The following is a 41,796-nucleotide window of genomic DNA, read 5'->3' on the forward strand; positions in this document are numbered from 1 at the left end:
CGGTGGAAACGCCCAAAGCATCCGGAGTCAGCACTTCAAGAGGCTTCTTCTTGGCTTTCATGATGTTTGGCAGGGACGCATAACGCGGCTCGTTCAAACGCAGGTCGGTGGTGACGATGGCTGGCAGTTTCAGCGAAACCGTCTGCGCGCCGCCGTCGATTTCACGGGTCACCGCTACGCTGTCGCCGTTCACTTCGACTTTCGAAGCAAAGGTGCCCTGGCCGTAACCGGTCAGTGCAGCCAGCATCTGGCCCGTCTGGTTGTTATCGCTGTCGATGGCTTGTTTGCCGAGGATCACCAGTTGAGGCTGTTCCTTGTCGACAACCGCTTTGAGCAACTTGGCCACGGCCAGGGAGGTCAGCTCTTCAGCGGACTCGACCAGGATAGCGCGGTCGGCGCCCAGCGCCAGGGCGGTACGCAGCTGCTCTTGAGCAGTGGTCGGGCCGATGGAAACCACGACGATTTCAGTCGCCACGCCTTTCTCTTTCAGGCGTACGGCTTCTTCCACGGCGATTTCGCAGAAAGGGTTCATCGACATCTTGACGTTAGCGAGGTCGACGCCGGAATTGTCCGCCTTGACGCGAACTTTCACGTTGTAATCGACAACGCGTTTGACAGCTACAAGAACCTTCATGGATTCCTCGTTACTCTCCGGTGAAAAGAAAGTCGCCTAGGCGAACCTGGCGGTTGATGCTCATCGGCACACAAGGGCACCTCCAAAAACGTCGGCGGATGACCTTGCTCACGGGAAATGATGACCGTTCGTCAGTGGTGACTGAGAGGTCATTCTTTATCGCAGCGTGTAAACTGCGCGCCATCGTTTGGGCGCGCGTCACCTGTCGTGCTTTTGGACGTGCTCTTGAAACCTGCTGTCTGCCTACGGTAAGCGCAAAACCGACCGTATATTGACCGGAACGCCTATTCTGGTCAATACGGCAAAATAGCCAGTCATAAGCCGCGCCTCTTTGATTTACCTAGCCTGCGGGCAATTCAAACAAACGTTTGTATTGGACGCTGGCAGTGGTGTAGATATAATGCGCCACCTAGAGAGAAAGGTGGGTCATCCCCTGCCATTTGGCGCAGTGATGACGGACACGACACCGAACCTCCACCCATTAGAAAAAAAGCCTGTTGAGCCTTGAGTAGGAGATAGCCTGTGGAACGCGAATACATGGAATTCGACGTGGTCATCGTCGGCGCTGGCCCGGCGGGCCTGTCTGCCGCCTGCCGACTGAAGCAGAAGGCCGCCGAAGCCGGTAAGGAAATCAGCGTCTGCGTGGTCGAGAAAGGCTCCGAAGTCGGCGCACACATCCTGTCCGGTGCTGTGTTCGAACCACGTGCCCTGAACGAACTGTTCCCGGACTGGAAAGCACTCGGCGCCCCACTCAACACCCCCGTGGTGCGCGATGACATCTATGTACTGCGCAGCCCCGAAGCCTCCACCAAGGTTCCCGACTTCTTTGTGCCCAAGACCATGCACAACGAAGGCAACTACATTATCTCCCTGGGCAACCTGTGCCGCTGGCTCGCCCAGCAGGCCGAGAACCTCGGCGTGGAAGTCTACCCAGGCTTCGCCGCCCAGGAAGCGCTGTTCGATGAAAACGGCGTGGTCCGTGGGATCATCACCGGTGACCTCGGCGTTGACCGTGAAGGCAACCCCAAAGAAGGTGTCTACACCCCAGGCATGGAACTGCGTGGCAAGTACACGCTGTTCGCCGAAGGTTGCCGTGGCCACATCGGCAAGCAACTGATCCAGCGCTTCAACCTGGACAGCGACGCCGACGCCCAGCATTACGGCATCGGCTTGAAGGAAATCTGGGAAATCGACCCGGCCAAGCACCAGCCAGGCCTGGTGGTGCACACCGCCGGTTGGCCGCTGGACATCATGAGCGCCGAAAACACCGGCGGCTCGTTCCTGTATCACCTGGAAAACAACCAGGTGGTCGTCGGCCTGATCGTCGACCTGTCCTACAGCAACACCTTCCTCTCGCCTTTCGATGAGTTCCAGCGGCTCAAGCACCACCCGGTGTTGGCCCAGTACCTCGAAGGCGGCAAGCGCATCAGCTACGGCGCCCGTGCCATCTGCAAAGGCGGCCTGAACTCGCTGCCGAAGATGGTCTTCAAGGGAGGCGCGCTGATCGGTTGCGATCTGGGCACGCTGAACTTCGCCAAGATCAAAGGCAGCCACACCGCGATGAAGTCCGGCATGCTCGCCGCCGACGCCGTGGCCGACCGCCTGTTTGCCGAGTCCGAAGGCGGTGATGAACTGACCGCTTACGTCGACAGCTTCAAGTCCAGCTGGCTCTACGAAGAACTGTTCGCCAGCCGCAACTTCGGCCCGGCGATGCACAAGTTCGGCCCGATCATCGGCGCCGGCTTCAACTGGTTCGACCAGAACATCCTGGGCGGCAAGATGCCGTTCACCCTGCACGACACCAAGCCGGACTACGCCTGCCTCAAGCTGGCCAAAGACAGCAAGAAGATCGACTACCCCAAACCCGACGGCAAGCTGAGCTTCGACAAGCTGAGCTCGGTGTTCATCTCCGGTACCAACCACGAAGAAGAGCAACCGTGCCACTTGAAGCTCAAAGACGCGAGCATCCCGATCGGCACCAACCTGCCGCTCTACGATGAACCGGCGCAGCGCTACTGCCCGGCCGGCGTGTATGAAGTGATCACGAAAGAAGATGGCGAGAAGCGCTTCCAGATCAACGCCCAGAACTGCGTGCACTGCAAGACCTGTGACATCAAGGACCCTTCGCAGAACATCACCTGGGTCACGCCGGAAGGTGCAGGTGGGCCGACTTACCCGAATATGTAAGCTGGCTTGCACATTAAGGCTCCCAAATCGGGAGCCTTTTTTATGAGTGCAAACACGGTCAAATGTGGGAGGGGGCTTGCTCCCGATAGCGGTGGGTCAGCTACAGATTTGCTGACGGATACACCGTCATCGGGAGCAAGCCCCCTCCCACATTTGGATATGTGCTTTGCCTGGAATGACTATGCAGCCCGCTCTTCGCCAGGGTTGCGCTCGAAGTAGCGCTTGTACTCTCGACTGAATTGCGACGTGCTCTGATACCCCACGTTATGCGCCGCCTGCGCCACCCCCATGCCTTCCACCAACAGCAATTGCTGGGCTTTGAGCAACCGCAGACGCTTCAGATATTGCACCGGTGACAACAGCGTGCAGCGCTTGAAGTGCTCATGAAAAGTCGACGCACTCATGTGCGCATACCCCGCCAGCGTCTCGATATTCAGCGGCTCGGCATAATGGGCATGCAGGTGATTCAACGCCGTCGCAATCCGCGAAAACTGCCCCTGCTGTTCCACCAACGCCCGCAACACATCCGCCTGTGGCCCACGCAATGCAGTGAAGAGTAATTCTCGTACCCGTGCCGGGCCCATGATCCGGCTTTCCAGCGGATCGTGCAGGCACTGCAACAACCGCTCGACACACCCGCGCATCGCATCATCGAGCACCACCGAGCTCATCGACTCCAGCGTCTGCGCCGTCGGCGGCGGCCCGGCCTGAATGCCCATGGCCATCACCAACTCGCCCAGCACCACGCGATCAATGCCCACCGTCACGCCCAGCAGCGGCGCATCCGGCGCCATGGCAAACGTCTCGCACTCGAAGGGCACCGGCATCGCCTGGATCAGGTAGTGCCCGGCGCCATACTCCAGCGTACGCGGGCCCAGGTAGGCGACTTTGCTGCCTTGGGCGACAAACATCAGGCTCGGCTCATAGATCTGCGGCCCGCGTGCCACGTCGCAACTGGCACGCAATACCTGCACACCGGACAAGTGTGTCGGCGAGAAACCGTCACGGGGCGTCAGCCCCTCAATCAGGGCAACCAGCGGGGCGTTGGCATCAAGATGGCGGGTCAACAACATGGCAAAAAACTTCGCTGAAAAGGGATGAGAGCATCATCGCAGGTCCGGCGACACAAAAACCCAAACACAGGGCACTCCCGGACGAATAGGCATGAGACTCGGAGCAATCACCATGGCCGCATCCGGGACCGGCGCGGAAAATGGCCCGCCTCACTTTCCAACGCTTTTGCGAGGTTCCACCATGTACACCGCCATCGGTTATGCCGCTCAGTCGGCCACCACTCCCCTCGCCCCCATGTCCTTCCAGCGCCGCAGCCCGCGCGTGGATGACGTGGCCATCGAGATCCTGTACTGCGGCGTGTGCCACTCCGACATCCACCAGGCGCGCAACGAATGGGGCATCGCCGTGTACCCACTGATGCCGGGCCACGAGATCGTCGGCAAGGTCACCGCCGTCGGCGCCAACGTCACCGCGCATAAAGTCGGCGACCTGGTGGGCGTGGGCTGCATGGTTGATTCGTGCCGTCACTGCGACGCGTGCAAAGCGGACCTGGAGCAATATTGCCTCGAAGGCCCGACCATGACCTACGCCACCCCGGACCGCGTAGACGGCAGCAACACCATGGGCGGTTACTCCGACAGCATCGTGGTCAGCGAACACTTCGTGGTGAAGATCCCAGCCAAGCTCGACCTGGCCAGCGCCGCGCCGATCCTGTGCGCCGGTGTCACCATGTACTCGCCGATCAAGCACTACGGCATCAAGGCCGGCGACAAGGTCGGCGTATTGGGCATGGGCGGCCTGGGCCATATGGGCATCAAGCTGGCCAAGGCGATTGGCGCAGAAGTGACCTTGTTCACCCGCTCCGCGAGCAAGGCTGAAGAAGGCCGTCGCCAGGGTGCCGATCACGTGATCGTGTCCACCGACGCCGAGCAGATGAAAGCGGCCGCCGGGCACTTTGACTTCCTGCTGGACACCATCCCGGTGCAGCACGACCTGAACCCCTACCTCGACGTGCTGCGCTTTGACGGCGTGCACATCCTGGTCGGCCTGATCGAACCGGTCGACCCACCGGTCAACGCCGCCAAGCTGATCATGGGCCGCAAAGTCCTGGCCGGTTCCTTGATCGGTGGCATTGCCGAAACCCAGGAAGTCTTGGATTTCTGCGCCGAGCACGGCATCAGTTGCGACATCGAAATGCTCGACATCCGCAACATCAACGAAGCCTACAGCCGCATGATCGCCGGCGATGTGAAGTACCGCTTTGTCATCGACATGGCGACCTTGAAGGTCTGATCAGCCTTTAGCGCCCAACTCCGCTGACAGCCGCGCTGCCACCTGTTTGATCACAGGGATCAGCTCGGCCATCTTCTCCAGCGGCATGTAGGGCACGGTACTGGCGATGCTGATGCCGGCGACGATTCGCCGGCTGGCATCGCGCACCGGTGCCGCCACGCAGCGAATCGACGGTTCGTTGTCTTCCAGATCGAACGCATAACCGCCCACCACGTATTCACGCATGCGCTGCTCGAACTGTGCCCAGGATTGCTCCGGGTGTTGCGGCCATTGCAGGTTTTTCCCACCCGCCGGCAGGCTGGTCTCATACAAACGCTGCCACTCCTCGACAGCGTCATCCAGCAGCATCGCCTTGCCCACGCCCGTACGCGCCAACGGCATGCGATGGCCCACCCGTGAGCGCATTTCCGGGCCGTTGCGACCGGGGTTCTTGTGCAGGTACAGCACGTCGTCGTATTCGCGGATGGCCAGGTGGATGGTGTCGCCGGTCAGTGCCGACAGCTCATCCAGGTACGGGATGGCCAAGGTCACCAATGGCAGCTCCTCGCGCGCCTGAAAACCCAGCTCGATCAACTTTGGCCCCAGCAGGTAACCGACTTGCGGCACCACGCGCAGGTAACGTTCCTCCACCAGGCAACTGGCCAGTCGGTGCGTGGTGCTGCGGGTGGTGCCGATACGCCGGGCGATCTCTTTCAGATCCCGCGCACCGGCCGCCACCGCCTGCACCACGCCCAGGCCTCGCAGCAGGGTCTGGGTGCCGGTGGGGGCGGCTTCTTTGACGGGGGTGTGGGCGTTTTCCTGCATATCGGGCCTATGTGGTGGTACGAAAACGAGCGGCATTATGGCAAATACCGCCCCTCAATACAGCGACGATCCCATGTGGGAGGGGGCAAGCCCTAATGCCAGTCAGTTAAGAAGCAGCAAGAGCGAAAAATAACCCGTGGCGAGGGAGCTTGCTCCCGCTGGACTGCGTAGCAGTCCCAGTCTTTTGAAACAAAGAGCTGGGGCCGCTTCGCGACCCAGCGGGAGCAAGCTCCCTCGCCACAGGTACGGTGCTCACCCTTAACTGACTGGCATTAGGGCTTGCCCCCTCCCACATTTGAATCTTCACAGGGCGTGAATTCAGCGCTGTTTCATACGGTCGATGATCACCGCCAGCAACAAGATCGAACCCCTGATCACATACTGGTAAAAGGTATCGATGTTCTTCAGGTTCATCGCGTTCTCAATGATCGCCAGGATCAACACCCCGGCAATCACATGCCGGATCATGCCGATGCCGCCGCTCAGCGATACCCCGCCCAGCACGCAGGCGGAGATCACTGTCAGCTCAAAGCCCTGGCCGATCATCGGCTGGCCGGAGGTCATGCGCGACGCGAGGATGACCCCAGCCAAAGCGCCAACCAAACCGTGTACGGCGAAGATGATGATCTTGGTGCGATCGACGTTCACCCCGGCCAGCAGTGCGGCTTCCTGGTTGCCGCCAATCGCCATGGTGTTGCGCCCATAGGTGGTGTAATTCAGCAGCCAGCCGAAGAACACAAAGCACAGCACGGTGATGATGATCGGCACGGGCACACCCAGCAGCTGGCCGTTGCCGAACACGAAGAAACCTTCGTCCATCACGCCGACGGCCTTGCCGTTGGAGAAGATATAGGCCAGGCCGCGCACGATCTGCATGGTCGCCAACGTGGCGATCAACGCATTGATGCGCAGCTTGGCGATGACGATGCCATTGATCAGCCCCACCACCAGCCCCATGGCCAGTGCCGCCGACACGCCGAGAGCCACGCTGTCGGTGTCGCGAATCACAATGCCCGCCACCACGCCGGCGCAGGCAATCACCGAGCCCACCGACAGATCGAAGTGCCCCGATGCCAGGCAGAACAGCATGGTGCAGGCGGCAATGCCCACCGTTGAAATCGCCAGGCCCAAGCCACGCATGTTCAGCGGTGAAAGGAAGTTGTCGATAAACAACGCACTGAGCAAAAAGATACCCAGCGCGGCGAGCAGCATCACCCAATCATCGAGAAACTTGCGCTGATTGAACCCCGGCCAGAAGCCCTTTGCAGTTTTTACCTCAGACATCATTCACCTCGAATTCTTCAAGCCCGCGAACGCGGGAGAGCCAGTTGCAACAGCCGAGCCTCATCCGCTTGATCGCGGGTCAATTCACCCGTGAGGGCACCTTCGCTCATCACCACGATACGGTCGGAGATGCCCATCACTTCCATCAGGTCGCTGGACACTACGATCACCGCAATACCACTGGCGGCCAGGTTATGGATGATCTGGTAGATCTCCGATTTGGCGCCGATATCGATGCCACGGGTCGGCTCGTCCAACAGCAGCACTTTCATCGGCATCGACAGCCAGCGGCCAAGAATGGCCTTCTGCTGGTTGCCGCCGGACAGGTACATGATTTTCTGTTCGGCATTCGGCGTTTTGACTTTCATCGCCTGGATTTGCTGGTCAGCGTTGCGCTTTTCCCAGCCGTCACGCAGCAGCCAGCCGAACGTGGAATGGGCACCGCGCGCACTGATATTGATGTTCTCGGCCACGCTGGACAGCGGAATGATGCCCTCCTTCTTGCGGTCTTCCGGGCACAGCAGCACGCCGGCGGCAATGGCATCGCGAGGTGAATGCAGCGGCAGTTTTTGCCCACAAAGCTCAAGGCTTCCTGCGGTGCTGCGGGTCAAACCACTCAGCAGCCGAAACAGCTCCGTGCGCCCCGCCCCGACCAAGCCGAACAGGCCAAGAATCTCGCCTTTGTGCACCTGCAGGCTGACCGGCTCACGCAGCCCTGGGCCAAGCAAACCGTCGACCTTGAGCGCCACTTCGCCCCGCTCACGCGGCCGGTAGTCGTAGATGTCCTGGATATCGCGACCGACCATGCACGTCACCAACTGGTCATGGGTCAGCGCGCTCATGTCGTCGAACGTGCGCACGTAGCGGCCGTCCTTGAACACCGTGACGGCATTGCAGATGCGGAACACTTCTTCCATACGGTGCGACACGTAGAGCACCACTTTGCCCTCGTCGCGCAGGCGCGTGATGATTGCCATCAGGCGGTCGATCTCGCGCGCCGAGAGGCTGCTGGTGGGTTCGTCGAACGCGATCACATGGGCACCACGGGACAGCGCCTTGGCGATTTCCACCAGTTGACGCTGGCCCAGGGACAGGCGGCCGAGCTTTTCCTCCGGATCAATTTCATCCGCCAACCCCTTGAGGCAGGCCAGCGCCTGCTTACGCAACAGGCTGCGATTGACCACACCGAAACGCGACGGTAAATGCCCGAGGAACAGGTTCTCGGCCACGGTCATTTCCGCCACCAGGTGCAGTTCCTGGTGAATCACCGCCACGCCGCTGGCAATGCTGTCGGCGGCGTTTTTGAAGGCCATGGTCTGCTCGCCGATCTGCAGCGTGCCACTGCTTGGGATGTAGGCGCCGCCAAGGATTTTCAGCAGGGTCGACTTGCCTGCGCCGTTTTCGCCCATCAACGCGTGCACCTCACGCGGCCGCGCTTCAAAGCTGATCTGCGCCAGCGCTTTCACACCGGGAAATTCCTTGCCGATGCCATTGAAGCGCAAGGCCGCGCCGGTCATTTCCACAGCCCGATTTTGGTCAGTTCTTCCTGGAAGTTGGCGCGGGTAATCAAAGTCACTTCGTCCATCGCGGTGTACTTGGCGGGCTCTTTACCGGTGGTGACCCACTCGTACATCGCCAGCGCCGTGTTGTAGCCCTCGATATGCGGACTAGGCAGCATCGAGCCGAAGAAACCGCTGTCGGCTTTCTTCAATTCGCCGATGGCGTCGGTGCCATTGATGCCGATACCGATCACGTTGGCCGCTTTGAAGCCGGCGCTTTCAGTGGCACGCACGCCGCCAAGCACGGTGTTGTCATTCATGCCGCCGATGATCAGGTTTTTCGCGCCGCTGGGCAGCTTGACCAGGGCCGAGTTGGTGGCGTCCATGCTGCCGGGAACATCCAGGGTCTTGAGGGCGGCGGTCAAGATGTGGTCCTTGGGAATCCCCGCCTCTTCAAGGGATTTGATCGAACCGTCGGTGCGTTTTTTGCCGGTGTCGAGTTCGTTATAGGTGTTGATCACGGCGTAGGTGTCTTTCCAGTCCCAGCCACGTTTTTTCGCTTCGGCGGCCATGGCCGCGCCCTGCTTCTGGCCCACTTCGAACGCGGCCATGCCCAGGTAGGGCACGTCTTCCATGAAGTTGCCTTTGGCATCGACAAAGCGGTCATCCACCGCCATTACCTTGAGGCCATTGACCTTGGCTTTGGCAACGATGGCCGGGCCGAGGGACACGTCAGGCGGGCAGATCACAAAGCCTTTCGCGCCATTGGCGGCCAGGCTGTCGATGGCCGAGAGGGTCTTCTCACCATCCGGCACGGCGATCTTGATCACGGTAAAACCATGTTCCTTGCCGGCTTTTTCGGCGAAGGCCCACTCCGTCTGGAACCAAGGTTCTTCGGCCTGTTTGACCAGGAAACCGATCTTCACTTCTTCGGCGAACGCAACGCCGCTGAGCGCCATCGCAAGCGCCAGGGCGCCTAGGGTCTTCTTGAACATGAACCACCTCATTCTTGTTATTGGAAAACGATTTAGTCGTGGTACATCACCGACCGCCCGCCATCGATCATCAGGCAGGTGGCATTGATAAAGGGCGCCTCGTCGGTCGCCAGGAACAGCGCAGTCATCGCCACTTCAATCGGCTGGCCGATGCGCTTGGGCGGGTGCAGGTCGAACGCGCGCTGGCGCTCGGCCTGGGGGTCGGGGAAAGCGTTCCAGTAGTCGACGTTGAGCTGGGTTTCGATGTAGCCCGGCGCGATGGCATTCACGCGGATGCCCTTGGGCGCGTATTCAATGCCGAGGGCACGCGTGAGGCCGAGCAGGCCGTGCTTGGCGACGGGATATGGAAAGCAGCCGGGAATGATGTGACTGGAATGGGTGGAAGCAATGTTGATGATGTTGCCGATGCCCTGCTCGATCATGTGCGGCAGCACCGTGCGGCAACCGTACCAGGCGCCGTCGAGGTCGATGGCGAAGCAGCGGCGCCAGTCCTCGTCAGTCATTTCCAGCGGGTCGCGGAACACGTTGACGCCGGCGCAGTTGACCAGCACGTCCACGCGGCCGAAGCGCTCGATGGCGAGGTTCACCAGCGACTGCCATTGCTCTTTGGAGGTGATATCGACGGCTTGCGCGTAGATATCTGCACCGCGTTCGCGCCAGTGGGCGGCGACCTGTGCGACTTTGTCGCCTTGGATATCCGCGATTACCAACTGCGCCTGTTGGGCCTGAAAGCACGCAACGATGGCCTCGCCAATGCCTTGGGCGGCGCCGGTTATGATCACCACTTTGCCTTTGAGGCGCTCGCCGTAGGTTGGCTCGGGCACGGCGGGAAGTGACAACGGTTGTGCCTGCATCGCTTCACCTGTTTTATTTTTGGTAGTGAGTGCTGATGCAGCCGACTATAAACCCATCATTTGAAATATCTCAATATATAAATTTGCATCCCACATTATGAGCAAAAGCAAAAAAAATGTGGGAGGAGGCAAGCCCCTTCCCACAGTTGATCTTCAGTGTTTGAAGACAGGGGGTTAGCCCAGTGCAAAGTCGCGCAGCGCATCACCTTCCATGCGATAGCGCACCCACTCCTCCTGCGGCTGGGCGCCGATGGATTTGTAGAAGGCAATCGCCGGCTCGTTCCAGTCCAGCACGCTCCACTCAAAGCGGCCGCAGCCGTTATCGAAGGCGATCTTCGCCAGGTGGCGCAACAGCTTCTTGCCCGCCCCGCCGCCGCGCTGTTCCGGGTTGATGTAGAGGTCTTCCAAGTACAGGCAATTACTGCCCAGCCACGTGGAATAGCTGAAAAAGAACACCGCAAAACCAATCGGCACGTCATCGCGCGAGCAGATCAGGCCATGGGCGGTGGCGCCCTCGCTGAACAGGCTGCGCTCAATGTCCACCACACTGGCGATCACTTCGTGCCGGGCCTTCTCGTACTCGGCCAGCTCAGTGATGAACGTCAGGATCTGCGCAGCATCGCTGGGCACGGCGGGGCGAATCTGGATGGTCATGGGCGAGCCTTGGCAATTTCAAAGCACACATACTAAGGCGCTTTCATGACGAGTTGCAGCGCAATTTCGTGGTCACCGACACACAAAATCTTACAGGAGACACAAGACCGTTCGTCGCCATCAAGGCACGAACACGAAACCAGGGCTGACCAATAGTAGGTAAGGACATTAATCATATGGAGACACCCTCATGAAAAATTCCAAGTTTGCTGCCCTCGCCCTCACCGGTCTGTTGTCTGCTGCGTCGCTGAGCGCCTTTGCCGCCAGCTCGACCACCGGAACGACCGATCCAACGCCTGATGCCACCACCGAATCGCAGAAATCCATGGGCACGGGCCTCGACACCAACGGTGGCGCGATTATCCAACCGGGCGCCGATCCTCGCACCCAGGGCAATGACACCCAGCGCCAGGCGCCTGCCGCCGTCGGCAACGGCAAGATGGGCCCTGCGATCAATCAGCCGAACATCAACAAGGGCGATGATTCCAACGTCCCAGGTGCGCCAAAACAACCTGCACCTTGATTCATCGCACGCAAGACGAACACCCGATCATTTCCCAGTGAAGAGGTACGCATGAACGTCGACAAAGACCTTGAAAAAGAAGTCCTCACCCGCCTGCTGCACGCTCATCCCCATGGGTTGGGCAAGGAGGTGCTGGATAACTACCGCGGAGAGAAAGTGGTCGCCAGTGCCTTGGCATTTCTGCAAGACCGCGGGTTGATCAAGGATGGGCATGTGACCACCGACGACGCCGGTGAATACGCGTTGAATTTGCCGATCAAGCTGACCGCGTCGGGTGTGGATGAGGCGCGCAAGCTGGAGTCTGAAACCAGCCAGTAACCTTGATAGTGAGCCAAATGTGGGAGAGGCTTGCCCCCTCCCACATTTCTCGACTGGTATTTACTGCTCGAGTAGGGCGTCGACTTCGGCGGTGCCAGGGGACGTGGCCGGGCCCCAACGCGTCACGGCCAGTGCCGCCGCCGCATTCGCCCGCTGTGCCGCTTGAGCGGGTGCCAGGCCATTGGCCAACCCTGCGATAAACACACCGGCATGGGCATCCCCTGCGCCGTTGCTGTCTACCGCCCTCACCTTAAAGCCCGGTACATGTTCCGCCTGGCCCTCGCGGCTGACCCAGCAACCGTTCGGCCCATCACGCACCACCAGCAAAGCGTTTGCGGGCAGGTGACGATTGAGATCGATCAGCGCCTGCGCAACCGTACGCGCACCGGTAAACGCCAGCGCTTCCGGACCGTTGCTCGTCCAGATATCAATACGCGGCAACAACGCCACCATCAGCGCCGAATCCGGTGCCTTGACCAACGGCCCCGGGTCGAACACCACAGTGATGTCACGCGGTAGCGCCAAGAGCCAATCGAGCAATGCCTGTGCCTTGCCTTCCAGCAATAAGCTGTAGCCGCTGACGTACACATAATCGTCCGATTGCGGCAGCACGCCCGCCAAGTCCTCGGCGCTCAAATCACCTTCGGCGCCGATATGGGAAATGAACGTGCGCTCAGTGGTGGCCTCGGTCAGCGACACACACAAGCCGGTGTCTTTATCCGTGCTGGGCGCCTGGGCCATCTCCACACCCTCGGCCTGCATCGCCGCTCGCGCCAGGTCGCCGAAGCGCCCGTTGCCATGTCGCCCCAGGTAGACCACCGGCAACCCATTACGCCGCGCGGCGGCCATTACGTTAAAGCCACCGCCGGCTTCGAAACTGGCCGATTGCGCGAGCACGTCGCCGCCGGTGGCGGGCAAGGTATCAAGGGCCATGACCAGGTCGACAATGACCTGGCCGGTGTGCAGCAATCTAGACATTAGCGCTCTCGACTAAAGCCGGGCGACGGTCAGACGCACCACCCAGTACCGCATAAATCCCGCCGGCCACCAGGAAGGTGACGATCCAGCCCAGGCCGTTGTGGCCCAGCCAGGAGTCCGACAACGGCCCGGCGAACCAGATGTTTTCGGCGGTGGTGCCGATGGTGGTGAAGCTGAAACCCAACACGATCGCCACGGCCCAGGCGCCGAACGCACGCCACTCCACGCCGCCGCGATACCAATAGGCGCTGCTGGGGCTGACGTCCAGCAGGTCCTTGGGGCTGTAGTAGTGACGGTGGATCAGGTCGACCACGAAGATACCGACCCACGCGGTAATCGGCACCGCCAGCAGCGAGATGAAGGTGATGAAGGGGCCGTAGAAGCTGTCGGCGATCAGCATGAAGTAGATCGAGCCGGCGAAGATCGCCACGATGTCGACGATCACCGCATGCACGCGCTTGACCTTCAAGCCGAGGGTCAGCGTGGTGAGGCCGGCCGAGTACACCGAGAGGTTGTTGGAGAGCAGCAGCCCGCCGAACGCGGTGATCAGGTACGGCACCGCCATCCAGGTCGGCAGCATGTCGCGGATCGCGATGATCGGGTCGGTGGCCGAGGCCAAGTCATTGTTGCCCACCGACAGCAAGCCGCCGAGGGTGATCAGCAACACCAGCGGAATGCCCGCACCAAACGCGGCCGACGCCACCAGACGCACCGCCTTGACGCTGCGGTGCTGGTAACGCGACATGTCGGCACCGGCGTTGGCCCAGCCAATACCGGTACCGGCGGCCATGGTGCCGACGCCGATGATCATCGCACTGAGCGGTGCCGGGGTAGCGTTGAACACTGCGCTCCAATCGATGGTGGCGCAGAGGAAACCGCCGACCAGGATGTTCAAGGCGCCGAACACGTAGGTGGCCCACTTCTGGATCACCAGCAAGGTCGCGTGGCCCAGGCCGGAAACGGACAGGGTCAGCAACACAAAGATGGCGATGAAGATCAGCGTGAGGACCGGCGCGCTTTTCGCCTCTACCGGTGAACCGAACAGGATCGAACACAACGACAGCAGCACAAAGGCGGCGGTGGTGGTGTTGACCGTTTCCCAGCCCAGCCGTGACATCAGCGACACCAACGTCGGGCCGATATTGCCACGCACACCGAAGATGGCGCGGGACAGCGTCAGGCTCGGGGCACGGCCGCGACGGCCGGCGATGGAGATGATGCCCACCACCGCAAAAGAACCGGCGGCGCCAAGGATCGCGACGATGACGGCCTGCCAGATGGCCAGGCCACGAAACGCGACCAGGGTTGCGCCAAGCGGCAAGCCGAGGATGCTGATGTTGGCCGCGAACCACACCCAGAACAATTGCAACGGGTGACCGTTGCACTCGGCCTCAGGGACCGGTTCGATGCCGCGCGTTTCCAATTGCCCGGCGCTTTGGCCGGAAGAGGTGCTGCTCATGATGGGGTGCTCCTGGTGCCTGTATTGTTGTGGTTGTGGCAGAGAATCAAAGCGAAATGTCTATTCGGTCTCCATGACTCGACGCTATCGAATGTGGGAGCGGGCTTGCTCGCTCCCACATGTTTGCCTGCGGCGCTTATCGCAATTTGAGCAACGCTTGAACCAACGGCTGCACATCCAGGCCATTGACTTGCTTGACCTGTTCGATCATCGCCTCAGGCCAGCACTGCATGCCCAGGCACGCACCGAGCATGGCGCCAAGAATCGCGGCGATGGTATCGGTGTCACCGCCAAGACTGGCCGCCAGGCACAGTGCTTCGAACGCATTCATCTCGCCCACCGCCACTTGCTGGGCCAGGGCAAACGACACCACCACCGACTCCTGGGAAGCCACGGAGGTGCCAATCAGTTCGTACAGCAGGTCGGCGAACAGGGCCTTGTCGCCGCTGCCGACGCTCAAGGTCCGCGCCCAACTGATGCGGGTGGAAATCCGCCCACCGGCGATCCAATGACCGTGGCCTTCCGCCTGCTGCGCGACCTGCGTGCCGATGTTCAGCGCTTCGCCCAGGTCCACGCCGTTGATACCGGCCGAGACCACCGCCGCCACCGCCGCAGCGCTGGAGATGCCCAATGTGGTGTTGTGGGTGACCTGGCACGCCTGGATCACCGCCTGGATAAACTGCGCCGGGTCGCTGACATCGGCGGCAATGCCCACCGGGGTGATACGCATCGCTGCGCCGTTGGTAGTGCCGTAGCGCCCGGATTCTTCCGGTGTGTGCCCGGCGAGGATCATGTCGATCGCACGTTTGGTGGAGGGGCCGAGCAAGTCCTGGGAGCCCTTGGCGCGCATCACCGCTTCCCAGTCGATCAGGCGCTGGGCGAGCACGGTGGGTTCGATTTTGCCTTGGCCTTCCACCAGCAATTCGCCGACCAGGATCGCCTGCTCGGTGTCATCGGTGATGGAGCCCGCCGGCATGTTGGGCGCGATAGGCTGGTCGGCGTCGGCATCTTCAAGGCCGGTGATGGCACCAAAACGCGCTCGGACTTGTTCGCGGCTCAGGGACTGGGTCGGCATGCCCAGGGCATCGCCCAACGCCAAGCCGTAGAAAGCGCCGAGGGCGCGATTGTGCGGGATCATTTCGAGTGTCCAAACTGAAGGTGCAGGCGAAAGTGCAGCGGGTCGAGCAAGCTTTCGACGTATTCCATGAAACGCTCGCGACGGTCGTAAGTCGTACGCGAGGCCTTGAGGAACACCGTGCCTGCGGGGCGGCCAAGCAACTCGGCGTCTTCGTCGCTGAGCGGTTCGGCGCCGATCCACTGGTCACCTTCGGCGCCAACGTAGCCGTAGGCGGCCAGGGTGATGGTCAGGGAATCGTCGATCAGGCCAACCCGAGGCAGGCTTTCCAAGCCACCGGAAGCCGGCATCAGCGAGCGCTCCAGGGACACGGCTGTACCATCAGTGGTCCGTCGCCGGCGGTCGAGCGCAATGAATTGGTCGCTGCCGAAACGGCTGAACAGGTCCGGGCGGGTCACCGCTTCCAGGCGCAGGATGTCGGTGTTCACCCGCGCGCCGGTGTCGGCCAGGGCCTGGGCCCAGCCGCTGCGTTGGTCGAGCACCATGCCGTCAAAGGTGACGATGGAGCCGACGCCGCTTTGGGTCGCGATGTAATTGCGCCGCTTAAGCTCGGCGAGGGCTTCGCGCAGGGTACCGCGGCTGACCGCGAACTCTTCGGCCAATTGGTGCTCGCCCGGCAGCAGGACACCGTCGGCCATCACCCCACCCTCGATACGGCGGATGAGCTCGTCGACGACGCGTTTTTTCTTATCAAATCGAACATGTCTAATCATGTACAAATTGATAACCGAAAGCGCCCGTTGGCAGCAAGCAAATTATTTCAGGAAAAAGAAAAAACCGACTTCAGGGCTCCAGGCCGATGGGGAAAAACGCCCCGCCGCTCCAGACGCCAAGCCAGTTCTGACCGTTGATCGGACGGCTCACCGCCAGCTCCACCAACTGGTAGAACGCATTGCGATGCACCAAGGCTTCAAGGTTGGTGCGCACCCGTAGGTAAGGGGCAGGCGCCTGGGTAACGGGGTCAATCACGACCCGCAGCGGGTGTTCCAGGCCAGCCTCGATCTGATCGTCCACGTTGGTGGTGAAACGCAGCAACTGACCTTCGCCCTGCCCTTCTACCTCCAGAGTAACGGCGACAAACGGCGCATCATCGACGGTGATGCCGACTTTTTCTACGGGAGTGACCAGAAAGTAATCATCGCCATCGCGGCGAATGATGTTGGAGAACAACTTGACCATCGGCTTACGCCCGATCGGCGTGCCCTGGTAGAACCAGGTGCCATCACGGGCGATACGCATGTCGATATTGCCGCAGAAGTCCGGGTTCCACAGGTGCACCGGCGCCGGTCCTTTGCCTTTGGGCAGTTGGGCCAACAAGTCGTTGGCCTTGGCGGAATCGGTCATGGTGCTCTCCTGATGCTTATTGATTGCTCATCCCCAGCAGGCCTCGGGCGTACTGCGCCAGCGGACGGGCAATCAAATCTTCTGGCTTGTTGTCGTGGAACGTCAGTAAACCGCCACGACTGCGAATACGTGCAGTATCAATCAAATACTGGGTGCTGGTCTCGATCAACATGATCTGGATGACACCGCTGTCCAGGCCAACGCGGTCGAGGGCTTCCTGATCGGCCCACTCATCCGCGTTACCGATGCGGTCATCGGCCTTGGCGAAGCGGCAGTACAGCAGGTAGTGAGCGCCCGCCGCACGGGCTTCGGCCATCGCCTGTTCCAAACCTTCCGGCTGGCGGGCACGGCGCACCATGGGGAAATATTCGACAAAACCGTTGAAGGCTTCCTCGGCCACCACGTTCGGGCGCGGATAGGCGCTGCCCGGTGGTACGAAGGCGCCCTGGGCAATAAAGATAAAGGAGTCCGGCTGCACGCGAATCGAGGCGGTGCGACGGGTATCGCTGTGGTCCAGCAAGCCGGCGTCACTCATCTGATAACGGGTGCCTTCGGCCATATCGCTGACGGTCATGCAACCACTCAGCGTCAACGACACCAGCAACAAAACCAGACTACGCATCCTAATCCTCCAGAAGCCGGTGACGGAAAACCGGCGAATGGGCGTGAGATGCAGGTTTTGCGCCATTTGGTAGCAACATATGACAAATGTGGGAGTGGGCTCCTCCCACACTGGGTTGTGTGTTGCCTTGGGGGTGGGTCAGCCGCCGATAATTTTCATGATCGTGGCGCCGCCCGAGAACGCTACTTCCTGCTTGTCACCCAAAGCCTTCATCAACAGACCTTGCAGCGCCGGCAGTGCTTGATGGCGCGGCTTGTCCAGCAGGTCGCCGACATAGTGACGGTTGCTGGACGACAGGCACCCGTGCAGCCAACCGGTGGACGACAACCGCAACCGTGAACAGGTACGGCAGAACGGCACGCTTTCGTTAGCGATCACACCAAAGAAACCCTTGCCCGGCACTTCGTAGCGCACCGCGGTGGCGTCCACGGGAGCGTTGGCTTGCAGGTATTCATACTGCTCGCCGATCAGGCTCAACAGTTGCTGCAGGCTGACAAATTGCTGCAGGAACGCGTTGGAATCCTTGGCCAGGTGGCCCATGCGCATCAGCTCGATAAAACGCAGCTCGTAGCCACGCTCCAGGCAGTAGTCGAGCAGCGGCATGACTTGGTCGAGGTTCTGGCCGCGCAATGGCACCATATTGACCTTGATCTTGATCCCGGCGGCACGGGCCTGGTCCATGCCATCAAGCACGGTGGCCAGGTCGCCGCCACGGGCGATGCTGCGGAAGGCGTCGGGGTCCAGGGTGTCGAGGGAGACGTTGATGCGCTTGATCCCGGCCTCCACCAGCAATGGCAGTTTGCGCGCCAGCAGTTGGCCGTTGGTGGTCAAGCTGATGTCACTGAGGCCCATCTGCCCGACTGCGCCCATGAAGGCCTCCAGCTTGGGGCTGACCAACGGCTCACCGCCGGTGATGCGCAGGCGGTCGATGCCGGCCGCTTCAATAAGGTATTCCACGCCACGGGCCATGGCCTCGGCCGAGAGTTCGTCCTGGGCAGCCACCAGCCGCTTGCCATTAGGCACGCAGTAGGTACACGCGTAATTACAGGCTGAGGTCAGGCTGATCCGCAAATTGCGAAAACGCCTGCCTTGACGATCAACGATCATGGATCACTCCGGCAGAGGATGATTCGGGCGCACTAAAAGCTGACTGATAAATCAGCTTTTAGCAAGAGTCCATGCCTGAGTATATTCCTGGGGTACTACGCGTGGCAGCAAATCATTACGTGGACGGCGATTCCAGCGGTGGCTGCTCGGAACTGTGTTTGCGCTTGTTGCCCATGCGCACGCCGATGTCCATCAGGAACTGGAAGAAACCTTCCTGGTCTTCCAGCACATTGCTCCAGAACGGCGAGTGGTACAGCGCCACGGCGCCGTGCACCAAGGCCCACGCGGCGCAGTAGTGGAAATACGGCGGCACGTCTTCCAGCTTGCCTTCGCTGATGCGGCCTTTGATCAGCAGCGTCAGGCGTTCGAAGTTCGAGGCGCGGATCTTGTGCAGTTCCTCGACCATCTCCGGCACCTGGTGGCCCTTGACCACCTTCTCTTCCAGGCGGTCGAACAGGCGGTAGCGCTGCGGGTCGCGCATGCGGAACTCGAAGTAGGCGCGGGACAGGGCTTCCTTGTCCTTGTCGACGTCGGCCGAATGCAGCAGTTCGTTCAAGTCGCGCTCGTAGTCGAGCATCAGCCGCAGGTAGATCTCGGCCTTGGACTTGAAGTGCTTGTAGATCGTGCCTTTGCCGATACCCACGGCATCCGCAATCATCTCGACGGTGACGCTGTCTTCACCTTGTTCGAGGAACAGCTTGAGTGCGGTGTCGAGAATTTCCTGCTCACGGCGGCGAAACTCACGGACCTTACGGGGTTCTTTGTGCATGAGTAAGAGGTCTGCAGAGGTCGATAGAGGGAGGGTTACGCAAGGCCACGTATACGTGACGATACGATTTACCCGATGCGAGGGATTATCCCGACTGAACGGTCGTTGGGCAATGTCTATGTGAACCCGGAATGCACTTTACTTTCAGCACGCCAACGTTTTCATAGATATCAGTCAGAAATAACACGCAAAAACCGCACCCGTGCACCGGCCTGATGAGAACTCAAGCGAAGCGCGCGTATTCCAAATCTGTTTAAAAAACGACCAGTCGCGACTGGACTGAATCGGATACTGATCAATACTTCAACTGTCGGCGTGACATCTCCCCCAAGTGAAGCGCCGACCTGGGTACCAACGGACCGCGTGCCCTTGTTTTACTCCTAATGGTCTTAGCCCGGATTCGCCCCCCCAGAACCCGGGTTTTTTTTGCCTGCGATTTAGTTATCTACACAATGCTGCAGTGAGCGGGCTTGTCAGCTTTTGAACGTTGTGCGTCAGCCGGCGACGTGAGCCAGCGGGAACAGACGCTTGAAGTTTGCAGTGGTCTGTTCGGCAAAGCGCTCGTAGGACTCACCGCGCAGCATCGCCAGGTAATCCGCCACATCGCGCACATACTCCGGCAAGTTCGGCTTGCCGCGATGGGGGATCGGCGCCAGGTACGGCGAATCGGTCTCCACCAGCAGACGGTCGGCCGGCACTTGGCGTGCGACGTCGCGCAGGGCGTCGGCGTTGCGGAAGGTGACAATGCCCGACAGCGAAATGTAGAACCCCAGGTCCAGGGCCGCCTTGGCCATGTCCCAGTCTTCGGTAAAGCAATGCAACACACCGGCCTGCGGCAGCGCGGCTTCGCGCAGCAAGGTCAGGGTGTCGGCACGGGCGCCACGGGTGTGGACGATCACCGGTTTGCCGGTCTGCTGGGCGGCTTGCAGGTGCAGGCGGAAGGACGCCTGCTGCAACTCGGCGGCTTCGGGTTCGTAGTGGTAATCCAGGCCGGTTTCGCCGATGGCCACCACGCGCGGGTGGTTCAGTTCGCCCAGCAACCAGTCGAGGGCCGGGGCTTCGCCGGGCTTGAGGTCCAGCGGATGGATACCCACCGAGCAATCCACATCGGCATAACGCTCGGCGAGGGCTTTAACGTCGGCGGCGTTTTCGGCGCTGACGCCGATGCACAGGAAGTGCCCTACCCCGCGCTGGCGTGCGGCTTCGAGCGCGGCATCAAGGGAGCCGTCGTGCTGGGCCAGGTCGAGGCGGTCAAGGTGGCAATGGGAATCTACGAGCATAGGTATCTACAACTTCAGTCACGAAAAGTGTCTGGCCGACGATACACCCGCCGGCCACGGAAATTAACGGCGGCCGAGCAAACCGACCCACTGCACCAGCAGCGCTTCAAGCAGCAGCACGCGGTTCAGGTTGGCCTTGCCGAGCACTTTCTGGCGCTGCGCGAGGATCCAGTCCTGGATAGTCAGGACTTTGTCCTGGGCGCTTTTCTGCGCCAGGTACTGCACCACCTTGCGCATGTCCGGCAGGCCCAGGCCGTTTTCATCCTGGGTCAGCTGGTAACGCAGGATCAGGCTCGACCAGTCGCAGAACCAGTCGAACAGCAACAGCAAGGGAATGTCCTTCCAGGCAGTTTCTGCCAATTGGGTGGCGGACATTTCCTGCTTGATCAGTTTCTTCACGCCATCCACCACCAGCGCGCGCTGCTCACGCACGCCCTGGGCTTGCAGCTTCACCGCCGCCAACGGCGAGCCGGCGGCCAGCGTCAGCAACTCGACGCGCTCGTCCTCGGTGCAGTCCGGCAACGCCTTCCCCAGCCACTCAAGGCTCATGGCCTCGCTCGGCAGCGGACACGCCTGCTGCACGCACCGGCTGCGGATAGTCGGCAACAGACGGCTGGACTGGTGGCTCACCAGCAACAACACGGTGTCGCCGGACGGCTCCTCCAGGCTTTTGAGCAACGCGTTGGCGGCGTTGATGTTCATCGCCTCCACCGGCTCGATCAGCACCACCTTGCGCCCGCCCATCTGCGCGGTTTGCACCACGAAGCTGACGAGGTCACGCACTTGGTCGACCTTGATCGCTTTGTCGGCTTCCTCGGGTTCCAGCACGTAGTTATCCGGGTGGCTGCCGGCCTTGAGCAACAGGCACGACTTGCACTCACCGCACGCTTCCAGATTGACTGGACGCTGGCACAGCAAGCTGGCCATGAGCCGCTCGGCCAGGTCACGCTTGCCGATCCCCACCGGCCCATGCAACAGGTAGGCGTGCGCGTGCTGGGCGCGGCCGGCCAGTTGTTGCCACAGGCTGTCCTGCCACGGGTAGGCTTCAGCCACGGGCGCGCTCCAGCAGGGTCGGCAACAATGCATCGATGGCTTGCTGCACGTGGGCCAGCGGCTGGGCAGCGTCCAGCAGGTAATAACGCTCAGGCTCGGCGGCGGCGCGTGTGAGGAACGCGGTACGGACTGCGTCGAAGAAAGCCTGGCCTTCGAGCTCGAAACGGTCCAGACGGCCACGGGCACTGGCACGGGCCAGGCCGACTTCCACCGGCAGGTCGAACACCAGCGTCAGGTCAGGGCGCAAATCGCCTTGGACGAAGGTTTCCAGGGTGGCGATGCGCGCCAGGGACAAGCCGCGGCCACCGCCTTGGTAGGCGTATGTGGAATCGGTAAACCGGTCGCAAATCACCACGGCACCACGGGCCAGGGCCGGACTAATCACTTCGGCCAGGTGCTGGGCGCGCGCGGCAAACACCAGCAGCAACTCGGTGTCCGCGTTCATCTGTTCTTCACCCGGCGCCAGCAGCACTTCGCGGATGCGCTCCGCCAGTGGCGTACCACCCGGTTCGCGGGTCAACACCACCTCGATGCCTTCGCTGCGCAAACGCTCGGCCAGGTAATCGCGGTTGGTGCTTTTGCCGGCGCCTTCGGGGCCTTCCAGGGTAATAAACAAGCCAGTCACAGGCAGTCCTTAGTCAGAGTCATTGCGGGCTTTGCGGTGCGGCGGCGTCGGGTGCTGGAGCCGCCGGCGTTTCGGCGGGCGCATCGGCCGGTGGCGCTGCATCTTCCGCAGGCTTCACCACCGGCGCCGGGCTGGAGCGGTAATCGGCGCGGCGCTTGAGCTGGAACTCACGCACGGCGGCATTATGCGCATCCAGGTCATCGGAGAAAATATGGCTGCCGTCACCCCTTGCGACAAAATACAAGCTGCTGCCCGGGACCGGGTTCAGCGCGGCATGGATCGCCTCGCGACCGACCATGGCGATGGGCGTCGGCGGCAGCCCGGCGACCATGTAGGTGTTGTAGGGGTTGGCTTCCTTGAGGTGAGCGCGGGTCAGCTTGCCGTTGTAGCGCTCGCCCAGGCCGTAGATGACCGTCGGATCGGTCTGCAGCAGCATGCCGATCTTCAGGCGACGCACAAACACCCCGGCGATCTGCCCACGCTCTTCAGGCACGCCGGTCTCTTTTTCCACCAGCGAGGCCATGATCAGCGCTTGATAAGGGTCGGTGTAGGGCGCATCGGCGGCGCGCTTGCTCCACTCCTGGGCGAGGACATCGTCCAGGCGGTTATAGGCTTTTTTCAGGAATTCGACGTCGGTCATGCCCCGCACAAAACGATAGGTATCCGGGAAGAACCGCCCTTCGGGAAACACGCCGGGATGACCGAGCTTGTCCATCACTTCGCTGTCAGTCAGGCCCGAGAGGGTTTGCACGATCTTTTCATGCTTGGCCAGGGCCGAGCGCACCTGGCGGAAGTTCCAGCCTTCCACCAGTGTCAGGCTGTATTGCACCACTTCACCGCGCTGCCACAGGCCGATCAAGCCCTGCGCCGTCATACCGGGTGTCATGCGGTATTCGCCGCTGTGCAGTGGCTGGCCGTCGAGGTTGAAGCGCCAGTACAGGCGCAACCAGAAAGCGCCTTCAAGCACGCCGTCGGCTTCCAGGCGATTGAAGGTGCCGGTAGGGGTCGCCCCCGCCGGTACATCGAGCAATTGCTCCTGGGTCAGGTTCAAGGGCTGCTTCAAGGCAGAATCGAACTTCCAGGCCGAATAGCCCAACAGCAACGCCGCCGAGAACAAGGCGATCAGCAGCAGTACAACCAGTTTTCGTATCAACTCAAATACCCAATAGTGCGCGAACAATGCCCTGCAGTTTACGGGTGAGCGGCCCAACCGGCCAGCTCATCGCAGCGCACCCACGCACCGGCCAAATGCCATAAACGCTGTTGCACACAAAGACTTCATCGGCCTGCTGTAACTGCTCAAGGCTGATGTCGGCCACGGCCACCGGGACGCCCAGGGTTTGCGCCTGGGCCAGAATCTCGGCGCGCATCACGCCGGCAACCCCACAACGATTCAGATCGGCGGTTAGTAACAAGCCGTTGCGCACCAGGAACAGGTTGCTGAATACGCCCTCGATGACGCGTCCAGACACATCCAGCATCAAGCCTTCGGCATGCTCGGCATCCTGCCACTCGGCGCGGGCGATCACCTGCTCCAGGCGATTGAGGTGCTTGAGGCCGGCCAGTAACGGCTGCTCAGCCAAGCGGGTAGCACAGGCAAACAGGCGGATGCCGTCGGCTGCATGGGCATTGGGATAGGTAGCGGGCGGACTGCCCTGCAAGATACGGCGCGCCGGGGCGCCAGGGGTGATGCCATAACCGCGCAGGCTGTCGCCACGGGTGAGGATCAATTTGAGAACGCCATCGCCGAGGGCGGCGGCAAAGGCCAGCACTTCGCTGCGGATCAGCTCCTGATCCGCAACCAAAGCGAGGCGCCTGCACCCCTCTTCGAGGCGTTGCAGGTGACGGTCGAGCAGCACAGGCTGCCCGGCCTTGACGGCGAGGGTCTCGAACAGCCCATCGCCATACGCCAGGCCACGATCTTTCAGAGGCACGCTGTCCGCTGGCTGACCGTCGACCCAGCTGTGCATCACTCGGCGAACCGGCGGAACACCAGGGAACCGTTGGTACCGCCAAACCCGAACGAGTTGGAGATTGTCACGTCGATCGGCATGGGCTGCGCTTCGTGAGGCACGAAGTTCAGGTCGCAGCCTTCGTCCGGCTCATCCAGGTTGATGGTCGGCGGAGCGACCTGATCCTTGATGGCCATGACGCTGAAGATCGCTTCAACCGCGCCCGCCGCGCCCAGCAAGTGGCCGGTCATGGACTTGGTGGAACTGACCGCCAGCTTGTACGCGTGCTCACCGAACACCGACTTGATGGCTTCGGCTTCCGCCAGGTCGCCCGTCGGGGTCGAGGTGCCGTGGGCATTGATGTACTGCACCTGGTCCGGGTTGACCTTCGCATCGCGCAGGGCGTTGGTGATGCAACGCGCAGCACCGGCACCGTCGGACGGTGGCGAGGTCATGTGGTAGGCGTCACCGCTCATGCCAAAGCCGATCAGCTCGGCGTAAATGGTGGCGCCACGCGCCTTGGCGTGTTCCAACTCTTCCAGCACCAGCGCACCGGCACCGTCGGACAATACGAAGCCATCACGGCCCTTGTCCCACGGACGGCTGGCACGGGTCGGCTCATCGTTGCGGGTCGACAGCGCACGGGACGCGCCGAAGCCGCCCATGCCCAGGCCGCAGGCCGCCATTTCGGCGCCGCCGGCGATCATCACGTCGGCTTCGTCATAGGCGATGTTGCGCGCCGCCATGCCAATGCAATGCGTACCGGTGGTGCAGGCGGTGGCAATGGCGTAGTTAGGTCCCTGTGCGCCCAAGTGGATGGACAGGAAACCGGAAATCATATTGATGATCGAACCCGGCACGAAGAACGGTGAAATTCGACGGGGGCCGGAATCGTGCAAGGTGCGGCTGGTTTCTTCGATATTGGTCAAACCGCCAATACCCGAACCCATGGCCACGCCGATGCGGTCACGGTTGGCGTCGGTGACTTCCAGGCCGGCGTTACGCACCGCCTGAAAACCGGCTGCCAGGCCGTATTGAATGAACAGGTCGAGTTTGCGGGACTCTTTTATCGAGAGATATTCCTCGACATTAAAACCCTTTACCGAGCCGCCAAAACGGGTGGAATAGGCAGAAAGGTCCGTGTGTTCGATCAGACCAATACCACTGCGGCCAGCCAGAATGCCCTGCCAACTGCTCGGCACATCCGTGCCCAGTGGCGACAACATACCCATACCGGTGACTACGACGCGTCTACGCGACACAGCACTCTCCTTTTTCTTGATGACGACACTTTGCATCAGAACCGACTTTTCATCAGCGCTTAAAGAAAAAACCGCACGCCGTTACAGCAGTGCGGTTTTTCCCTGACAGCAAGCGACGACTACAAACTATTACGCCTGGTGGCTAGTAACGTAGTCGATAGCAGCTTGAACAGTAGTGATTTTTTCAGCTTCTTCGTCCGGGATTTCGGTCTCGAATTCCTCTTCCAGAGCCATCACCAGCTCAACGGTGTCAAGGGAATCGGCACCCAGGTCTTCTACGAAGGAAGCAGTGTTGACCACTTCTTCTTCTTTAACGCCCAGTTGCTCGGCGACGATTTTCTTGACGCGCTCTTCGATGGTGCTCATACCTTGTTTAACTCCTAATGGACAAATTCAGGCAGCTGGCCAGTGGGTAAGTGTATAGAAAGCCATTTCAGCTTTTCAACTGAAAGCTTCACCCTGTACCCGGTCGGCCACCTGCCTATAAATTAAGTTGCAGCTTTATAACGGATTTTAGACAGCTCGTATGACATTTTTTTGAAGCGATCCGTCACAATTTAACTCATGTACATCCCGCCGTTCACCGGGATTGTAGCCCCAGTCACGTATGCCGCACCGTCAGATGCCAGGAAAGTGACCACATTCGCGATCTCTTGAGCCTGGCCCAGACGGCCCAGCGGAATCTGCGTCAGCAAGGCTTCACGCTGTGCTTCCGGCAGTTCGCGGGTCATATCGGTGTCGATGAACCCTGGGGCCACCGAGTTGACCGTAATCGACCGCGAGCCGACTTCACGCGCCAATGCACGACTGAAACCTTCCAGACCGGCCTTGGCGGCTGCATAGTTTACTTGGCCTGCGTTGCCCATGGCACCCACTACGGAGCCAATATTGATAATTCGGCCCCAACGCGCCTTGGTCATGCCACGCAAAACGCCCTTGGACAGGCGAAACAGACTGTTCAAGTTGGTATCGACCACGTCGTACCACTCGTCGTCTTTCATGCGCATCATCAGGTTATCGCGGGTGATACCGGCGTTATTCACCAGAATAGCCGGTGCGCCGAACTGTGCAGTGATCTCGGCCAATACCGCAGCCACGGACTCATCGCTGGTCACGTTCAGCTCAAGACCGGTGCCTTGCACGCCGTTTTCCTTCAGGGTCGCGGCGATACGCTCGGCGCCCGAGGCGGAAGTGGCGGTGCCGATCACAACGGCGCCCTGACGGCCCAGCTCCAGGGCGATCGCCTGGCCAATGCCACGGCTAGCGCCGGTGACCAGTGCAACTTTACCTTGCAGACTCATGCAGGCTTCTCCTAAGTTCGGGATCAGGGTTCAGGCCAGTGCCGCGCGAGCGGCAGCGAAGGCATCCGGGGTATTCAGGTTAGCGGTCGACACACCGTCGGCGCAGCGTTTGTTCAGGCCGGCCAGGACTTTGCCCGGGCCGCACTCGACCAGCTCGGTGGCGCCATTGGCAGCCAGGGTCTGGACCGACTCAACCCAGCGTACGGGCTTGTAGAGCTGTTCCAGCAGATCGCGCTTGAGGGTCTCGAGGTCGGCGGCCACTGCCGCGCTGACGTTCTGCACCAGCGGGATCTGCGGCGCCTGCCAGTTGATGGCGGCGATGGACTCGGCAAAACGCTCGGCCGCCGGGCGCATCAACTCGCAGTGCGATGGCACGCTCACCGGCAACGGCAATGCGCGCTTGGCGCCACGCGCCTTGCAGCCTTCGATGGCACGCTCAACGGCAGCCTTGGCACCGGCGATCACCACCTGGCCAGGGGAGTTGAAGTTCACTGCGCTGACGACCTCGCCTTGGGCCGCTTCGGCGCAGGCTTCGATCACCACGGCATCGTCCAGGCCCAGGATAGCGGCCATGCCGCCCTGCCCGGCCGGAACGGCTTCCTGCATCAGTTGACCACGACGCTCGACCAGCTTGACCGCTTCACCGAGGGTCAGGCTGCCCGCCGCCACCAGGGCGCTGTATTCGCCCAGGCTGTGACCGGCGACGAATGCCGGGCGCGCGCCGCCTTCCGCCAGCCACAAGCGCCACAAGGCGATCGAAGCGGTCAGGATGGCCGGTTGGGTTTTATCGGTTTGATTGAGTTGTTCTTCCGGCCCCTGCTGGGTCAGTGCCCACAGGTCGTAACCCAGGGCGTCGGAAGCTTCCTTGAAGGTGTCCAGGATCAATGGGTATTGCGCGCCCAGCTCGGCCAACATGCCGAGGGACTGCGAACCCTGCCCTGGAAAGACGAATGCGAGGGATGTAGACATGTAACAAGCCCCTAATGATCTGGTCGTCAAAAATGCGCACTCCTACGGTGGGAGCGCACGAAACTGACAGATTGGATGGTCAATTGAACTGGCCGGTCACATTTAAGCACTCCCGGGCCGATTCGCCTAAGGCAACAGATCCTCAAGACGCCCATGCAAGCGTTGCGGCAGGTTCTCCTGGATCTCGATCAAGGCCCGCGCAATCGCGCTTTGAAAGCCCTCGACGCCTGCCGAGCCATGACTTTTCACCACGATGCCCTGCAACCCCAGGAAACTCGCGCCATTATGCCGCGCCGGGGCCAGATCAGCCTGGAGGCGGCGCATCAACGGCAGCGCCAGGGCGCCCACCATGCGTGACACCAGATTCTGCCTGAACAACGCTTCGATACGCGTGGCGATCATGGTCGCCAGGCCTTCGCTGGATTTGAGCAGGATATTGCCGACAAAACCGTCGCACACCACCACGTCCGCCTCGCCACGGTACAAGCCATCACCTTCGATAAAACCGACGTAGTTCAGACCCCGCGCGCCTTGCAGCAAGGTGGCCGCCAGCTTGACCTGCTGGTTGCCCTTGATGTCTTCGGTGCCGATATTCAGCAAGGCCACCCGCGGGCGGGCTACGCCCAGCGCTTCGGCGGCCACCGAGCCCATCACGGCAAACTGGAACAGGTGCTCGGCACTGCAATCGACGTTGGCGCCCAAGTCCAGCAGTTGGCAATAACCTTTCTGCGTCGGAATCGCCGCCACCATCGCCGGCCGGTCGATGCCGGGCAGCGTCTTGAGCACATAACGCGACAATGCCATCAACGCCCCGGTGTTACCGGCGCTGACACAGGCCTGCACCTTGCCGTCGCGCAGCAACTCAAGGGCCACCCGCATTGACGAGTCGGGCTTGCCACGCAGGGCCGCCGCCGGCTTTTCATCCATACCGATGGTTTCGCTGGCCGCTGTAACCGTCAGGCGCGCGCGATCCACCGCCGGATGGCTGGCAATCAGTTCTTCAAGTAAGGAGGGTTGACCGACGAGGGTCAGGTGCAGCGAGGGTGTGGCGGACAGGCTGGCAATGCAGGCCTGAACAATGCTGCGGGGACCGAAGTCCCCGCCCATTGCGTCTATCGCGATGACTAGAGCAGACAAGTGATTACTCGTCAGCGCCCTTGTCGATCACTTTACGGCCACGGTATACGCCTTCTGGCGATACGTGGTGACGCAGGTGAACTTCACCGGTGGTCTTTTCTACGGACAGGGTGCTAGCCTCGAGAGCGTCGTGCGAACGACGCATGTCACGGGCGGAGCGGGATTTTTTGTTCTGCTGAACAGCCATAATTGATTAACTCCTAAACGTTTGGGTCACGCTTTAACTGCGCCAATACACTGAACGGGTTGGACCGCGTTACCTCGTCCTCGCTCGGTTCGGACTCGTCATCGAGCCCCTCCGGCTGCTGGCATTCTTCCGGATGATGAGCAGGCACAATGGGCAAGGCGAGCAGAAGCTCCTCCTCGATCAGTGCATGCAGATCCAATGGATCTTCGCCCAGTTCCAGCACGTCATAACCTTTCGGCAACGACTGGGTATTCGCACCCTCCTTCACCACGGCATAACTGCACTCGCTGTGGATCGGCAGGGTGACCAGCTCAAGACAACGCTGGCAAACCATTTTGACTTCGGTGTCGATAAAGCTGTGAATTACCACAGATTTACGTTCATCTCGTTCAAAAACGAATTTAGCCTGGACCGTACCGACGGTGTCGGAAAGCGGGTCGCAGAGTCTCTCCAAATCGGCCAACAGCAACTCACCTTGAAGGGAAGTGCCACGATCAGCCAATTTGCGCGGGTCAACGTGAGGTGGAATCGGGTCATTCAACATAGGCGCAGCATTATAGGGATGCACCCAGCCATGTCAAAGGAAATTCAGCCCTGTGCGTCAGCCGGTCACGCCGCTAGAATCCGCTGCCGCCCTGAGGAGACGCCCATGCTGCCTTTATTACTCGCATCCAGCTCGGTTTATCGCCGGGAATTGCTGAGCCGCCTGCACCTGCCGTTCATCTGCAGCTCGCCGGATATCGACGAAAGCCACCGTAAAAATGAATCCGCCGTCGAGCTGGTCAAGCGCCTGGCCGAACAAAAAGCCCGCGCCCTGGCCGCCAGTCATCCGGGGCATTTGATTATCGGCTCGGACCAGGTCGCCGCGCTGGAAGGCCGGATCATCGGCAAACCGCACACCTTCGAAAATGCTCGCGAACAGTTACTGGCTGCCAGCGGCAAACGCGTGAGTTTCCTCACCGGGCTGGCACTGCTGAACAGCGAGACAGGGCACTGCCAAGTCGACTGCGTAGCTTTTACAGTGCACATGCGCGAGCTGGACGCTGAGCGTATCGAGCGCTACCTGCGCATCGAGCAGCCGTATGACTGCGCGGGCAGCTTCAAGGCAGAGGGGCTGGGTGTGAGCCTGTTCCAGGGTACCGAAGGGCCGGACGCCACCAGCCTTGTCGGCTTACCGCTGATTCGCCTGGTAGACATGCTGCTGGCAGAGGGCGTGCAAATCCCCTAAGAACAGCACACAACCAAATGTGGAAGGGGGCTTCCCCCCTCCCACATTTGGAACTACACCAGGCTTGAGACTTCAGCGTAGCGTCGGGCCTTGGAAGCCCATGTACAGCGCCAGCTTCTCAGCCACACTCGAACCGAGTTTCTTGGAGAACCGATCAAACGGCGATTCCTCAACCGTGAAATCCACCAACTCCTTCTCGCCAATCACATCCCGCGCCACCGAACTGGCACTGCCCAGGCCGTCGATCAAGCCCAGCGGCAACGCCTGCTCGCCGGACCACACGAGCCCGGAGAACAGCTCCGGATGGTCTTTATCTTTCAGGCGATCGCCACGCCCTTGCTTCACGCTGGCGATGAACTGGCGATGAGTGGTGTCGAGCACGCCTTGCCAGAACTGGGTTTCATCAGCTTTTTGCGGCTGGAACGGATCAAGGAACGATTTGTGCTCACCCGAGGTGTAGGTGCGGCGCTCCACCCCCAGCTTCTCCATGGTGCCGACAAACCCATAACCGGCCGCCGTTACACCGATGGAACCCACCAGGCTGGCCTTGTCGGCATAGATCTGGTCAGCGGCGCTGGCAATGTAATAGGCACCCGAAGCACCCAGGTCGGAAATCACCGCGTACAGCTTGATATCCGGATGCAGGCCACGCAGACGGCGAATCTCGTCATACACATAACCCGACTGCACCGGGCTGCCGCCCGGACTGTTGATGCGCAGGATCACGCCCTTGACCTTGGGGTCCTCGAACGCGGCACGCAGGCTGCTGACGATGTTGTCGGCGCTGGCAGACTCCTTGTCGGCAATCACCCCGCGCACTTCGATCAGGGCGGTGTAGTGGGCGCCACGGGTCGCGCTTTTTTCCATGTCCATGAGCGGGCTGAACAACGCCAGCATGGCAATCAACCAGACAAATGTCAGCAGCTTGAAGAAAATCCCCCAACGCCGCGCACGACGCTGTTCCTGGACGCTGGCCAGGAGGGTTTTCTCCAGCAGCTTCCAGCTTTTGTCATCACCGTTTTCAGCCTTTTCGGGCGCTTTCCACTCGTCACTCATGCCATCAACCCCAGCAAAGACTTATTGGGCCCGGCTGAGCCAGGCCTGCAATTCGGAAAAATGATCAATCGTCAGCCTGGGCTCATAGCGCTGCAAGGCCTCGGCCGCCTGGGCGCCATAACTGACCGCCACACTGTCCATGCCAGCATTGCGCGCCATCATCAGGTCGAAGGAGGCATCCCCCACCATCAACGCCTGGCGTGGCGACACACCGCAGTGCGCCAGGATCTGCTCCAGCATCAGAGGATGAGGCTTACTGGCAGTTTCATCGGCGGCGCGGGTGATATCGAAATAATCTTCCCAACCGTGGGCCTTGAGCACCCGGTCCAGCCCGCGACGGGCCTTGCCGGTAGCGACCGCCAGGTGATAACCCTCGGCGCGGAACGCATCCAGCGACTGCACCACCCCCTCGAACAACGGCGAAGGCGTGGCCTCCAGGGCGATGTAGTGATCGGCGTAATGATCTCGGAATGCAACCAACTCAGCGTCGCTGATCTCGGGGTACAAGGTGCGAATGGCCTCAGGCAAGCCGAGCCCGATAATGCCCTTGACCGCGTGGTCAGTGCACAGCGCGAACCCCGAACGGGTCGACGCGGTGTGCATCGATTCGACGATCCGACCAATGGAATTACACAGGGTGCCGTCCCAATCGAAGATCAGCAGCTTGTAATCAGGGTGCGACACTCAAACGCTCCACGGTCTTGGCCCACATCTCATCGACCGGCGCCTGCAGCTTCAATTCGCCACCATCGGGCAGCGGCACGGTGAGCATGTAGGCGTGCAGGAACAGGCGCTTGCCGCCTAAATCACGGATTTCCTTGGAGAAACCCTCGTCGCCGTATTTGGTATCACCGGCGATGCAATGACCCGCATGCAAGGTGTGTACGCGAATCTGGTGGGTACGGCCGGTTACCGGCTTGGCCTCGACCATGGTGGCGAAGTCACCGAAGCGACGCAGCACCTTGAACAGGGTCAGGGCTTCTTTACCCTCCTCGTCCACCTCGACCATGCGCTCGCCGGAGCGCAGGTTGCTCTTCTGCAAGGGCGCGCGAACGCTTTTGATCGAGCTGGCCCAGTTGCCGCGCACCAGCGCCATGTAGCGCTTGTCTACGCCATCGCCACGCAGGGCGGTGTGCAAATGACGCAACATGCTGCGTTTCTTGGCGATCATCAGCAGGCCGGAGGTGTCACGGTCCAGGCGATGGACCAATTCCAGCTCCTTGGCGTCCGGACGCAACTGACGAAAGGCTTCGATCACGCCGAAATTCAGGCCACTGCCGCCGTGAACCGCAATACCGCAGGGCTTGTTGATCACGATCAGCTTGTTGTCTTCGAAGACAATCGACGCCTCAAGGCGCTGCAACAGACCTTGGGCCAGCGGGACAGGTTCATCACGCTCAGGCACGCGCACCGGCGGCACACGGACGATATCGCCCGCCTGCAACTTGTACTCGGGCTTGATCCGGCCCTTGTTCACCCGCACTTCACCTTTACGCAAGATGCGGTAGATCAAGGTCTTGGGCACGCCTTTGAGCCTGGCCAGGAGAAAATTATCGATGCGTTGGCCGGCATATTCCGGCGAGACCTCGAGCAGCTGGACGCTGGGGGTCTGGGGGGCGGTAGTCGTCATGGCGGCGATGATAACAATTTTTTATGGAATTGAAGCACTTAATCATTGCTGCTATAGTCGCGAACGCCGCCAAAAGCGGCCTGGACAGAGGACTTGCGGCAAATTGCCGGCCCTGACCATCGCAATTCATCAGGACGCGAGGCCGTCCTACGGGGCTTTCGCCACCTTGGAAGGCTCGGGATTGTAACAAGCGCAGGTGACATGAGGCCTGAAGCGAGTGCAGTACGCAGAGTGATTACTCGCGTTTTGCGCCGATATTTACGGCCAGTTCACAAAGTGCAGTCAGTCTTGAGCCACACCATGGCGAATGCTTCGGAAACAACGCCTGTTAAGAGCTGAGTGAGAGCGCGATCGCCCACACCTAGTCTTGTTTAGCCATGAGCGTGGACTCCCCATTGGAGTACACGGTAAATGCCAACCCGCTGCGGATTCTGCGCGCGGCAGCACCCGAATTATCAGGGATACGTGTAGGGTGGAGATGCACAACCGTCGGACCGTGTAGCACTAGGCTTATATTTAGACGCTTCATCTCGTCCACAGTCGCCGGTTGATTCCTCCTCCTGACCTTAGCTTTTGTTGAAGTGGTGCCTTTGTCACCACCGCTAACAAGCAGGACGCGTCCGTCGCGATACCGGCCCAATTGGCCTGTTATTGCTGGACACTGGAGTGGCCAACCACTCTTGACGCACCTGACACCGACCGTGAGAAGTCGTGTGTGCCGAACGCCGTTTCCGGCAGCCCGGAAACCGACGGTACAACATGAAAAGAATGCTGATTAACGCAACTCAACCCGAAGAGTTGCGTGTTGCACTGGTAGATGGCCAACGCCTCTACGACCTGGACATCGAATCCGGTGCACGCGAGCAGAAGAAGGCCAATATCTATAAAGGCCGTATTACTCGCATCGAACCAAGCCTTGAGGCTGCCTTTGTCGATTTCGGCTCCGAGCGCCACGGCTTCCTGCCCCTCAAAGAAATCTCCCGCGAATACTTCAAGAAAGCACCTGAAGGCCGCGTGAACATCAAGGACGTCCTGAGCGAAGGCCAGGAAGTCATCGTTCAGGTCGAAAAAGAAGAACGTGGCAACAAGGGCGCAGCCCTGACCACCTTCATCAGCCTGGCAGGCCGTTACCTGGTCCTGATGCCGAACAACCCACGTGCCGGCGGTATTTCCCGTCGCATCGAAGGCGAAGAGCGCAACGAACTGCGTGAAGCGCTGAACGGCCTGATCGCACCGGCCGACATGGGCCTGATCGTTCGCACTGCCGGCCTGGGCCGCAGCAGCGAAGAAATGCAGTGGGACCTCGACTACCTGCTGCAACTATGGACCGCCATCAAAGAAGCGTCCCTGGATCGTTCCGCGCCGTTCCTGATCTACCAGGAAAGCAACGTGATCATCCGCGCCATCCGCGATTACCTGCGCCAGGACATCGGCGAAGTGCTGATCGACAGCGTTGAAGCACAGGACGAAGCCCTGACCTTCATCCGCCAGGTCATGCCGCAGTACGCCAGCAAGATCAAGCTGTACGAAGACAGCGTCCCGCTGTTCAACCGTTTCCAGATCGAAAGCCAGATCGAGACCGCCTTCCAGCGCGTGGTCGAACTGCCTTCCGGTGGCTCCATTGTGATCGACCCGACCGAAGCCCTGGTGTCCATCGACATCAACTCGGCGCGCGCCACTAAAGGTAGCGACATCGAAGAAACCGCCCTGCAGACCAACCTGGAAGCGGCTGAAGAAATCGCCCGCCAGCTGCGCCTGCGCGACATCGGCGGCCTGATCGTGATCGACTTCATCGACATGACCCCCGCCAAGAACCAGCGCGCCGTGGAAGAGAAAGTCCGCGAATGCCTGGAAGCTGACCGTGCCCGCGTACAGGTTGGCCGCATCTCGCGCTTCGGCCTGCTGGAAATGTCCCGTCAACGCCTGCGTCCGTCCCTGGGCGAAAGCAGCGGCATCGTCTGCCCGCGTTGCAACGGCACCGGCATCATCCGTGACGTCGAGTCGCTGTCCCTGGCGATCCTGCGCCTGATCGAAGAAGAAGCCCTGAAAGACCGCACCGCCGAAGTCCGCGCACAAGTGCCGATCCCGGTCGCCGCGTTCCTGCTCAACGAAAAACGCAACTCGATCACCAAGATCGAACTGCGCACCCGTGCCCGTATCGTGATCCTGCCGAACGATCACCTCGAGACGCCGCACTTCGAAGTGCAGCGCCTGCGTGATGACAGCCCGGAAGCCCACAGCGGCCAGTCCAGCTATGAAATCGCCGCTGCCGCCGCCGAAGTGGAAGAAGTCCAGCCGGCCGCTGCGACCCGCACCCTGGTTCGCCAGGAAGCCGCTGTGAAGACCGCCCCTGCCCGCGCCAACGCACCGGTGCCGACTGAAGTGGCTGCACCGGCTGCCGCACCGGCCGCCCTGCCTGAGCCAAGCCTGTTCAAGGGCCTGGTGAAGTCGCTGGTCAGCCTGTTCGCGACCAAGGAAGAGCCCGTTGCTCCGGTGGTGGTTGAAAAACCTGCCACCGAACGCCCGGCGCGCAACGAAGAGCGTCGCAACGGTCGCCAGCAGAGCCGTAACCGTAACGGTCGCCGTGACGAAGAACGCAAGCCTCGCGAAGAACGTGCACCGCGTGAAGAACGCGCGCCACGTGAAGAGCGTGCGCCTCGCGAAGCCCGTGAAGAAACCCCGACCGTAGCCCGTGAAGAACGCGCACCGCGTGAAGAGCGTGCACCACGCACCCCACGTGCTCCGCGTGAAGATCGCAAGCCACGTGGCGAGCGTGAAGAACGTGTGCGTGAACTGCGCGAGCCGCTGGATGCCGCTCCTGCCGTCGCCGCCGAAGCCGTCAGCGAAGAACGCCCGGCTCGCCAGCCGCGTGAAGAACGCGCGCCACGTGAAGAACGCCAACCTCGCGCTCCGCGTGAAGAGCGTCAACCACGTGCCGAGCAAGCTGCTGCCGCCGCCAGCGAAGAAGAAGTACTGACCGGCGAAGAGCAACCGCAGGAAGACGGTCAGGAAGGCGCCGAAGGCGATCGTCCACGCCGCCGCTCCCGTGGCCAGCGTCGTCGCAGCAACCGTCGTGAGCGTCAGCGTGATGCCAACGGCAACGTGATCGAAGGCTCGGAAGAGACCGGCGAAAACGCAGAAGCCGCTACCAGCGAACCGACGGGCGCCGAACTGGCTGCCGGCCTGGCTGTTACCGCTGCCGTTGCCAGCTCGGTCATCAGCGCACCTGCTGAAGCCCAGGCCCACGAGCAGGCTGAGCGCGCTACTGCTGCTGTCGAAGAGACCGTCATCGCAGAAACACCTGTTGCCGAGACGCCAATCGTTGAAGCACCTGCTGTTGAAGCATCGGTTGCTGAAGCGCCAGTTGTAGAAGCGCCGGCTGTCGAAGCCACCACCCCAATCGAAGCGCCGGTTGTGCCGGAAGTGGAAGTTGTTCCGGAAGTAGAAGTTGCTCCGGTTCAAGAAGCCCAGCCAGAAGTTGAAGTGGCAGCGGTTGAAGAAGCACCGGCGATTGAACCTCAGCCAGTGACTGAAACAGTCGTTGAAGCTCCGGTTGTCGAGGCGGCTCCAGAAGTTCGTGAAGTTCGTGAAGAACAGACCGCCTTCCAATGGACTGCCGAGCCTGCCGCGCCGGTTGAAGCGCCAGAACCTGCCCCAGTGGTAGAAGACGCGCCGGCACCGGTTGCCGAAGTCGTGGTTGCCGAGCCAGCCCCCGTGGTTGAGCCTGCTCCGGTCGTTGAACCTGCACCCGTGGTTGAAGCGCCGGTGGTTGCCGAAGTTGCCGCGCCAGTGGTTGAAGCAGCACCGGTCAGTGCCCTGACCGAAAACGGCCGTGCCCCGAACGACCCACGTGAAGTGCGTCGTCGTCGCAAGGAAGCTGAAGCCGCTGCAGCGGCTGCAGCGGCTGCCGCAGCACAGGAAGCAGAGCAAGAGAGCAAACCTCTCGTCTGATTCCGTCAGCAATTAAAAAGCCCCGCCTGAGTGATCAGGCGGGGCTTTTTATTGAGTGCCAGACACTGAGTTTCCGGCCTGGAATACAGCCAGCACCTACAGCTAGAGTGGGGAGAAATTCAACGACTGCGGCAGGTCGACGTCCCAGAGCACGCCCGGATCATCAACAGGTACTTCAAGCAGCGTCGCCTGCGCAAACAACGGCTTGGCCCCGCGATCACCGGTCAGTTCCATCAGCCCTGGCCGAAATGCCTGGCTGAACGCGACAGGATGCCCATATTGCCCATCCTGTACCGGCACACTAATACACCCTTCCTCCAGCCCATCAATCACCTGTTCAATGCTCGATGCCCGAATAAACGGCATATCCCCCAGCAGCACCAACCAGCCTTCCGACTCACCGCTGGCCGCAACCGCCGCCGCAAGGCTGTCACCCATGCCGGCCGAGCGCAGCAGCAACACCTTGCAACCGTAGGCCTCTGCCAGACGAATCACTTCAAGCCGATCTGGTGAAGTCACCACCCAGCGCTCAACCACATTGCCCGGCAAATTCACCAGCACCTGCTCGATCACCGGCCGCGCCACACCATCCAAACCCACACAATCGGCCAGCAACTTATCCTGGCCAGCCCCCGCCACAGCGCGGAAACGACTGCCCTGCCCCGCCGCGAGCACTATCGCAGTGACTGTCACTGCGCCACCACCGGCAACGGCTTTTTCTGCATCGGCGCCACGCCATTCTTGATCGCGACAATTTCCGCCATCAGCGACAACGCGATCTCCGACGGGGTGTGACTGCCGATATGCAAACCAATCGGCCCATGCAAACGTGCGATGGCCTCGGCAGACAACCCCAGCGCGGCGAGGTTTTCCCGACGTTTCTGGCTGTTGACCCGTGAACCCAGCGCGCCAATGTAGAACGCCGAGGAATTCAACGCCGTCAGCAACGCCATATCGTCCAGGCGCGGATCATGGGTGAGGCAGACGATGGCAGTGCGTTCATCCGTTTGGATATTCAGCACGGCCTCATCAGGCATGCCCGGTACGAACCGGCCGTGCTGCTCTTCCCAACCGTAGACGAACTCGTCGCGCGGGTCGCAGATGAGCACTTCGAAATCCAGCAAGCGCGCCATCTCTGCCACATAGCGGGACAGCTGCCCGGCGCCGATCAGCAGCAAGCGCCAGCGCGGACCATAAATGGCCCGCAGGCGCTCGCCGTCGAAGGTGACTGCATCGGTCTTGCTTACGCTGCTCAAGGTCACGTCACCGCTGGCCAGGTCAAGCTCACGCGCGACGATCTGATGATCTTCACACCGCGCCAAAAGCTCCAACACCCACGCCCAGTCGCCCACACGCTCTTCGGTCAAGCGCAAGGTGCCGCCACACGGCAGGCCAAAACGCGCGGCCTCATCACGGGTAACGCCATAGGTCACTAACTGGACCGGCGGCCCATCGGCAGGCAAGCGCCCATCCTGTAGGCGCGCAATCAAGTCGTCCTCGATGCAGCCGCCCGACACCGAGCCGATCACCACACCATCGCCCCTCAGCGCCAGCATGGCGCCCGGTGGACGCGGGGCACTGCCCCACGTCTGAACGACGCTGTACAACACGACTTGCTGCCCGGCGCGGCGCCACTCGAGCACGCTGCGCAGGACATTCAAATCCACACTGTCCACAAAACCTCCTGCAAGCGTTAAAAGCGATTTACTTACTGTAAAACAAAAGACCCAAAGTGACGCGCCAGAAACGCAAACGCCCCGAACCAGTCGGGGCGTTTGTGCGTTGCGGTCGGCGTTAGTTCACGCCATCAGCGATTTACTTGACCACGGGTGCAGGGCCTTCGGCCACGCCCAGGTCATCGATTTCGCGGGTTTCCGAGATACCGGTACCGCCAGACGCCAGCTCGCTTTGCAGCTTGTCGGTGTCCAGTTCCTTGACCCACTTGGCCACAACGATGGTGGCAACGGCGTTACCCACCAGGTTAGTCAGCGCACGGGCTTCGGACATGAAGCGGTCGATACCCAGGATCAGCGCCAGGCCGGCAACCGGCAGGTGGCCTACGGCCGACAGGGTCGCTGCCAGTACGATGAAGCCCGAACCGGTCACGCCTGCAGCGCCTTTGGAGGACAGCAGCAGCACCAGCAGCAGGGTGATCTGGTGGGTGATGTCCATGTGGGTGTCAGTCGCCTGGGCGATGAACACGGCAGCCATGGTCAGGTAGATCGACGTACCGTCGAGGTTGAACGAGTAGCCAGTCGGGATCACCAGGCCAACGACGGATTTCTTAGCGCCCAGACGCTCCATCTTGATCAGCATGCGTGGCAATGCGGATTCGGAAGACGAAGTACCCAGAACGATCAGCAGTTCTTCACGGATGTAGCGGATCAGTTTGATCACGCTGAAACCGTGGGCGCGGCAGATACCGCCCAGCACCACCAGTACGAACAGCAGGCAGGTGATGTAGAAGCAGATCATCAGCTGGCCCAGTTGCACCAGGGAACCTACACCGTAGGCGCCGATGGTGAACGCCATGGCGCCCAGGGCACCGATTGGCGCGAGCTTCATGATCATGTTGATGATGTTGAACATCACGTGGGCGAAGCGATCGATGAAGTCCAGGACCGGCTTGCCGTAGGCACCCAGGCGATGCAGGGCGAAACCGAAGATCACCGAGAACATCAGCACTTGCAGGATGTCGCCGTTGGCGAAGGCGCCGACGATGGTGTTAGGGATCACGTTGAGGATAAAGCCGACGATGCTCTGGTCTTTACCGGCAGTGACATAGGCCGCTACTTTGGAGGCGTCCAGGGTCGCTACGTCGATGTGCATGCCGGCGCCCGGTTGCACAACGTTGACCACGATCAAGCCGATCAACAGCGCGACGGTGGAAACGATTTCGAAGTAGAGCAGCGCGTAGCCGCCGGTTTTGCCGACCGATTTCATGCTTTGCATGCCAGCGATACCGCTGACAACGGTGCAGAAGATGATCGGGGCGATGACCATTTTGATCAGTTTGATGAACCCGTCACCCAGTGGCTTGAGGGCCACACCGGTCTCCGGGTAGAAGTGACCGAGCAAAATACCGATAACGATGGCAACGATCACCTGGAAATACAGGGATTTGTAGATTGGCTGACGAGTCGTCATTGCAAAGTTCCTCAATCGTCCCGTGTGGCAAATATCCGCCATTGCCCACGACACTTGAATTGCGAACCCTCCTGCACTGGAGGGATTTGTTGTTTGCGAGGTCTGTAGGTCCAGCCTGCGCTGTCATCCTTATCGCAAACGCCGTGCCACTTTGCTGAAAAACCTTAAAGGCCTTTAGACATCAGGGCTTGGGGTTTGCAGACGCCTTCCTAAGCGCCGCAACACGTGGCGGATTTCCGCCGCCCCGTTCAATCCCGTCCTACAATTTGGCGGATATCCGCCTTGTGACCCTCTGCAGTGATGGCTACCATCCGTCCTTCCATGGACGAGGCCTGCGCATGCGTGAACGTACCATCGCCAGTCATTACGCCCGGGCAGCCCTCGGCGGGGCGCGACGGGCCGGTTACGACTATTCAGGGCTGCTGCAACAGGTAGGCATCACCCCGGAACTGTTGACCGAACCCCGCGCCCGCATTGCGCCGGAGCAATTTACCCGGCTGCTGCAAATGCTCTGGCTGGCGCTGGACGACGAATACCTGGGCTTCGCTGAAGGCCCGAGCAAACGCGGGACCTTCGCCATGATGTGCCACGCGCTGATCCACTGCCGCACCTTGGAGAAGGCTCTGGAACGCGGCTTACTATTTTATAGCCTATTCCCACAGGGACCGCGCTGGCAGCTGACACGCGAAGGCGATATGGCGCGCTTGAGCCTGGACGATTCGACGCTGTGGGACCCGGATCACTTTCTCAGCGAATGCCTGCTGGTGATCTGGCATCGCTTGGGCAGCTGGCTGATAGGCCAGCGTATCCGGCTGCATGAGTCCACCTTCAGCTACCCGATGCCGGCTCACGCCAGCGAATACGACCTGCTCTTTCCCTGTACCCAGGTGTTTGGTGCACCGACGAGCAGCCTGGTGTTTCATAGCCGCTACCTGAGCCTGCCGCTGTTGCAGGACGAACGCACACTCAAGCACTTCCTAGAGCGCTCACCCGCCGACTTGCTGTCCCGGCCGGATGAAGGCGACAGCTTGAGCAGCCAGTTACGCCGCTTGCTGAGTCGCGACCGCACCTCCTGGCCCGACCTGGAAGCCGTCGCCCAGCATTTGCACATCAGCCCCCAGACCCTACGCCGGCATTTACGCGAAGAAGGCAACAGTTTTCAGGCGCTCAAGGATGAGCTGCGGCGGGACATCGCCATCTATCATTTGGGCCGGGAGGATTTGTCATTGCAGGCGATTGCCGAGCAGTTGGGTTTTTCCGAACCGTCGGCGTTTCATCGGGCGTTCAAGAAGTGGACGGGGTTGACGCCGGGGGCGTATCGCGCGCAGGAGAGTTAGAGGGGCAGCGCCTGGACTGGCGGTATCGGGGGCAAGCCCCCTCCCACCTTTGAACGTGTTCACACATTAATAATGTGGGAGGGGGCTTGAACTGGCCTAATGATTTTGGACACTTCAATCGGGCGCTATGATAGCGCCCAAATCTGAGGTGTTTGGATATGCGTAAATCTTATTCGAGTGAGTTCAAGCTCAAGGCTGCCAGCATGGT

General features: G+C 60.8%; 41 protein-coding genes. 7 read left to right on the forward strand and 34 right to left on the reverse strand.

What is annotated here, in order from left to right; genetic code table 11:
* Positions 1-634: electron transfer flavoprotein subunit beta/FixA family protein (locus QCBJ_RS12790; protein ID WP_102060950.1), on the reverse strand; the 634-nt coding region annotated here is incomplete at its 3' end.
* A 522-nt stretch (positions 635-1,156) separates the two neighbouring features.
* Between QCBJ_RS12790 and QCBJ_RS12795 the strand changes: the two genes are divergently transcribed.
* The gene (locus tag QCBJ_RS12795) at positions 1,157-2,821 is read left to right on the forward strand and encodes an electron transfer flavoprotein-ubiquinone oxidoreductase (RefSeq protein WP_015885406.1); all 1,665 of its coding nucleotides are present in this window, start codon (positions 1,157-1,159) and stop codon (positions 2,819-2,821) included.
* Between the two features lie 179 nt (positions 2,822-3,000).
* On the opposite strand, the gene QCBJ_RS12800 is transcribed toward QCBJ_RS12795, so the two are convergent.
* A complete protein-coding gene (locus QCBJ_RS12800) occupies positions 3,001-3,894 on the reverse strand; it encodes an AraC family transcriptional regulator (protein WP_102060951.1) in 894 nt (297 codons plus the stop codon).
* Between the two features lie 181 nt (positions 3,895-4,075).
* Here QCBJ_RS12800 and QCBJ_RS12805 point away from each other — a divergent pair, with 181 nt between their 5' ends.
* Entirely contained in the window at positions 4,076-5,128 is a 1,053-nt protein-coding gene (locus QCBJ_RS12805) for an NAD(P)-dependent alcohol dehydrogenase (RefSeq protein WP_015885408.1), read from the forward strand.
* Here the strand turns inward: QCBJ_RS12805 and QCBJ_RS12810 are convergent, their stop codons facing one another.
* From QCBJ_RS12810 to QCBJ_RS12835, 6 genes are all read right to left on the reverse strand, one after another.
* Entirely contained in the window at positions 5,129-5,932 is an 804-nt protein-coding gene (locus QCBJ_RS12810) for an IclR family transcriptional regulator (protein WP_015885409.1), read from the reverse strand.
* Positions 5,933-6,250: 318 nt separating this feature from the next.
* On the reverse strand, positions 6,251-7,216 hold the full coding sequence (gene araH, locus QCBJ_RS12815) for an L-arabinose ABC transporter permease AraH (protein ID WP_046035678.1): 966 nt from the start codon (positions 7,214-7,216) through the stop codon (positions 6,251-6,253).
* 17 nt (positions 7,217-7,233) lie between these two features.
* On the reverse strand, positions 7,234-8,733 hold the full coding sequence (gene araG / locus QCBJ_RS12820) for an L-arabinose ABC transporter ATP-binding protein AraG (RefSeq protein ID WP_102060952.1): 1,500 nt from the start codon (positions 8,731-8,733) through the stop codon (positions 7,234-7,236).
* The gene (locus tag QCBJ_RS12825; RefSeq protein ID WP_046035661.1) at positions 8,730-9,710 is read right to left on the reverse strand and encodes a substrate-binding domain-containing protein; all 981 of its coding nucleotides are present in this window, start codon (positions 9,708-9,710) and stop codon (positions 8,730-8,732) included. The genes araG and QCBJ_RS12825 overlap by 4 nt, the downstream gene beginning before the upstream one ends.
* Before the next feature lie 32 nt (positions 9,711-9,742).
* Entirely contained in the window at positions 9,743-10,564 is an 822-nt protein-coding gene (locus QCBJ_RS12830; protein WP_043205764.1) for an SDR family oxidoreductase, read from the reverse strand.
* 174 nt (positions 10,565-10,738) lie between these two features.
* A complete protein-coding gene (locus QCBJ_RS12835) occupies positions 10,739-11,218 on the reverse strand; it encodes a GNAT family N-acetyltransferase (RefSeq protein WP_015885414.1) in 480 nt (159 codons plus the stop codon).
* A gap of 190 nt (positions 11,219-11,408) precedes the next feature.
* On the opposite strand from QCBJ_RS12835, the gene QCBJ_RS12840 reads away from it, so the two are divergent.
* Complete coding sequence (locus tag QCBJ_RS12840; protein WP_093545510.1) at positions 11,409-11,741, forward strand: hypothetical protein; 333 nt, start codon at positions 11,409-11,411, stop codon at positions 11,739-11,741.
* A 51-nt stretch (positions 11,742-11,792) separates the two neighbouring features.
* Positions 11,793-12,059, forward strand: a complete 267-nt coding sequence (locus QCBJ_RS12845) for a hypothetical protein (protein ID WP_015885417.1) — start codon at positions 11,793-11,795, stop codon at positions 12,057-12,059.
* A 60-nt stretch (positions 12,060-12,119) separates the two neighbouring features.
* On the opposite strand, the gene QCBJ_RS12850 is transcribed toward QCBJ_RS12845, so the two are convergent.
* The 20 genes from QCBJ_RS12850 to QCBJ_RS12945 all read right to left on the reverse strand — a co-directional run bounded on the left by QCBJ_RS12850 (position 12,120) and on the right by QCBJ_RS12945 (position 29,783).
* Positions 12,120-13,037 (reverse strand): PfkB family carbohydrate kinase, encoded by a 918-nt coding sequence (locus QCBJ_RS12850; protein ID WP_102060953.1) that lies wholly within the window; start codon positions 13,035-13,037, stop codon positions 12,120-12,122.
* Positions 13,030-14,496: a cytosine permease gene (locus QCBJ_RS12855; protein WP_015885419.1), complete on the reverse strand. Its 1,467-nt coding sequence runs from the start codon at positions 14,494-14,496 to the stop codon at positions 13,030-13,032. Before QCBJ_RS12855 ends, QCBJ_RS12850 begins: the two co-directional genes overlap by 8 nt.
* A gap of 136 nt (positions 14,497-14,632) precedes the next feature.
* On the reverse strand, positions 14,633-15,634 hold the full coding sequence (locus QCBJ_RS12860; RefSeq protein WP_102060954.1) for an ADP-ribosylglycohydrolase family protein: 1,002 nt from the start codon (positions 15,632-15,634) through the stop codon (positions 14,633-14,635).
* Positions 15,631-16,344, reverse strand: coding sequence for a GntR family transcriptional regulator (locus QCBJ_RS12865; protein WP_046035657.1), 714 nt, complete (start codon positions 16,342-16,344; stop codon positions 15,631-15,633). Before QCBJ_RS12865 ends, QCBJ_RS12860 begins: the two co-directional genes overlap by 4 nt.
* Positions 16,345-16,414: 70 nt before the next feature.
* Positions 16,415-16,975: a DUF1285 domain-containing protein gene (locus tag QCBJ_RS12870; protein ID WP_015885422.1), complete on the reverse strand. Its 561-nt coding sequence runs from the start codon at positions 16,973-16,975 to the stop codon at positions 16,415-16,417.
* A 16-nt stretch (positions 16,976-16,991) separates the two neighbouring features.
* Positions 16,992-17,597, reverse strand: a complete 606-nt coding sequence (locus tag QCBJ_RS12875; protein ID WP_015885423.1) for a DUF4823 domain-containing protein — start codon at positions 17,595-17,597, stop codon at positions 16,992-16,994.
* A 138-nt stretch (positions 17,598-17,735) separates the two neighbouring features.
* Positions 17,736-18,704 (reverse strand): GTP 3',8-cyclase MoaA, encoded by a 969-nt coding sequence (locus QCBJ_RS12880; protein WP_015885424.1) that lies wholly within the window; start codon positions 18,702-18,704, stop codon positions 17,736-17,738.
* Between the two features lie 115 nt (positions 18,705-18,819).
* The gene (locus QCBJ_RS12885) at positions 18,820-19,473 is read right to left on the reverse strand and encodes a TetR/AcrR family transcriptional regulator (protein WP_015885425.1); all 654 of its coding nucleotides are present in this window, start codon (positions 19,471-19,473) and stop codon (positions 18,820-18,822) included.
* A 494-nt stretch (positions 19,474-19,967) separates the two neighbouring features.
* Entirely contained in the window at positions 19,968-20,753 is a 786-nt protein-coding gene (locus tag QCBJ_RS12890) for a TatD family hydrolase (protein ID WP_102060955.1), read from the reverse strand.
* 63 nt (positions 20,754-20,816) lie between these two features.
* Positions 20,817-21,806: a DNA polymerase III subunit delta' gene (locus QCBJ_RS12895; protein WP_015885427.1), complete on the reverse strand. Its 990-nt coding sequence runs from the start codon at positions 21,804-21,806 to the stop codon at positions 20,817-20,819.
* Positions 21,799-22,431, reverse strand: a complete 633-nt coding sequence (gene tmk / locus QCBJ_RS12900; RefSeq protein WP_102060956.1) for a dTMP kinase — start codon at positions 22,429-22,431, stop codon at positions 21,799-21,801. Before tmk ends, QCBJ_RS12895 begins: the two co-directional genes overlap by 8 nt.
* A gap of 19 nt (positions 22,432-22,450) precedes the next feature.
* Positions 22,451-23,584, reverse strand: a complete 1,134-nt coding sequence (gene mltG, locus QCBJ_RS12905; RefSeq protein ID WP_102060957.1) for an endolytic transglycosylase MltG — start codon at positions 23,582-23,584, stop codon at positions 22,451-22,453.
* 1 nt (position 23,585) lies between these two features.
* On the reverse strand, positions 23,586-24,401 hold the full coding sequence (pabC, locus tag QCBJ_RS12910; RefSeq protein WP_102060958.1) for an aminodeoxychorismate lyase: 816 nt from the start codon (positions 24,399-24,401) through the stop codon (positions 23,586-23,588).
* On the reverse strand, positions 24,401-25,645 hold the full coding sequence (gene fabF, locus QCBJ_RS12915; protein WP_015885431.1) for a beta-ketoacyl-ACP synthase II: 1,245 nt from the start codon (positions 25,643-25,645) through the stop codon (positions 24,401-24,403). The genes pabC and fabF overlap by 1 nt, the downstream gene beginning before the upstream one ends.
* Positions 25,646-25,774: 129 nt before the next feature.
* On the reverse strand, positions 25,775-26,011 hold the full coding sequence (gene acpP, locus QCBJ_RS12920; RefSeq protein ID WP_003175607.1) for an acyl carrier protein: 237 nt from the start codon (positions 26,009-26,011) through the stop codon (positions 25,775-25,777).
* Between the two features lie 191 nt (positions 26,012-26,202).
* Positions 26,203-26,946: a 3-oxoacyl-ACP reductase FabG gene (fabG, locus tag QCBJ_RS12925; RefSeq protein ID WP_015885432.1), complete on the reverse strand. Its 744-nt coding sequence runs from the start codon at positions 26,944-26,946 to the stop codon at positions 26,203-26,205.
* 30 nt (positions 26,947-26,976) lie between these two features.
* Entirely contained in the window at positions 26,977-27,915 is a 939-nt protein-coding gene (gene fabD / locus QCBJ_RS12930; protein ID WP_015885433.1) for an ACP S-malonyltransferase, read from the reverse strand.
* 126 nt (positions 27,916-28,041) lie between these two features.
* Positions 28,042-29,052 carry a phosphate acyltransferase PlsX gene (gene plsX / locus QCBJ_RS12935; protein WP_015885434.1) on the reverse strand — a complete coding sequence of 337 codons (1,011 nt, stop codon included), beginning with the start codon at positions 29,050-29,052 and terminating at the stop codon, positions 28,042-28,044.
* 4 nt (positions 29,053-29,056) lie between these two features.
* Complete coding sequence (rpmF, locus tag QCBJ_RS12940; RefSeq protein WP_003179396.1) at positions 29,057-29,239, reverse strand: 50S ribosomal protein L32; 183 nt, start codon at positions 29,237-29,239, stop codon at positions 29,057-29,059.
* A gap of 13 nt (positions 29,240-29,252) precedes the next feature.
* Complete coding sequence (locus QCBJ_RS12945; protein WP_015885435.1) at positions 29,253-29,783, reverse strand: YceD family protein; 531 nt, start codon at positions 29,781-29,783, stop codon at positions 29,253-29,255.
* A gap of 105 nt (positions 29,784-29,888) precedes the next feature.
* On the opposite strand from QCBJ_RS12945, the gene QCBJ_RS12950 reads away from it, so the two are divergent.
* Positions 29,889-30,467, forward strand: coding sequence for a nucleoside triphosphate pyrophosphatase (locus QCBJ_RS12950; RefSeq protein WP_102060959.1), 579 nt, complete (start codon positions 29,889-29,891; stop codon positions 30,465-30,467).
* Between the two features lie 72 nt (positions 30,468-30,539).
* Here the strand turns inward: QCBJ_RS12950 and QCBJ_RS12955 are convergent, their stop codons facing one another.
* From QCBJ_RS12955 to rluC, 3 genes are read right to left on the reverse strand one after another with little or no spacing between them, the layout of a single operon-like run.
* Positions 30,540-31,523, reverse strand: a complete 984-nt coding sequence (locus tag QCBJ_RS12955) for a S49 family peptidase (protein WP_015885437.1) — start codon at positions 31,521-31,523, stop codon at positions 30,540-30,542.
* 21 nt (positions 31,524-31,544) lie between these two features.
* On the reverse strand, positions 31,545-32,207 hold the full coding sequence (locus tag QCBJ_RS12960) for an HAD-IA family hydrolase (RefSeq protein ID WP_102060960.1): 663 nt from the start codon (positions 32,205-32,207) through the stop codon (positions 31,545-31,547).
* Entirely contained in the window at positions 32,194-33,153 is a 960-nt protein-coding gene (rluC, locus tag QCBJ_RS12965) for a 23S rRNA pseudouridine(955/2504/2580) synthase RluC (protein WP_015885439.1), read from the reverse strand. The genes QCBJ_RS12960 and rluC overlap by 14 nt, the downstream gene beginning before the upstream one ends.
* A 759-nt stretch (positions 33,154-33,912) precedes the next feature.
* On the opposite strand from rluC, the gene rne reads away from it, so the two are divergent.
* Entirely contained in the window at positions 33,913-37,104 is a 3,192-nt protein-coding gene (rne, locus tag QCBJ_RS12975) for a ribonuclease E (RefSeq protein WP_177410661.1), read from the forward strand.
* A gap of 102 nt (positions 37,105-37,206) precedes the next feature.
* Here the strand turns inward: rne and QCBJ_RS12980 are convergent, their stop codons facing one another.
* The 3 genes from QCBJ_RS12980 to QCBJ_RS12990 form a co-directional block, all read right to left on the reverse strand.
* The gene (locus QCBJ_RS12980; protein ID WP_102060962.1) at positions 37,207-37,797 is read right to left on the reverse strand and encodes an NTP transferase domain-containing protein; all 591 of its coding nucleotides are present in this window, start codon (positions 37,795-37,797) and stop codon (positions 37,207-37,209) included.
* Entirely contained in the window at positions 37,794-38,780 is a 987-nt protein-coding gene (locus QCBJ_RS12985) for an XdhC family protein (protein WP_102060963.1), read from the reverse strand. The genes QCBJ_RS12980 and QCBJ_RS12985 overlap by 4 nt, the downstream gene beginning before the upstream one ends.
* A 139-nt stretch (positions 38,781-38,919) precedes the next feature.
* Positions 38,920-40,251, reverse strand: coding sequence for a dicarboxylate/amino acid:cation symporter (locus QCBJ_RS12990; RefSeq protein ID WP_015885443.1), 1,332 nt, complete (start codon positions 40,249-40,251; stop codon positions 38,920-38,922).
* Positions 40,252-40,589: 338 nt separating this feature from the next.
* Between QCBJ_RS12990 and QCBJ_RS12995 the strand changes: the two genes are divergently transcribed.
* Positions 40,590-41,588, forward strand: a complete 999-nt coding sequence (locus tag QCBJ_RS12995; protein WP_102060964.1) for an AraC family transcriptional regulator — start codon at positions 40,590-40,592, stop codon at positions 41,586-41,588.
* Positions 41,589-41,796: the final 208 nt, after the last annotated feature.

This window comes from Pseudomonas sp. QC2, from assembly GCF_002859085.1.
In the GTDB taxonomy this organism is placed as follows: Bacteria; Pseudomonadota; Gammaproteobacteria; order Pseudomonadales; family Pseudomonadaceae; genus Aquipseudomonas; species Aquipseudomonas petroselini.

What these genes read in the sequence shown, in the direction of transcription:
- QCBJ_RS12800 (WP_102060951.1), bottom strand. Translation starts at nt 3,894, where the DNA reads ATGTTGTTGACCCGCCATCTTGATGCCAACGCCCCGCTGGTTGCCCTG.
- QCBJ_RS12805 (WP_015885408.1), top strand. Translation starts at nt 4,076, where the DNA reads ATGTACACCGCCATCGGTTATGCCGCTCAGTCGGCCACCACTCCCCTC.
- QCBJ_RS12810 (WP_015885409.1), bottom strand. Translation starts at nt 5,932, where the DNA reads ATGCAGGAAAACGCCCACACCCCCGTCAAAGAAGCCGCCCCCACCGGC.
- araH (WP_046035678.1), bottom strand. Translation starts at nt 7,216, where the DNA reads ATGTCTGAGGTAAAAACTGCAAAGGGCTTCTGGCCGGGGTTCAATCAG.
- araG (WP_102060952.1), bottom strand. Translation starts at nt 8,733, where the DNA reads ATGACCGGCGCGGCCTTGCGCTTCAATGGCATCGGCAAGGAATTTCCC.
- QCBJ_RS12825 (WP_046035661.1), bottom strand. Translation starts at nt 9,710, where the DNA reads ATGTTCAAGAAGACCCTAGGCGCCCTGGCGCTTGCGATGGCGCTCAGC.
- QCBJ_RS12830 (WP_043205764.1), bottom strand. Translation starts at nt 10,564, where the DNA reads ATGCAGGCACAACCGTTGTCACTTCCCGCCGTGCCCGAGCCAACCTAC.
- QCBJ_RS12835 (WP_015885414.1), bottom strand. Translation starts at nt 11,218, where the DNA reads ATGACCATCCAGATTCGCCCCGCCGTGCCCAGCGATGCTGCGCAGATC.
- QCBJ_RS12840 (WP_093545510.1), top strand. Translation starts at nt 11,409, where the DNA reads ATGAAAAATTCCAAGTTTGCTGCCCTCGCCCTCACCGGTCTGTTGTCT.
- QCBJ_RS12845 (WP_015885417.1), top strand. Translation starts at nt 11,793, where the DNA reads ATGAACGTCGACAAAGACCTTGAAAAAGAAGTCCTCACCCGCCTGCTG.
- QCBJ_RS12850 (WP_102060953.1), bottom strand. Translation starts at nt 13,037, where the DNA reads ATGTCTAGATTGCTGCACACCGGCCAGGTCATTGTCGACCTGGTCATG.
- QCBJ_RS12855 (WP_015885419.1), bottom strand. Translation starts at nt 14,496, where the DNA reads ATGAGCAGCACCTCTTCCGGCCAAAGCGCCGGGCAATTGGAAACGCGC.
- QCBJ_RS12860 (WP_102060954.1), bottom strand. Translation starts at nt 15,634, where the DNA reads ATGATCCCGCACAATCGCGCCCTCGGCGCTTTCTACGGCTTGGCGTTG.
- QCBJ_RS12865 (WP_046035657.1), bottom strand. Translation starts at nt 16,344, where the DNA reads ATGATTAGACATGTTCGATTTGATAAGAAAAAACGCGTCGTCGACGAG.
- QCBJ_RS12870 (WP_015885422.1), bottom strand. Translation starts at nt 16,975, where the DNA reads ATGACCGATTCCGCCAAGGCCAACGACTTGTTGGCCCAACTGCCCAAA.
- QCBJ_RS12875 (WP_015885423.1), bottom strand. Translation starts at nt 17,597, where the DNA reads ATGCGTAGTCTGGTTTTGTTGCTGGTGTCGTTGACGCTGAGTGGTTGC.
- QCBJ_RS12880 (WP_015885424.1), bottom strand. Translation starts at nt 18,704, where the DNA reads ATGATCGTTGATCGTCAAGGCAGGCGTTTTCGCAATTTGCGGATCAGC.
- QCBJ_RS12885 (WP_015885425.1), bottom strand. Translation starts at nt 19,473, where the DNA reads ATGCACAAAGAACCCCGTAAGGTCCGTGAGTTTCGCCGCCGTGAGCAG.
- QCBJ_RS12890 (WP_102060955.1), bottom strand. Translation starts at nt 20,753, where the DNA reads ATGCTCGTAGATTCCCATTGCCACCTTGACCGCCTCGACCTGGCCCAG.
- pabC (WP_102060958.1), bottom strand. Translation starts at nt 24,401, where the DNA reads ATGCACAGCTGGGTCGACGGTCAGCCAGCGGACAGCGTGCCTCTGAAA.
- acpP (WP_003175607.1), bottom strand. Translation starts at nt 26,011, where the DNA reads ATGAGCACCATCGAAGAGCGCGTCAAGAAAATCGTCGCCGAGCAACTG.
- fabG (WP_015885432.1), bottom strand. Translation starts at nt 26,946, where the DNA reads ATGAGTCTGCAAGGTAAAGTTGCACTGGTCACCGGCGCTAGCCGTGGC.
- fabD (WP_015885433.1), bottom strand. Translation starts at nt 27,915, where the DNA reads ATGTCTACATCCCTCGCATTCGTCTTTCCAGGGCAGGGTTCGCAGTCC.
- rpmF (WP_003179396.1), bottom strand. Translation starts at nt 29,239, where the DNA reads ATGGCTGTTCAGCAGAACAAAAAATCCCGCTCCGCCCGTGACATGCGT.
- QCBJ_RS12945 (WP_015885435.1), bottom strand. Translation starts at nt 29,783, where the DNA reads ATGTTGAATGACCCGATTCCACCTCACGTTGACCCGCGCAAATTGGCT.
- QCBJ_RS12950 (WP_102060959.1), top strand. Translation starts at nt 29,889, where the DNA reads ATGCTGCCTTTATTACTCGCATCCAGCTCGGTTTATCGCCGGGAATTG.
- QCBJ_RS12955 (WP_015885437.1), bottom strand. Translation starts at nt 31,523, where the DNA reads ATGAGTGACGAGTGGAAAGCGCCCGAAAAGGCTGAAAACGGTGATGAC.
- rluC (WP_015885439.1), bottom strand. Translation starts at nt 33,153, where the DNA reads ATGACGACTACCGCCCCCCAGACCCCCAGCGTCCAGCTGCTCGAGGTC.
- rne (WP_177410661.1), top strand. Translation starts at nt 33,913, where the DNA reads ATGAAAAGAATGCTGATTAACGCAACTCAACCCGAAGAGTTGCGTGTT.
- QCBJ_RS12990 (WP_015885443.1), bottom strand. Translation starts at nt 40,251, where the DNA reads ATGACGACTCGTCAGCCAATCTACAAATCCCTGTATTTCCAGGTGATC.
- QCBJ_RS12995 (WP_102060964.1), top strand. Translation starts at nt 40,590, where the DNA reads ATGCGTGAACGTACCATCGCCAGTCATTACGCCCGGGCAGCCCTCGGC.